54 protein-coding genes and 1 tRNA gene are annotated in these 56,485 nt (G+C 65.5%); 22 read left to right on the top strand and 33 right to left on the bottom strand.

Annotation, left to right across the window (positions count from 1 at the left end; genetic code table 11):
* The 4 genes from LJ656_RS21450 to LJ656_RS21465 form a co-directional block, all read left to right on the top strand.
* Window positions 1-687: IS256 family transposase (locus tag LJ656_RS21450; RefSeq protein ID WP_230511371.1), on the top strand; the 687-nt coding region annotated here is incomplete at its 5' end.
* 124 nt (window positions 688-811) lie between these two features.
* The gene (locus LJ656_RS21455; RefSeq protein ID WP_230511372.1) at window positions 812-1,294 is read left to right on the top strand and encodes a hypothetical protein; all 483 of its coding nucleotides are present in this window, start codon (window positions 812-814) and stop codon (window positions 1,292-1,294) included.
* A 372-nt stretch (window positions 1,295-1,666) separates the two neighbouring features.
* Entirely contained in the window at window positions 1,667-2,710 is a 1,044-nt protein-coding gene (locus tag LJ656_RS21460; RefSeq protein ID WP_075304228.1) for a rod shape-determining protein, read from the top strand.
* Window positions 2,711-2,715: 5 nt separating this feature from the next.
* Window positions 2,716-3,255: an SLATT domain-containing protein gene (locus LJ656_RS21465; RefSeq protein ID WP_230511373.1), complete on the top strand. Its 540-nt coding sequence runs from the start codon at window positions 2,716-2,718 to the stop codon at window positions 3,253-3,255.
* A gap of 23 nt (window positions 3,256-3,278) precedes the next feature.
* Here LJ656_RS21465 and LJ656_RS21470 read toward each other — a convergent pair whose 3' ends face one another.
* Both LJ656_RS21470 and LJ656_RS21475 read right to left on the bottom strand, forming a co-directional pair.
* Entirely contained in the window at window positions 3,279-3,989 is a 711-nt protein-coding gene (locus LJ656_RS21470; protein ID WP_230511374.1) for a YceH family protein, read from the bottom strand.
* A gap of 198 nt (window positions 3,990-4,187) precedes the next feature.
* Window positions 4,188-4,583, bottom strand: a complete 396-nt coding sequence (locus LJ656_RS21475; RefSeq protein ID WP_230511375.1) for a PaaI family thioesterase — start codon at window positions 4,581-4,583, stop codon at window positions 4,188-4,190.
* Between the two features lie 166 nt (window positions 4,584-4,749).
* Between LJ656_RS21475 and LJ656_RS21480 the strand changes: the two genes are divergently transcribed.
* Window positions 4,750-4,980 carry a BON domain-containing protein gene (locus LJ656_RS21480; RefSeq protein WP_230511376.1) on the top strand — a complete coding sequence of 77 codons (231 nt, stop codon included), beginning with the start codon at window positions 4,750-4,752 and terminating at the stop codon, window positions 4,978-4,980.
* Between the two features lie 66 nt (window positions 4,981-5,046).
* On the opposite strand, the gene LJ656_RS21485 is transcribed toward LJ656_RS21480, so the two are convergent.
* The gene (locus LJ656_RS21485; RefSeq protein WP_230511377.1) at window positions 5,047-7,440 is read right to left on the bottom strand and encodes a phosphoketolase family protein; all 2,394 of its coding nucleotides are present in this window, start codon (window positions 7,438-7,440) and stop codon (window positions 5,047-5,049) included.
* 218 nt (window positions 7,441-7,658) lie between these two features.
* On the opposite strand from LJ656_RS21485, the gene LJ656_RS34885 reads away from it, so the two are divergent.
* Together LJ656_RS34885 and LJ656_RS21490 are read left to right on the top strand one after the other, a co-directional pair.
* A complete protein-coding gene (locus LJ656_RS34885) occupies window positions 7,659-7,787 on the top strand; it encodes a hypothetical protein (protein WP_268998717.1) in 129 nt (42 codons plus the stop codon).
* 172 nt (window positions 7,788-7,959) lie between these two features.
* Entirely contained in the window at window positions 7,960-8,490 is a 531-nt protein-coding gene (locus LJ656_RS21490) for an ankyrin repeat domain-containing protein (protein ID WP_230511378.1), read from the top strand.
* Between the two features lie 79 nt (window positions 8,491-8,569).
* Here LJ656_RS21490 and LJ656_RS21495 read toward each other — a convergent pair whose 3' ends face one another.
* Entirely contained in the window at window positions 8,570-9,277 is a 708-nt protein-coding gene (locus LJ656_RS21495; RefSeq protein ID WP_230511379.1) for an HAD family hydrolase, read from the bottom strand.
* Between the two features lie 13 nt (window positions 9,278-9,290).
* Window positions 9,291-10,355, bottom strand: coding sequence for a phosphogluconate dehydrogenase (NAD(+)-dependent, decarboxylating) (gene gnd / locus LJ656_RS21500; protein ID WP_230511380.1), 1,065 nt, complete (start codon window positions 10,353-10,355; stop codon window positions 9,291-9,293).
* 367 nt (window positions 10,356-10,722) lie between these two features.
* Between gnd and LJ656_RS21505 the strand changes: the two genes are divergently transcribed.
* The 3 genes from LJ656_RS21505 to LJ656_RS21515 all read left to right on the top strand — a co-directional run bounded on the left by LJ656_RS21505 (window position 10,723) and on the right by LJ656_RS21515 (window position 13,004).
* Window positions 10,723-12,066 carry a sugar efflux transporter gene (locus LJ656_RS21505; protein ID WP_230511381.1) on the top strand — a complete coding sequence of 448 codons (1,344 nt, stop codon included), beginning with the start codon at window positions 10,723-10,725 and terminating at the stop codon, window positions 12,064-12,066.
* Between the two features lie 157 nt (window positions 12,067-12,223).
* Window positions 12,224-12,862: an alkyl hydroperoxide reductase subunit F family protein gene (locus LJ656_RS21510; protein ID WP_230511382.1), complete on the top strand. Its 639-nt coding sequence runs from the start codon at window positions 12,224-12,226 to the stop codon at window positions 12,860-12,862.
* A gap of 65 nt (window positions 12,863-12,927) precedes the next feature.
* Window positions 12,928-13,004, top strand: a tRNA-Gln gene (locus tag LJ656_RS21515).
* 89 nt (window positions 13,005-13,093) lie between these two features.
* Here LJ656_RS21515 and LJ656_RS21520 read toward each other — a convergent pair.
* From LJ656_RS21520 to LJ656_RS21530, 3 genes are all read right to left on the bottom strand, one after another.
* Window positions 13,094-13,660: a hypothetical protein gene (locus tag LJ656_RS21520; protein WP_230511383.1), complete on the bottom strand. Its 567-nt coding sequence runs from the start codon at window positions 13,658-13,660 to the stop codon at window positions 13,094-13,096.
* Window positions 13,650-14,369: a hypothetical protein gene (locus LJ656_RS21525; protein ID WP_230511384.1), complete on the bottom strand. Its 720-nt coding sequence runs from the start codon at window positions 14,367-14,369 to the stop codon at window positions 13,650-13,652. Before LJ656_RS21525 ends, LJ656_RS21520 begins: the two co-directional genes overlap by 11 nt.
* Window positions 14,370-14,527: 158 nt before the next feature.
* Window positions 14,528-15,874, bottom strand: coding sequence for a PQQ-dependent sugar dehydrogenase (locus tag LJ656_RS21530; RefSeq protein ID WP_230511385.1), 1,347 nt, complete (start codon window positions 15,872-15,874; stop codon window positions 14,528-14,530).
* A gap of 320 nt (window positions 15,875-16,194) precedes the next feature.
* Between LJ656_RS21530 and LJ656_RS21535 the strand changes: the two genes are divergently transcribed.
* Window positions 16,195-16,512, top strand: coding sequence for a hypothetical protein (locus LJ656_RS21535; RefSeq protein WP_230511386.1), 318 nt, complete (start codon window positions 16,195-16,197; stop codon window positions 16,510-16,512).
* Between the two features lie 186 nt (window positions 16,513-16,698).
* Here the strand turns inward: LJ656_RS21535 and LJ656_RS21540 are convergent, their stop codons facing one another.
* The gene (locus LJ656_RS21540; protein ID WP_230511387.1) at window positions 16,699-18,000 is read right to left on the bottom strand and encodes a YncE family protein; all 1,302 of its coding nucleotides are present in this window, start codon (window positions 17,998-18,000) and stop codon (window positions 16,699-16,701) included.
* Window positions 18,001-18,898: 898 nt separating this feature from the next.
* A complete protein-coding gene (locus LJ656_RS21545) occupies window positions 18,899-19,234 on the bottom strand; it encodes a DUF2628 domain-containing protein (protein WP_230511388.1) in 336 nt (111 codons plus the stop codon).
* Between the two features lie 255 nt (window positions 19,235-19,489).
* On the opposite strand from LJ656_RS21545, the gene LJ656_RS21550 reads away from it, so the two are divergent.
* The 3 genes from LJ656_RS21550 to LJ656_RS21560 all read left to right on the top strand — a co-directional run bounded on the left by LJ656_RS21550 (window position 19,490) and on the right by LJ656_RS21560 (window position 21,363).
* Window positions 19,490-19,810 carry a thioredoxin family protein gene (locus LJ656_RS21550; protein ID WP_230511389.1) on the top strand — a complete coding sequence of 107 codons (321 nt, stop codon included), beginning with the start codon at window positions 19,490-19,492 and terminating at the stop codon, window positions 19,808-19,810.
* A 12-nt stretch (window positions 19,811-19,822) separates the two neighbouring features.
* Window positions 19,823-20,242 carry a secondary thiamine-phosphate synthase enzyme YjbQ gene (locus LJ656_RS21555; protein WP_230511390.1) on the top strand — a complete coding sequence of 140 codons (420 nt, stop codon included), beginning with the start codon at window positions 19,823-19,825 and terminating at the stop codon, window positions 20,240-20,242.
* A 101-nt stretch (window positions 20,243-20,343) separates the two neighbouring features.
* The gene (locus LJ656_RS21560) at window positions 20,344-21,363 is read left to right on the top strand and encodes a class I fructose-bisphosphate aldolase (protein WP_230511391.1); all 1,020 of its coding nucleotides are present in this window, start codon (window positions 20,344-20,346) and stop codon (window positions 21,361-21,363) included.
* A gap of 5 nt (window positions 21,364-21,368) precedes the next feature.
* On the opposite strand, the gene LJ656_RS21565 is transcribed toward LJ656_RS21560, so the two are convergent.
* The 3 genes from LJ656_RS21565 to LJ656_RS21575 form a co-directional block, all read right to left on the bottom strand.
* On the bottom strand, window positions 21,369-22,385 hold the full coding sequence (locus tag LJ656_RS21565) for an alpha/beta hydrolase (protein WP_230511392.1): 1,017 nt from the start codon (window positions 22,383-22,385) through the stop codon (window positions 21,369-21,371).
* Window positions 22,386-22,630: 245 nt separating this feature from the next.
* On the bottom strand, window positions 22,631-22,918 hold the full coding sequence (locus tag LJ656_RS21570; protein ID WP_230511711.1) for a hypothetical protein: 288 nt from the start codon (window positions 22,916-22,918) through the stop codon (window positions 22,631-22,633).
* A gap of 135 nt (window positions 22,919-23,053) precedes the next feature.
* On the bottom strand, window positions 23,054-25,198 hold the full coding sequence (locus LJ656_RS21575; RefSeq protein ID WP_425605982.1) for a hybrid sensor histidine kinase/response regulator: 2,145 nt from the start codon (window positions 25,196-25,198) through the stop codon (window positions 23,054-23,056).
* A 309-nt stretch (window positions 25,199-25,507) separates the two neighbouring features.
* On the opposite strand from LJ656_RS21575, the gene LJ656_RS21580 reads away from it, so the two are divergent.
* Together LJ656_RS21580 and LJ656_RS21585 are read left to right on the top strand one after the other, a co-directional pair.
* Complete coding sequence (locus tag LJ656_RS21580; RefSeq protein ID WP_230511396.1) at window positions 25,508-27,169, top strand: FAD-dependent oxidoreductase; 1,662 nt, start codon at window positions 25,508-25,510, stop codon at window positions 27,167-27,169.
* Between the two features lie 47 nt (window positions 27,170-27,216).
* Entirely contained in the window at window positions 27,217-27,390 is a 174-nt protein-coding gene (locus LJ656_RS21585) for a hypothetical protein (protein ID WP_230511398.1), read from the top strand.
* 154 nt (window positions 27,391-27,544) lie between these two features.
* Here LJ656_RS21585 and LJ656_RS21590 read toward each other — a convergent pair whose 3' ends face one another.
* The 5 genes from LJ656_RS21590 to parS all read right to left on the bottom strand — a co-directional run bounded on the left by LJ656_RS21590 (window position 27,545) and on the right by parS (window position 33,582).
* Window positions 27,545-29,773 (bottom strand): AI-2E family transporter, encoded by a 2,229-nt coding sequence (locus tag LJ656_RS21590; protein ID WP_230511400.1) that lies wholly within the window; start codon window positions 29,771-29,773, stop codon window positions 27,545-27,547.
* 138 nt (window positions 29,774-29,911) lie between these two features.
* The gene (locus tag LJ656_RS21595; protein WP_230511401.1) at window positions 29,912-30,088 is read right to left on the bottom strand and encodes a DUF2934 domain-containing protein; all 177 of its coding nucleotides are present in this window, start codon (window positions 30,086-30,088) and stop codon (window positions 29,912-29,914) included.
* A gap of 130 nt (window positions 30,089-30,218) precedes the next feature.
* Entirely contained in the window at window positions 30,219-32,435 is a 2,217-nt protein-coding gene (gene glgX, locus LJ656_RS21600) for a glycogen debranching protein GlgX (protein ID WP_230511403.1), read from the bottom strand.
* 230 nt (window positions 32,436-32,665) lie between these two features.
* Window positions 32,666-33,121, bottom strand: a complete 456-nt coding sequence (locus LJ656_RS21605) for an RES family NAD+ phosphorylase (protein ID WP_230511405.1) — start codon at window positions 33,119-33,121, stop codon at window positions 32,666-32,668.
* Window positions 33,122-33,141: 20 nt separating this feature from the next.
* Window positions 33,142-33,582 (bottom strand): type II RES/Xre toxin-antitoxin system antitoxin, encoded by a 441-nt coding sequence (gene parS / locus LJ656_RS21610; protein WP_230511406.1) that lies wholly within the window; start codon window positions 33,580-33,582, stop codon window positions 33,142-33,144.
* Window positions 33,583-33,838: 256 nt separating this feature from the next.
* Between parS and LJ656_RS21615 the strand changes: the two genes are divergently transcribed.
* Window positions 33,839-34,285, top strand: coding sequence for a PRC-barrel domain-containing protein (locus tag LJ656_RS21615; protein ID WP_425605983.1), 447 nt, complete (start codon window positions 33,839-33,841; stop codon window positions 34,283-34,285).
* 162 nt (window positions 34,286-34,447) lie between these two features.
* Here the strand turns inward: LJ656_RS21615 and LJ656_RS21620 are convergent, their stop codons facing one another.
* The 8 genes from LJ656_RS21620 to LJ656_RS21655 all read right to left on the bottom strand — a co-directional run bounded on the left by LJ656_RS21620 (window position 34,448) and on the right by LJ656_RS21655 (window position 43,770).
* Window positions 34,448-36,709, bottom strand: coding sequence for a xanthine dehydrogenase family protein molybdopterin-binding subunit (locus LJ656_RS21620; RefSeq protein WP_230511408.1), 2,262 nt, complete (start codon window positions 36,707-36,709; stop codon window positions 34,448-34,450).
* A complete protein-coding gene (locus LJ656_RS21625; RefSeq protein ID WP_230511409.1) occupies window positions 36,706-37,713 on the bottom strand; it encodes an FAD binding domain-containing protein in 1,008 nt (335 codons plus the stop codon). The genes LJ656_RS21620 and LJ656_RS21625 overlap by 4 nt, the downstream gene beginning before the upstream one ends.
* Window positions 37,710-38,300: a (2Fe-2S)-binding protein gene (locus LJ656_RS21630; protein ID WP_230511410.1), complete on the bottom strand. Its 591-nt coding sequence runs from the start codon at window positions 38,298-38,300 to the stop codon at window positions 37,710-37,712. Before LJ656_RS21630 ends, LJ656_RS21625 begins: the two co-directional genes overlap by 4 nt.
* Before the next feature lie 144 nt (window positions 38,301-38,444).
* Window positions 38,445-38,777, bottom strand: coding sequence for a hypothetical protein (locus LJ656_RS21635; protein WP_230511411.1), 333 nt, complete (start codon window positions 38,775-38,777; stop codon window positions 38,445-38,447).
* Between the two features lie 48 nt (window positions 38,778-38,825).
* On the bottom strand, window positions 38,826-39,692 hold the full coding sequence (locus LJ656_RS21640; protein ID WP_230511412.1) for a glucose 1-dehydrogenase: 867 nt from the start codon (window positions 39,690-39,692) through the stop codon (window positions 38,826-38,828).
* A 299-nt stretch (window positions 39,693-39,991) separates the two neighbouring features.
* Window positions 39,992-40,453, bottom strand: coding sequence for a response regulator (locus LJ656_RS21645; protein ID WP_230511413.1), 462 nt, complete (start codon window positions 40,451-40,453; stop codon window positions 39,992-39,994).
* 442 nt (window positions 40,454-40,895) lie between these two features.
* A complete protein-coding gene (locus tag LJ656_RS21650) occupies window positions 40,896-42,569 on the bottom strand; it encodes an ATP-dependent DNA ligase (protein ID WP_230511414.1) in 1,674 nt (557 codons plus the stop codon).
* Window positions 42,570-42,576: 7 nt separating this feature from the next.
* Entirely contained in the window at window positions 42,577-43,770 is a 1,194-nt protein-coding gene (locus LJ656_RS21655) for a ligase-associated DNA damage response exonuclease (RefSeq protein ID WP_230511415.1), read from the bottom strand.
* Window positions 43,771-44,044: 274 nt separating this feature from the next.
* Between LJ656_RS21655 and LJ656_RS21660 the strand changes: the two genes are divergently transcribed.
* The 4 genes from LJ656_RS21660 (at window position 44,045) to LJ656_RS21675 (ending at window position 49,661) form a co-directional block, all read left to right on the top strand.
* On the top strand, window positions 44,045-44,947 hold the full coding sequence (locus LJ656_RS21660; protein WP_230511416.1) for a YihY/virulence factor BrkB family protein: 903 nt from the start codon (window positions 44,045-44,047) through the stop codon (window positions 44,945-44,947).
* 104 nt (window positions 44,948-45,051) lie between these two features.
* Entirely contained in the window at window positions 45,052-46,890 is a 1,839-nt protein-coding gene (locus tag LJ656_RS21665; protein WP_230511417.1) for a thiamine pyrophosphate-requiring protein, read from the top strand.
* 302 nt (window positions 46,891-47,192) lie between these two features.
* Window positions 47,193-48,290, top strand: a complete 1,098-nt coding sequence (gene zapE, locus LJ656_RS21670; protein WP_230511418.1) for a cell division protein ZapE — start codon at window positions 47,193-47,195, stop codon at window positions 48,288-48,290.
* Between the two features lie 240 nt (window positions 48,291-48,530).
* Window positions 48,531-49,661: a hypothetical protein gene (locus tag LJ656_RS21675; protein WP_230511419.1), complete on the top strand. Its 1,131-nt coding sequence runs from the start codon at window positions 48,531-48,533 to the stop codon at window positions 49,659-49,661.
* Between the two features lie 28 nt (window positions 49,662-49,689).
* On the opposite strand, the gene tkt is transcribed toward LJ656_RS21675, so the two are convergent.
* The 4 genes from tkt to LJ656_RS21695 form a co-directional block, all read right to left on the bottom strand.
* Window positions 49,690-51,771: a transketolase gene (gene tkt / locus LJ656_RS21680; RefSeq protein WP_230511420.1), complete on the bottom strand. Its 2,082-nt coding sequence runs from the start codon at window positions 51,769-51,771 to the stop codon at window positions 49,690-49,692.
* A gap of 154 nt (window positions 51,772-51,925) precedes the next feature.
* Complete coding sequence (locus LJ656_RS21685) at window positions 51,926-52,471, bottom strand: cupin (RefSeq protein ID WP_230511421.1); 546 nt, start codon at window positions 52,469-52,471, stop codon at window positions 51,926-51,928.
* A gap of 121 nt (window positions 52,472-52,592) precedes the next feature.
* Window positions 52,593-52,769, bottom strand: a complete 177-nt coding sequence (locus LJ656_RS21690; protein ID WP_230511422.1) for a hypothetical protein — start codon at window positions 52,767-52,769, stop codon at window positions 52,593-52,595.
* A gap of 53 nt (window positions 52,770-52,822) precedes the next feature.
* Window positions 52,823-53,137, bottom strand: coding sequence for a hypothetical protein (locus LJ656_RS21695; protein WP_230511423.1), 315 nt, complete (start codon window positions 53,135-53,137; stop codon window positions 52,823-52,825).
* A gap of 221 nt (window positions 53,138-53,358) precedes the next feature.
* Here LJ656_RS21695 and LJ656_RS21700 point away from each other — a divergent pair, with 221 nt between their 5' ends.
* Window positions 53,359-53,595, top strand: a complete 237-nt coding sequence (locus LJ656_RS21700) for a hypothetical protein (protein WP_230511424.1) — start codon at window positions 53,359-53,361, stop codon at window positions 53,593-53,595.
* An 18-nt stretch (window positions 53,596-53,613) separates the two neighbouring features.
* On the opposite strand, the gene LJ656_RS21705 is transcribed toward LJ656_RS21700, so the two are convergent.
* The 3 genes from LJ656_RS21705 to LJ656_RS21720 all read right to left on the bottom strand — a co-directional run bounded on the left by LJ656_RS21705 (window position 53,614) and on the right by LJ656_RS21720 (window position 56,301).
* Window positions 53,614-53,859, bottom strand: coding sequence for a DUF6723 family protein (locus LJ656_RS21705; protein ID WP_230511425.1), 246 nt, complete (start codon window positions 53,857-53,859; stop codon window positions 53,614-53,616).
* Window positions 53,860-54,352: 493 nt separating this feature from the next.
* Complete coding sequence (locus LJ656_RS21715) at window positions 54,353-55,444, bottom strand: porin (protein ID WP_486651028.1); 1,092 nt, start codon at window positions 55,442-55,444, stop codon at window positions 54,353-54,355.
* 179 nt (window positions 55,445-55,623) lie between these two features.
* Window positions 55,624-56,301, bottom strand: coding sequence for a MarC family protein (locus tag LJ656_RS21720; protein ID WP_230511427.1), 678 nt, complete (start codon window positions 56,299-56,301; stop codon window positions 55,624-55,626).
* Between the last annotated feature and the right edge of the window lie 184 nt (window positions 56,302-56,485).

Here is a 56,485-nt window from a genome sequence, read left to right on the forward strand (position 1 = left end):
GTGGTGAGCAACAAGGCCGTGTATCTGGCATTGGGCATCCAGGCCGACGGCCAGCGCGACGTGCTCGGCCTGTGGATCGAGCAGACCGAAGGCGCGAAGTTCTGGCTCAAGGTGTTCAATGAACTGAAGACGCGTGGCTGTCAGGACATCCTGATCGCCGTGGTCGACGGCCTGAAAGGACTGGCCGAGGCGATCGGCACGGCCTACCCGCGCACGGCCGTGCAGACCTGTATCGTGCACCTGATCCGCAACAGTCTGGAGTACGCCAGCTACAAGGACCGCAAGAGCGTCGCTGCAGCGCTGCGCCCGGTCTATGCGGCCGCGAGCGAACAGGCGGCGCAGCAGGCCCTGGAGGCCTTTGCCGCCGGGCCATGGGGAACGAAATATCCAACCATCGTGCAGTCCTGGCGGCGAGCGTGGGAGAACGTCACACCGTTCTTCGTGTTTCCGCCGGATATCCGGCGGGTGGTCTATACGACAAACGCCATCGAGAGTCTGAACATGCAATTGCGCAAGATCATCAAGACGCGCGGACACTTCCCCAACGACGAGGCCGCCATCAAGCTGCTGTGGCTGGCGCTGCGTAACGTACTGGCGAAGTCCGTACGCGCCGCATTTGACTGGTCATCCGCCATGAACCAGTTTGCCATTCTGTTTGGCGAGCGCTTCACCAATGCACGCGGGTAACTCCGCTAACCGCCTCGCACACAAAAATGCGGACAGGTTCGCGCGTGACGCCGGATCAATTCGATCTACCCTGACACAGCCGCAACAGACCGCAATCGAAGGCCCCAAAAAAACAGGTTTAACGATGACCACACGATCCGAAATTGAACGGCGTCTCTCCGTACTGCCTGGACTCGAATTGAGCGGCGTACATCACGCGGCCGATATGCTCACGCTGAGCTTCGGCCCATTACATCCATTTACCAACTTCAAGGGGGTGGTCAAATACATGGGCCAGTGGGCACTGCACGTTCAATGCCACTGGCGACTGGAGGAAGCCGGCCTCATCATCGCAACTATCGATGATCTTCGCGTCTCCGACGAAGAGGCTCACGCGAATTCACAGCGGCTCAACGAGATGCTGGTCGAGCACGATCCTGTGGTCGTCGAGACGGTATTGGTTGACGACAGAGCATGCATCGGACTCAAACTCACGCGAGGTTTCCGTTTGACTATCATCCGTGACGGCGTCGAAGACGAAGAGGACTGGCGATTCTTCGAGCACCTTTCAGACGCTACACACCTGGTGATAGAGGGCGGCAAGATCGCTTCGCACTCTTTCGACTGACGCTCAGCACAATCGGAACGGCGGGTACATCAGCCTGAATGCGATTACGCGAGCCCTGCAAATCAAAAATCGTCGAACCGATCAAACGGGGGCACCGCGAGCGCCGCCCGAGACCGAACATCAAAACCAGACACCCTGCCCGATTCCCCCTCCCAAGTCGAGCCAATCCGCTACGCAAAACCGGAGCCGTTGCGCGCTCCCCACCACTGCCCCCGCCCGCGTTGCGCCCCGCGCCGAAACTGCTATTCTTGCTGTCGCGCGGCCATTGAAGCCACCCCGGACCGCCCGAGCCGCCCGCCGCGAGCAGGCGGCACCCTCCCGACAGCCATCCGGGCCGCCCCCGCGCCCGACTTCGCAAAGACAGGAATACGAATGTTCGGTTTTCTGCGCGGCTACTTCTCCAACGACCTCGCGATCGACCTCGGCACGTCGAATACGCTGATCTACATGCGCGGCAAGGGCATCGTGCTCGATGAGCCGTCGGTCGTGTCGATTCGCCAGGAAGGCGGGCCGAACGGCAAGAAGATCATTCTCGCCGTCGGTCGAGAGGCGAAGCAGATGCTCGGCAAGGTGCCGGGCAACATCGAGGCGATCCGCCCGATGAAAGACGGCGTGATCGCCGATTTCAACATCACCCAGCAGATGATCAAGCGCTTCATCCAGATGGCGCACGAGTCGCGGCTGTTCGCGCCGTCGCCGCGTATCATCATCTGCGTGCCGTGCGGTTCGACCCAGGTCGAGCGGCGCGCCATCAAGGAAGCCGCGCACAGCGCGGGTGCATCGCAGGTCTATCTGATCGAGGAACCGATGGCCGCCGCCACCGGCGCCGGGCTGCCGGTGTCGGACCCGACCGGCTCGATGGTGGTCGATATCGGCGGTGGCACCACCGAAGTCGGCGTGATCTCGCTCGGCGGCATCGTCTACAAGGGCTCGGTACGCGTCGGCGGCGACAAGTTCGACGACGCGATCGTCAACTACATCCGCCGCAACTACGGGATGCTGATCGGCGAGCAGACCGCCGAGGCGATCAAGAAGGAAATCGGCTCCGCGTTCCCCGGCTCCGAAGTGATGGAGATGGAAGTCAAAGGCCGCAACATGTCGGAAGGGATTCCGCGCAGCTTCACGGTGTCGAGCAACGAGATCCTCGAAGCGCTGACCGATCCGCTGAACCAGATCGTGTCGGCGGTAAAGATCGCGCTCGAGCAGACGCCGCCGGAACTGGGCGCCGATATCGCCGAGCGCGGCATCACGCTCGCCGGCGGCGGCGCGCTGCTGCGCGATCTGGACCGGCTGCTCGCGGAAGAAACCGGCCTGCCGGTGTTCGTCGCAGAGGCGCCCCTCACCTGCGTGGTGCGCGGCTCGGGCATCGCGCTCGAACGGATCGAGAAATTCGGCAGTTCGTTCTCCTACGATTGACGCGCATGCAGCCGACCAGCGAGACGACGACCGCCCTGCCCGCCTACACGCCGCCCGGCGACGAAAGCGAACTGCTGCTGAAATGGATTCGCCGCGCGCGTGAATCGCAGATGAGCCATTACGACATGGCCGATCTGCTGTCGGCGCGCGCGCGCCGGCTCGGCTGGCTGGTGACGGTGCTCAGCGCGTTCGTCGGCACCGCGGTGTTCGCGTCGTTGAGCGCGCCGCCGATCTCGATCGAGATGCGGATTTTCGTTGGACTTGTCAGTGTGGCGGCGGCGATTTCGGCCGCGTTGCAGACGTTTCTGCGCTATGCGGAGCGTGCCGAGAAGCATCGCGCGGCCGGCGCGCGTTATGGCTCGGTGCGGCGCCGGCTCGAAGCGGTGTTCGCCGGCGATCCGGACGCGCGCGACGGCCACTACCTGAGTTCGATCCGCATCGAACTGGACCGGCTCGCCGAAGATTCGCCGAACGTGCCACCGTGGATTTTCTATCGGACGCAGCGCGCGTTGGCCGGGGGGCGCTCGCACAAGCGCGATGCGTAAGGCCAAGCGCTCAGCAGCCTGCCTCAGCTCCCCTCCCCGTCGTCCAGCGACATGCCCAGCTCGGTCGCCATCCGCCGCACCACCGCCTGCAAGCGGCTCACTTCATCGGCGAGACGCTTCTGCTCGGCCTTCAGCGCTTCGAACTCCGACAGCGGCACGCTGTCCGTATCGCCCGAGGCGGCCGCGGAGCCCGCGGCTTCGGCGACGCTCACCTCGCCGCAAAGCAGATGCATCCAGCGATGCTCGCGCTCGCCCGTCATCCGCGCCAGCCGCACGACGCGCGGCGGTTCGCTTTCGGCGAGTTCATCGAGAAACGCCTCGACCGACGAGATATCGGCGAATCCATGCAGGCGCGCGCTGTTCAGGCGCAACTCGGCGGCAGTCTGCGGGCCGCGCAGCAGCAGCGTGGTGAGCAGCGCGATCGACTGTCCCGGCAGCCCCAGCACGCGGTTCATGTTGTGCTCGAAACGCGGCACCCGGCTGCTGCTGCCTTCGTTGACGAGGCTCAGGCGCTTCAGGCCGTCGATCGCGGTCAGCACCTCGGCTTCGGTCGCGTTCATCACCGGCGCGCGGCCGGTTTTCTGGTTGCAGCCGAGCGTCAGCGCGTTCAGCGACAGCGGATAACTATCGGGCACCGTGTGCTGTTTTTCGACGAGCACACCGAGCACGCGGCCTTCGAGCGCGGTCAGTTCGCGCAGCGGCGGGCGGGAGGAAGCGTCGGGAGTGGAATTCATGGCGATGCGAGGTCTCGTTGAAGATGCGCGCGCCGGTCGCGGTCGGACGGCGCGGTCTGTTGGATCGGCACTATGATAAACGGCGCGGCGGCCACGGCGTGCTGGACGTGTCGCCCCGATGGGTTGCCGCGCCTGCCGGGTGGCAGCGCCCTTGCGCGGCGGCAGCGCGCCTGCCGCGGCGGCCACGCCCGCTGGGCGTCACGCAGCCTTTACATACTTGAAGGTCCCTTGCGCGCTGGCGATCAGCAGCTTGCCGTCGACCCACGCCTCGGCGCGCGAAAAGAATATCGAGCGGCCCGAGCGTTCGAGAAAACCCTTCGCGGTCACCGACTGGCCGAGCCCCTTGTCGAGATAGTTGGTGGTCAGCGACAACGTAAAGCCGTGCCGCGCCGGCTGTCCGGCCGGCGCGAACAGCCCCGCGTAGCCGGCGGCCGCGTCGAGCAGCGTCGCGATCGCGCCGCCTTGCAGCACGCCCTGACGATTGAGCTTGCTCGCGTCGATTGCCATCAGCAGCTCCGCATAGCCGTCGCGCCATTGCGTCAGGCGCACGCCGAGCGATTCGAGAAACGGGTTGTCGATGGGGAAGTCGGACATGATGCGAATCTGGTTGCTGAAGGAACCGTGAGCATACCCGCGATCCGGTCGCGGCAGCGCACAAGCTCGCACGCAAGGCGGCTGAGCGGATGCGCGAGCGGCGCGCCGGCAAAATCCGCCGCATCTGCTAGTGTTGGTGAATCAGTGTCCGTTTCGTGGAGCAGCCATGTCGTCCGTACGCTTTGCCGATGCGCAGATCGCCGCCGAGGCTGCGCGCCGCCTCGACTGGGACAGCGCGGTGCCTCCGCACGCGGTGCGGGTGAGCGTCGCGCATGGCCGGATCACGCTGTCCGGCGAGCTGGAGCGCGAGCAGCAGCGCACCGCGATGCTCGAAGACGTGAGGAGGCTATTCGGCGTCAGCGGCGTCACCGACCTCACGGTGATCAAAGCGCACTGACGCCGGCCCCCGCGCACGGCCGGTCAACCGCCGGCCGTGCGCGCGACGCGTGCATCGCATTGCCGTTCAACCCTGCCACGTCCAGTTTCTGATCTCCTCCTTGTCGATCCCTTCCGCGTGCGCATACGCGAGATGCTCGATCAACTGACCGCGCAGCCATTCCTTCGTATGGTCGCCGACGCCGCGCAGCGACGCGACCCGGTCGATCACATCGATCGCGAGCGTAAACCGGTCGACTCCATTGACGATCGCCAGTTCGAGCGGCGTATTGATGTTGCCCTGCTCGCGATAGCCGTGCACGTGCATATTGCCGTGGTTGTGGCGGTTATACGTGAGCTTGTGCACCAGCGCCGCATACGAATGGAAGTTGAAAATCACCGGTTTGTCGGTCGTAAACAGCGAATCGAAATCGCGGTCCGACAGCCCGTGCGGATGCGCGCGCTCCGGCATCAGCCGGAACAGGTCGACCACGTTGACGAAGCGGATCTTCAGCGTCGGGAAGCGCTCCTTCAGGATCTGCACCGACGCGAGCGCCTCCATCGTCGCGATATCGCCCGCGCAGGCCATCACTACGTCCGGCTCGACGCCCTGATCGGTCGACGCCCAATCCCAGATGCCGATTCCCTTGGTGCAATGGATCACCGCCGCATCCATGTCCAGATACTGCAGATGCGGTTGCTTGTCGGACACGATCACGTTCACGTAGTCGCGCGAGCGCAGGCAGTGATCGGCGACGCTGAGCAGGCAGTTGCCGTCCGGCGGCAGATAGATGCGCACCACGTCCGGGCTTTTGTTGGTCACCACGTCGAGAAAGCCGGGGTCCTGGTGCGTGAAGCCGTTGTGATCCTGGCGCCACACCAGTGACGTAATCAACAGATTCAGCGACGGCACCGGCTGCCGCCAGTCGAGTTCGCGCTTGGCTTTTTCGAGCCACTTCGCGTGCTGGTTGAACATCGAGTCGATCACGTGGACGAACGCCTCGTAGGTCGCGAACAGGCCGTGCCGGCCGGTCAGCACATAGCCCTCGAACCAGCCTTCGAGCGTGTGTTCGCTGAGCATTTCCATCACCCGGCCATCGGCCGCGAGGTGGCCGCCGTCGGCGTCGCCCGGTTCGAATTCGGCGAGCCAGGTTTTCGGCGACGCTTCGTAGACCGCGTGCAGTTTGTTGCTGGCGGTTTCGTCGGGGCCGAACAGCCGGAACGTCGACATGTTGTTGCGCATCACGTCGCGCAGGAACGTGCCGAGCACGCCGGTCGGCGACGTGTACGACGCCGCGGGCTTCTTCACCTCGACCGCGTAATCGCGGAACGGCGGCAAGTCGAGCGCCTTGCACAGCAGCCCGCCGTTCGCATGCGGATTCGCGCTGATGCGCCGCGCGCCTTCGGGCGCCAGCGCGCGCAGTTCTTCGAGCAGGCGGCCGTTGTCGTCGAATAGCGTGTCGGGGCCGTAGCTGCGCAGCCAATCCTCGACCAGCTTAAGGCTCTTGCGATTGGTGACCGGATCGAGCACCGGCACCTGGTGCGCGCGCCACGAGCCTTCCACCTTGTGACCGTCGACCTCCTTCGGCCCGGTCCAGCCCTTCGGCGAGCGCAGCACGATCATCGGCCAGCGCGGCCGGGTGGCGTCGTTGTTCTGGCGCGCATGCTGCTGGATCGCGCGGATTTCGCCCAGGCACTGTTCGAGCGTCGCGGCCATCTGCTGATGCATCGTCGCCGGATCGTCGCCCTCGACGAAGTACGGCTTGTGCCCGTAGCCGACCATCAGCGCTTCGAGTTCTTCACGTGGAATCCGCGCGAGCAGCGTCGGATTGGCGATCTTGTAGCCGTTCAGATGCAGCACCGGCAGCACCGCGCCGTCGCGGATCGGATTGAGGAATTTATTCGAGTGCCACGAGGTGGCGAGCGGGCCGGTCTCCGCTTCGCCGTCGCCGATCATCACGGTGACGATCAGATCCGGGTTGTCGAACGCGGCGCCGTAGCCGTGCGACAGGCAGTAACCGAGCTCGCCGCCTTCGTGAATCGACCCCGGGGTTTCCGGCGTGCAGTGCGAGCCGATGCCGCCCGGGAACGAGAATTGCCGGAAAAAGCGCCGCATGCCGGCTTCGTCTTCGCTGCGATCGGGATAGACCTCGGAGTAATGGCCTTCCAGATAACAGTGCGCGAGGCTCGCGGGCGCGCCGTGCCCGGGCCCGGACAGGAAAATCATGTCGAGGTCGAGCTTGCGGATCAACCGGTTCAGATGCACGAGCACGAAGCTCTGCCCGGCGTCCGAGCCCCAGTGGCCGAGCAGCCGGTTCTTGATGTGCTCCGGCTGCAGCGGTTCGCGCAGCAGCGGGTTGTCGCGCAGATAGATCATCCCGACCGACAGGTAATTGCACGCGCGCCAGTAGCGATCCATGTTGCGCAGCGTGTCGGGGTCCAGAACTTGCGGCGGATTGGATTGAGAACTTGCTTCAGCCATGGCGTCACTCCTCATAAAGGACTGTCAGGCGGGTTGGCGGAGATTGCGGCGCGAAAGGCGGCCGCGCGGTGAACGGTGGATGTATTAAGCTGTTTAAACCGGGTACGGCAGGCGATGCGGGGAGCGGCGAACGCGGCGGCCTCGCGGCCTTTAGCCCGCATTGCCGCCGCGCCACGTGCGCGCTCATGTGAGTTCCTTGTCTCGGGTCAATGGCCGCCATGTCGACATCTTCCAGTCCGCTCAAAAAGTTGGTGACCGTGATCGTTGCCGCCCTGGTGCCGTGCGTGGCGATCGCCGTGCTGCTCGGCATCTTCGGGCTGCTGGCCAAGCTGTTCGGTCACGGCTGACGCAGCATCGCCCGGTGCTGCCAGGGCGCGGGCGCGGCGCAAACTGTGTATGCTCGCCGCGAGGTTCGCCGGCGCCCTCAGTTGCGCCCCACGCCGCCGCGCGCGGTGGCCGTTTCGCGCTATGGCGTCCATCGATGCCGTGGCTTTCGCATTCATCGCAAGGAGATTTCCATTGACCGATCAAGCCGATAACCCGTCCTCTTCGCAGCCTGCGGTTGATTTGCAGGCGCTCGCGCAGGAAGTCTTCGATCTCGCGCGACGCGGCGACGCGACGATGCTCGCCGCCGTGATCGAAAAAGGCGTGCCGCCGAATCTGCGCAACGAGCGCGGCGACAGCCTGCTGATGCTCGCGAGCTACCACGGTCACGCGGACGCGGTGCGTACGCTAATCGACCTCGGCGCCGATCCGAACCTGCGCAACGACGCCGGCCAGACGCCGCTCGCGGGCGCCGCGTTCAAGGGCTTCGACACGGTGATCGAAACCCTGCTCGCGCGCGGCGCGGATGTCGAAGGCGCATCGCCCGACGGCCGCACCGCGCTGATGATCGCGGCGATGTTCAACCGCACCGCGATCGTCGATCTGCTGCTCGCGCATGGCGCCGATCCGCATGCGCGCGATGCGAACGGCGTCAGCGCGGCCGATGCCGCCGCGCGAATGGGCGCCGCCGACACCCAGGCGCGGTTAAAGGCGCTCGGCGCGTGAAGCTGAAGCTGCCCTGGTGACCGCAGCCGCGCGCCCAATGTGCCCAATGTGCCCAACGTGCCCAACGCGCCGGCTGCCGTCACTTCTGCTGCGCGCCACGCAGCAACCTGCTTACATCGATATCCGCCAGTTCGCCGATCCGCTCGATCGTCACATCGGCGGGCGGATTGTTGGCGATCTCTTTCGGATCGAACGCATAGTGCCCCTGGCGCGGAAACACGGTCGTCAATCCGCCGCCCCACGCCTGCTTCATCGCGCTGAGAATGCGCAGCTTGTCGTCGACCATCACGTAGTGGCGCGCCGGATAGCACTCCATCACCTGATCGAGCATCAATTCCTTGTGGATGTAGATCAGCACCCGCCCATCGACCTCATCCCATAGGCCCGAGCGCGACACCTTGCGCGGCTGGAACACCACGTCGCCATCGGACAGGATCACGGTCGGCCCGTACTGGGCGAGGTGGCGCAGCGCATCGAGCGCGCCAGGATACAGCCGGTTCGCAAACGGGTATTCGATCAGGAACGACGACATCAGCAACAGACGCGTGTCGCGCGGATGCTCGGTCCGGTAGCGCTGCAGCGCGCCGAGGTAATCCGCGTAGCCCAGTTCGCCGCGCAGGTTCTCGAAGATTTCCCAGTAGCGCGTGCTGTTCTGCTGGCCGAACTCGCGCATCATGTGCGCGCGCAGGTCCTGCAGCACGTGATCGTTATCGAGCAGCGTGTTGTCGCAGTCGAACAGAAACACGACGTCGTGCGGTGTGGGGGGGGTGGCGGGGGTGGCGGGCATCGTGCCTCCTGGTTTATGCCGGGTTCGTGGGACCTGGTGGCGGCGACGCCGCCTTTTCCGCATGGCCGCCGAAATCGTGGCGCATCGCCGACAGCACGCGATTGGCGAAGTCCGCGTCGCCGCGCGAGCTGAAGCGCGCGAACAGCGCGGCGCTGAGGACTGGCGTCGGTACACCTTCGTCGATCGCCGCCGCGATGGTCCAGCGTCCCTCGCCCGAGTCGGATACGCGGCCGGTGTAGTTCGTCAGCTCGGCGTCGCTCGCCAGCGAACCGGCGATCAGGTCGAGCAGCCACGAACCGATCACGCTGCCGCGCCGCCACACTTCGGCGATCTCGCCGAGATTCAGATCGTATTGATAGAACTGCGGCCGGCGCAGCGGCGAAGTCTCCGCATCCGCTTCGCGCGCGTGGCGGCCGGCGTCCGCGTGGCGCAGCACGTTCAGGCCTTCGGCATAGGCGGCCATCAGCCCGTACTCGATGCCGTTATGGACCATCTTCACGAAGTGCCCCGCGCCTTGCGGGCCGCAATGCAGGAAGCCCTGTTCAGCGGTGCTCCCGGCGGTGCTGCCGGAATTTGCGGCGGCGTCGCGGCCGGGCGTCGGGGGCGCCGCGCCGACACCCGGCGCGAGCGTCGCGAAGATCGGTTCGAGCCGCTGAACGACTTGCGGATCGCCGCCGATCATCAGGCAGTAGCCGCGCTCGCGTCCGGCGACCCCGCCGCTCGTGCCGACGTCCACGTAGTGAATCTCACGCGCGCCGAGTTGCTGGCCGCGGCGGATGTCGTCGTGATAGTAGGAGTTGCCGCCGTCGATCACGATGTCGCCCGGCTCGAGCAGCGGCGCGAGTTGATCGAGCGTCGCATCGACGACCGCGGCCGGCACCATCAGCCAGATCGCGCGCGGCTTGTCGAGTTGCGCGACGAGGTCTTCGAGCGACGCCGCGCCGGCCACCCCCTCCTGTTTGAGCCGTTCGACCGCCGCCGGCTGCACGTCGTACGCGATGCACTGCTGACAGCCCTTCGTCAGGCGCCGCACCATGTCTGCGCCCATCCGTCCCAATCCGATCATGCCTAGCTGCATAACTCGCTCCGGAAGATTGCGTGTCGCCGATCGATTCTGCGCGCGTTATGTTGCGGCGCCGTGGCCGCTCGATACGCGTTTGCTGCTCCTAAGCATAGGCGCTGTCGCGCGCGATTCGCGTGAAGTGTCCGAACCGGCCGCACTTTTTGCAGAGGCGTGGTGCGGCGTAAAGTTCCGCGCGCGACGAGTACCGCACGCGCGCGGCTCGACGATGCGCTGGCCTTGCGCTGAATTTGGGACGGCGTCCCCGCGCCTTTACGCGCCCCTTGCTTCAGGTCGATAATGCCCCGGTCGTTCCGTCCCCGAACCACCGAGCCCCAAGTGTCCGCAGCGACGCCCGGGCTGACCCCCACCCGACCACCGCCCCGTGTTGAAAACCGCGCGCTTTTTCGACCTGCTCAAAATCCCTGGCTTCAAGCCGCTGGCCGCCGCCACTCTGATGCTCGGAGTGGCGATGTCGTTTACCGCTCCGTATCTGTCGCTATTCGGCGTCGAACGCGCCGGCATGACGCCGTTCCGGCTCGGCGTGTTCATGACGCTGATCGCCGCGAGCGGCGTGCTCGCCAGTACGATCGCGGGCCGCTGGAGCGACCGCAGCGGCCAGCACCGACCGCTGCTGCTAGCCGCGCTGATCGCCGCCGCGCTCGGCTATATCTCGCTCTGCGTGGTGCGCGACTACCGGTTGTTGCTGGTGGTCGGCATCGTCTTCATCGGCGCCGGCGGCTCGGCGATCTCGATGGTGTTCTCGTTCAGCCGCGCAGCACTGCCCGCGCCGAACCCCGCCGAGCGCGTGTTCGCGAGCGCGACGCTGCGCACGATTCTGTCGGCCGCGTGGGTGTTCGGGCCATCGGTCGGCGCGCTGGTGCTCGCGGCGACCAGTTTCTACGGGCTGTTCCTGTTCGCGGCCGCGAGCTTCGCTGTCTGCGGCTTCATCGTCTGGCGCATGCGCGAGCCGCAAGGTCATCTCGGCGATCACACGGTCGAGGACACCGCGGCCGAGCCGTCCGCGTCGATCACCGTGCCGCCGTTGACGCAGCCGGGTGAGGACGCGCACGAAACGCTGCCGGTCGCATCGGCCAACGACATCATGCGCGCGGTCGCCGCGCTGACGCTGCTCGGCCTCGCCGCGAACGCGACGATGATCGTACTGCCGCTCTATATCGTGCACGGGCTGAACGGCACGCATCTGGATGTGTCCGTGATGCTTGGCCTCGGCGCGCTGACCGAAATTCCGATGATGCTCGCGCTCGGCGCGAAGTCGTCGTCGCTGCACAAGCCGAACTGGCTCGCCGCGTGCGCGGCGGTGCACGCGGTGTATTTCGTCGCGATGTCGCTGGCCGGCAACGTCGGCATGCTGATCCCGATGCAGATGCTCAATGCATTCGTGGTCGCCGTCACGTCGTGCCTGGGCATGACCTATGTGCAGGATCTGATGCCGCATTCGCCGGGTCGCGCGACCGCATTGTTCTTCAATGCGGCACGCGTCGGCTCGATCCTGTCGGGGGTGTTGTCGGGACTGCTGGTGCAGGCATTCAGTTATCGCGGCACGTTCCTGATCTGCGGGTTTCTCGCGCTGTGCGCGCTGGTGCTGTTCGCGGTGCCGGGTTATCGCTATCCGTTGATGTGGCGCGCGGTGAGGCGTTTTGCGGCGGCGCAATACGGCAAGCTGCGAGCGCGTAGCGGCGCGGGCGTGAGCGGACGCAGCGAGTAACGCCGCCTAAAGGGATCGCTGCTGCGCTGCGGCACACACGAGGCTCGCACGACGCTCGCGTCGATGCGCGCGCTAGCGCGCCATTTTTCGTCCGCAGTTCTTTCAGTTCCTCGCACTTCGACATATAACCTTGTGCAGGGCCCTCGGGGGATCGACCATGCTAAGCATCAGTGTCAGGTCACAGCTGCGCACGTACCTGCAAAACCTGCGCAAACCGGTCGAATTAGTCGTGTCCCCAAGCGATGGTCCGGCATCGGACGAGATGCGGCTGATGCTGAACGAAATCGCGTCGTTGTCGGAGCTGGTGACGGTCGTCGACGAGCCGCACAACGGCGAGCGCAGGCCGTCATTCGCGATCAGGCAGGCGGGCGCGAAACCCTCCATTCAATTTGCCGCGACGCCGACCGGGCGCGAGTTTTCGTCGCTGGTTCTCGCGATCCTCCAGGTTGGCGGGCATCCGGTCGTCGCCGACCGGACCACCATCGAACAGATTCGAACGCTGGAACGCGACTACCATTTCGAAACCTATATTTCGCTATCGTGCGCAAGCTGTGTGGACGTCGTGCAGGCGCTGAACATGATGGCCGTGATCAATCCGCGGATTCGCACCACCACGATCGACGGCGGAATTTTTCGCAGCGAGGTACTGGCGCGCGATATCAGCGTCGTGCCGACGATCTACATGAATGGCGAAATGTTTGGCGAGGGACGCAGCAGCTTTGCCGAACTCGGCGCGAGACTTCAGGACATTGAAATGAGCATGAAGGCGGCGTTGCATGCGGCGGGCAGACCGTAGCCATTAAATTTTTCGCGCGACCCCTTGCACTTTTCCAATCCTTTGGTAGGATTGCGCCCCTACGTAGGGGAGTCGCCAAGTTGGTTAAGGCACCGGATTTTGATTCCGGCATTCGAAGGTTCGAGTCCTTCTTCCCCTGCCACCCCTCTTTCGCATGCGCTGAATCGATCCGACTCGATTCGGCGCATCAGTTTTTCTAGCCGGGATTTCATTCGCCTGGACGCTCCCGGTTCAGTTCTCGAACTTATTCTCACGCAGTTTCCCCCTTGATTTTTTATTGTCGCCGCAGCGCGCGTGATCGACTCGCGAAGCTCGCGCGTGGGTCGTCATGCGCACTGCGTCGGCACCCACGGTGTTCATTGGATCAGTTGTCGTCGCTTCTTGGCGGCAGATGCTCATGAGGCACGGGTTCGGCTGCGTCGGCGTCGGGGAAATCGGCCGGGGCGGGATTTTGCTGGCCTTTCGGAAGCGGTTGGCCAGTCGCGCCGGCGGGTTTTTGCGCGCGGTCGGCAGAGCTGCCGCCCGGCTCAGCGGATGGGTTCGAAGGCATGATGGGCTCCTGCGCTGATGACTGCGGGTTCTCTCATGATAGGTCGCGTGGTCGATTTCAGTGATACGAGCGGCATCCCCGCGCGAATAATTTAACCGGCAAACCTTACCGCCACGCGTGTCGAAAAGCTCTTCGATCAGCAGGCGATTGGTAATGCCGGCGTGCGAGGCTGGCTGCTCAATGCCGGGGCTCGATATCTGTTCTGAATGGGCCCAGCCGTCGCGGACTCCCGCACGACTATTGCGCACGACACCAACGCCCCGACTCGGGACACACGCCGACCGGCCCGCCATTGAACCAGAGCTGTTCGTCCTCGGGCGCAACGCAGTTCGATGCGGCGACATCGAACACAGTGCGCAGCGACTGCGCGACCCGCGCCTCTTCAATCGAAAGCTCCCAGGTCAGAAACACCTGAATGCGATTCCGATCGGCTGCGAAGTCGGCTTCGTTGAAAACGCTCGCGCCGCGCGGCACGACGCCATGAGGTTGACACGGATCGAACAGGATCACCGTGCCGCGAGTCAGCGGCACGCGAACGCCGCTAGCCGGGAAAAACACATCCAGCCCGTTGTCCTCGCTCAGAAACAGATTGCAGAACGCCGCGCCGCCATACTGGTCGCCGTCATGGTGATACCGCGCGCCTCGACAGGCCATGAGTGCGACGTCACTCGCGGCAAGTACGTGCGGGATGCCCAGAGCGTCCGTCCAATCGGCCACGGCCCGCACGCAACGCATGTAGTCCGGCCAGCGCATCCGCGCGCGCGCCAGAGGCAACATGTCGACGTCGCCCGGCTCCAGCACGATGTTCGATGCGATCTCGCGGTCCCAATCGGCTCGCAGACGAATAGGCGGCGCCGGTATGTCGACCACGCCTGACAACACGATGTCGCTCACGCTCCGGCTGCGAAGCGTCTCGCCGCTATGAAACCAGCAGATCAGTGTTTTGTGCACGTGCATATACAGCCCACGCGGATTCGCCGCGCAGAAACGAAGTAAGAGGGTCTCGCCGCGCCGCAGTCTACTACGAGGCGCGCGCGCTGAAGTTTCTGTTTCCGATGCGGATTGCGCCGCAACAACTGATGCGCCGCAAGCGCGGCAGCCGGTTCAGGTCCGCGTCATTTTGGTTCGAAGGCGCTGTCCGCAGACTTGCCGTCGTTACGCGGCGTGATTCGCCAGACAGCATTACCGACGTCGTCAGCCACCAGCAGCGCTCCGTGCGCGTCGAGTGCGACGCCGACGGGACGACCCACGGCGTGGCCGTCTGCGGTCAGAAAGCCGCTCAGGAAGTCTTCAGGTAGGCCAGCGGGTCGGCCGGCGACGAATGGCACGAAAACGACTTTGTAGCCGGCCCGCGGCTTACGGTTCCATGATCCGTGCTGGCCCACGAACGCACCCCCGCGATAACGGGGAGGAAACAGCGTCCGGTCGTAGAACACCAGACCGAGCGAAGCCGTGTGATTGCCGAGTGCGTAGTCCGGCGCGATAGCTTGCGCGACCAGGTCGGGGCGTTGCGGTTTGACGCGGGTGTCGATGTGCTGACCGTAGTAGCTGTATGGAAAACCGTAGAACGCCCCGTCTTTTACAGGCGTCATGTAATCCGGCACGAGGTTGTTGCCGAGATCGTCGCGCTCGTTAACGGCTACCCACAAGGCGCCGCTGTCCGGTTGCCACGACAGCCCGTTGGGATTGCGCAACCCGGTCGCATACGGCCGCAAACGGCCGGTGTCCACGTCGAATTCGAGAATCCGCGCCCGGCCCTCTTCCGCGTCGACGCCGTTCTCCGCTGCGTTGCTGTTCGAGCCGACCGTGATGTAAAGGTGCTTGCCCGAACGATCGGCGACGATATTTTTGGTCCAGTGATGGTTGATCGGGCCGGCCGGCAAATCGGCCACCTTGACGCCGGGGCTCGTGATCTCGGTTGCACCCGTCACATAGTCGAAGCGCAGCAGCGCGTCGGTATCGGCGACATAGAGTTGGTTTTTGATCAGCGCCATGCCGAACGGCGAGTGCACGTGCTGCAGAAAGACGGTCCGGGTCGTCGCGACTCCGCTGTCGTTCACGTCGCGCAACAGCACGATGCGGTCAGGGCTCGGCACACCCGCTCCCGCGCGCTTCATCACCTGCTTTCTGATCCAGCCGGACAGGCCGCTGCCTTCATCGTGTTCCTTCGGCGCGTCGGCTTCGGCTACCAGTACATCCCCATTGGGCAGCGTGTAAAGCCAGCGCGGGTGCTGAAGGCCACCGGCAAACTGCGTGACGAGAAAGCCGGCGGGAGCGGTGGGCGTGAAGCCGTCGGGGGCCCCCTGAACGGGCGCGATGTTGACCATCGGAAGTAACGACGATTGCGCGGGCGGGATCGCGGGCGACGCGCCCCAGCCCGCATCGGCTGGACCTGATGGTCCGACTGCGCAGGCGGCCAGCGGCACGACCATTAAAACAGCGAGGCGATTGACCAGGCGCATGTTTTCAGCCCAATTGGAACGATGCGCCAGGACGGATTTCTCCGTTCGGTGACCCGGCGGCTTGTCACGCTTTCAAAGGCCGGCCGTAGAGCGGTCCATACGGCTCGGTAACTGTCCGCGCATCCGCAAGCCGCATGCCACATTCACCGTCCGGCTCACTGCTGCGCTCCCAACGTCTCACGTCTGCATGCGGGCACGGCCGTTGCGCGATGACGAGCGCGCAAAGACGGCTGTGGATCCGAGCGAACCGTGCCGGCTACTGGCGATGTCGTGCGCGAGCAGGAATAAACGTGGTGTTCTAAATATCGAGGGAGGCAACCATGAAGACGATCAAGCGAGTTGTACTGGCAACTCTGATGCTCGCGGCTGTCGGTACAGCATTCGCGCAAGGCGCCGGCGGAGGCGGAGGCGCGGGAGGTGGCGGGGGCACTAGCGTCGGTGCCGGCGGCGGCGGGGTCAACGGTGCAAACGGTGCCGGCCAGGGCGGGGCTGGGATGAGCGCGCCCAATATGGGCAACAACGCGGGAGCGACCTCTTCTTCAAAAAGCTCGCATACGACGACCGCGCCCACCGGCAAGCCGCAGAAAAACTCGCAGGCGAAAGGCGCGTCCGACACGGCGGCATCCAGCGCGCAGTAAGCAGCCTTCGGCATGAGCCGTCGTGCGCTCGCGATCCACGCGGGCGCACGACGGCGGCGGCCTGCCCGTATCGGGACCGTCGCCTCCGCGTATGCAAGGTCAAGTCAGGCCTTCTGACCAAAATCGCGGCACTACTCGATCACCGCAGGTGGTGATTTATCGCGATGATCGAAGTTTTGCCGAGCCTCACTTCGCGGCGAATACCGACACCCCGCCATTGACGAACCCGTTTGCCGCGCAAGCTGGACAGCCCGCCGGCGACGTCGCTGACGAGTATGGAACGAAGATGAGTCCGGTCGCGGGGTCGACTGCAACCGAATGCGCGTTATTGCCCGTGTTCAGGCGCGCAACGACAGTGCGGGTGCCGGCGTCAACGATAGTCAACACAGGCGTGCATGGAGATGCAGCCGAACAGGCGCCGTTCGTCGACGCATTGCCGGAAGACGTCCACCGGCTCGCCGCGTTGTAGTAGCGGTTGGTGGGCGGATCATATTCGAGTTGATCGCCGCCGCCTGCGTTCAGTGACGTCAGAAGTGCGCCGTTCGAACGGTTGAAAATCTGCATCAGCAAGGGCGCGCCCGTCGTCCCTTCCCTGCACCCGACCGCAATATCGTTTCCGGGTCCGAGTGCCAGCCCGGTCGGATCACAATTGCCTTCGGGATACATCGCGACGCCCGCGAGGGTCGTGTAGTTCTGCGTGCCACCGCTCGGTATCGCGCGAATGGACGCCCCGGGCAACTTCACCAGTTCACCATGAGGATTCGCGGTGCTGCCGTCGACGTTTACATAAAAGTTATCGCTGGCGGGATCGTACCGGCACGCTTCGAGGCCCGCGGTGGGCTGCCCAGCGCTGTCGGTGAACGTCACTTTGGCGACGATGGTCTGGGTGGTCGTGTTGATGAACGTGGCGAACGGGGGCGTCTCTTCGGGGCTCGAGATCATAAAGATGCCGTGCGTGGGATCCAGACAACCTTCGTCCGCGCGCACGCCCGTCGTGCTGACCGTAATTTTGCTTTTCACGACGCCAGAAGCAGGATCGACTATCTTCACAGAGTTCACGTCGCCCACGTAGATCAGATTGCCGACGGGGGTCGCGCCGTCCGGCCCGGACTGTGAGCTGGGCCCGGGGCCAAGCCCCGTGAACGCGAGGGGACCGCTTCCCTGGATGGCCTTGACGAAGCTGTTCGACGGTATGTCGATTTCATCGAGAGAGGCGTTATTTCTGTCGGTGAAATAGTATCGACTACCCAGGACAGTGCCGATATCGAATGAGAAGTTGACGCCTGCCGCGACGTTTGGCACGGCGATGTCCGATACATGATGCGGCCCGCTCGTGCTGAGATTATCTCCACCACCACAACCTGCAATCGCGAGAACCGCAGACGTCGCCAATGCGTTCTTCCACCCGTATCTGGACATCACACACCTCCCATCATCGTCGTCGGAATAGACCTGTCTGAAGCGCGTGCCGGAAGAAATAATGGACACTGCTATAGCTTAGGCATTTCGTTAAGCAGTGCTCCTCATCGTTTTCCCAGGGGGTAGGTGTCGTGCCTTCAGATTTCCATAAGATTGCGTGACCGATCTATGCAAAGACGCAGCGCATTGATGACGTGCGTTGCTGAAAACAAAACGCGGTCATTGGATGCGCATCCGCGGGCAGCGGAAGCTAGCGCAAGCGCTGTTCCCGGCCGATCCATTGCGCAGATGCCGGCGCAGTCCAGTGTGAAGTGGTGGAGGCGACGGGCCGCGCATGGACCTTAAGGCACGCCGTCGAAGTTATGGCCTTCGCGCCGGCACGTTTGCGGGCGCGCCTCGATTGTCTGGCTGTGGCCGGGCCCCTGAACTGTCTGCCGCACGATTTTGACGCGCACTCTCGTCGCCCGAGGCGTTCTTCTTCGTCGGCGCGCTTTGTGGCGCTGCACGATTCAAGGTTTGCACCTGCAGCAGCTTTAAAAGCTTGGTGTTTGTTTCCGCATTACTTGTAGCAGCCAGGCCGCATCCGCAAACCAGTCCCGCTGTCAGGGCCCATTTAAGCATGGTCATTGCTGTCTCCCTCGGCTTACCTGGAAGCGGTCGTACGAATTTCGCCTCCTATCGGTTAGAGAGAACCGAACGGGACTTTGTTCGACCTCGGCGCGCGCAAGGGCAAATATTTGAGTTGGGCTGAGACTGCGCGGTATGGGCGAAGCGTGAACTGCGCATATGGGGAGTGAGCGCCTTTTGAGGCGCATACATCTTATGTATGAGCAGATCGGTGGATCGCTATCAGCCATTGAGATAAGTTTTCTTATCATAAGGTATCAATTTTCTCAGCAAACTCACGCTACTGAAATCACGCCGACGCACACGATAACGGCGGCGATCGTCACCCCCCTGCACCGCGTTACGAATGCCCGGCCTCGCGGCGCCCCGGCAGGTTTTCATCGACCACCCGATACCCCTGCTGCTCCAACGTCCACCGATGCCACCGGTTCCCATACACCCCGCACCCGACGGCAAACAGAACAGAGAGCAAAAACCCGATCAGATCCGCGGCTTCGCCCCACAAACCGATCCCGAGAAAAATCACATTGATGCCGAGCATCACGAACGCGGCGAACCACATCCGTTTCGATAGCGCCCAGATAAAACCGAGCAGACAAGCGCCCCAACTAAACCCTGTCGCGACCGCGACGGCCTGCTGCCGGTGTGGATGTTGCAAATAGATCGGTGCGCCCATTTTTCTCGCCGGATTCCTTTCGATAGTGTCAGGCGCCGGTTCAGCGCCCGAAGCGCTTTTTAACACGCGACTGCGTCACGCCGATGAGCGTGCGGTACCTCACGATACCTCGCGATACCGCCGTCCCCCGTCCATGACGACCCGCAGCATAGCTGCTACCCTTGCTGAATATTCAGGCGCGCAAGGCGGTGCAAGCAGCCTCGGCGACCGTACGCACGCGCCATCCACGCAAACTCGACCCGCACCGGAGCCCGCATGGCCACCGTCACCCCGTATTCGTCCACCTCCCCCACCCGCGCCGAACTCGACGCGCTGCCCGGCGTCACCGTCGTCGAATTCGGCGCGAACTGGTGCGGCATCTGTCAGGGCGCGCAGGCATCGATTGCCAAGGCGCTCGCGCCGCACACTGCCGTGCGGCACCTGAAAATCGAGGACGGTCCCGGCCGCCCGCTCGGCCGCTCGTTCAAGGTCAAGCTATGGCCGACGCTGGTGCTGATGCGCGACGGCGCCGAAGTCGCGCGCGTGGTCCGGCCGACGCGCGCGGAAGATATCGAGGACGCATTCGCTTCGCTCTGACTCGCACCCATCATGCGCCAGGCTATCCATCATCTGAGCGTTCAGGCCCGTACCCGGGGCTTCGTCGAATTTACCGGCGAGGTCCGCCGTTTCGTCGCCGAACAGGGCATCCGTACCGGCCTGCTGACGCTGTTCTGCCGTCATACGTCGGCGTCGCTATTGATCCAGGAGAACGCCGATCCATCGGTGCGGCGCGATCTCGAACGTTACTTCGCGACGCTCGCGCCCGAAGATGCCACACGCTACGAACACGACACCGAAGGCCCCGACGACATGCCCGCCCATCTGCGCACCGCGCTCACTCAGGTGCAGTTGTCGGTGCCGGTCGAACATGGGCGGATGGTGCTCGGCACCTGGCAGGGGCTGTATCTGTTCGAGCATCGTCAGCACCCGCAGCCGCGCGATATCGTGCTGCATCTGCTCGGTGAATAAATCCGTCACACGCATTGCCCGAAGGAACCCGCCACCGACTTTTCACCGCACACCGGTCCCGGCCGAACCGCGCCGGAGCCGATCGAAAGGGAGCACGACTCATGGACACCCGTAGCGAGCTGCAAGCCACCGTCGACGCAATGGTTCAACCCGGCAAGGGTCTTCTTGCCGCCGACGAGAGCGGCCCGACCATCGCCAAACGCTTCAAGACGATCGGCCTCGAATCGACCGACGAACATCGCCGCGCGTACCGGAACCTGCTGCTCTCCACGCCGGGGCTCGGCGAGTTCATCAGCGGCGTGATCCTCTACGAGGAAACGCTCGGCCAGAAAGCCGACGACGGCACGCCGTTCCCGCAACTGGCCGCCGCCAACGGCGTGGTGCCCGGTATCAAGGTCGATCTCGGCAAGGTGCCGCTCGCGCTGTCGCCCGGCGACGAAATCACCGAAGGGCTCGACGGGCTCGCGAAACGCTTCGTCGACTACAAGCGGCAAGGCGCGCGCTTCGCGAAATGGCGCGCGGTCTACAACATCAGCGCGACCCTGCCGAGCCGCGCGGCGATCGAGGCCAACGCGGAATCGCTTGCGCGCTACGCGGCGATCTGTCAGGAAGCCGGGATCGTGCCGATCGTCGAGCCCGAGGTGCTGATGGACGGCGACCACACGATCGGCCGCTGCGCGGAAGTGACCGAGGCGGTGTTGCACGAGGTCTTTCATGCGCTGCACCGGCATCGCGTGGTGCTCGAACACATGCTGCTCAAACCGAGCATGGTGCTGGCCGGCGCCGAGCACCAGCAGCAGTCGAGCACCGCGGAGATCGCCGCGGCCACCGTGCGGGTGCTCAAGCGTACGGTGCCGGCGGCGGTGCCCGGCATCGTGTTTCTGTCCGGCGGGCAGTCGCCGGAGGAAGCGACCGCGAATCTCGACGCGATGAACCGGCTCGGCGCGCTGCCGTGGAATCTGAGCTTCTCGTATGGACGCGCGTTGCAGGAGCCGCCATTGAATGCGTGGCGCGGTCAGGCGGCCAACGTCAAGGAGGCGCAGCAGGCACTGCTCAAGCGCGCCCGGCTCAATGGCGCGGCCGCCCTCGGCAAATACGACGCGTCGATGGAGAAAGACTGACCAGGTCACCTCTGCCCGAACACCGCCCGCTGCGCCGCCGCGACAAACGCCTGCGCATCGCGGGCCGCCTGCACGGCCGCCGTCAGCCCGAAAAACTCGTGCGTCGCGCCCTGATAGTTGCGATGCTCGACCGCGGCGCCGGCCTCGCGCAGTTTCATCGCCAGCGTCTCGCCGTCCGAGCGCAGCGGATCGATGCCGGCCGTCACGATCGCGGTCGGCGGCAGACCCGCGAGGTTCGCGCTCGCGACATCGAGTAACGGGCTCGTCAGATCGGACTCGCTATTGATCAGGTTCTGCATGAACCACAGCATCATCGCCTTGTTCAGCGGCTTCGCGTTGCGGTTCTCCTCGTAGGAGAGCGACACGATGTTGTTGGTCGCGACCGGATGGATCAGCGCCTGATGGACCGGCAGCGCCACACCGCTGTCGCGCGCGCGGATCGACACGTTCAGCGCCAGATTGCCGCCCGCGCTTTCGCCCATTACCGCGAGTCGGGCGGGATCGCCCCCGAGGCTCGTCGCGTCGTCGATCAACCAGCACCACGCGGCGAACGCATCGTCGTGCGCGGCCGGCAGCCGATGCTCGGGCGCCTGCCGGTAATGCGCAGACACGACGATCGCGCGGCTGCGCGCGGCCATCGCGCGCGGGGTCTCGTCGTAGCTGTCGAGGTCGCCGAGCACCCAGCCGCCGCCGTGGAAATACAGCACGAGCGGAAACGGTCCGTCCCCCTGGGGCACATACACGCGAGCCGGATTGGCGCCGGCCGCGCCGGGAATCACGATGTCCTCGCTGCTGACCGCATCGAGTTCTTGCCGCATCTGCGCGCTCGAGCCGGACTCGTTCGTCAGGTGCCCGGCCGCATCGGCAAGCGTCGGCTGTTCCCGTGCTTCGGATACCGAACATTCTTCGATCGGCTTCGGGTTCAGCCGCGCGAACGCATCGAGCACGGCTTTCATGTCGGCATCGGCGTGGCCGCTGGGGTCCATGCCGATCATGCCCTTCACGGTATCGACGAGGGTCATCGGGGCGCTCCTCGAGGCGACCGCGCACGGTCGCCGGAAAAAGGAAGCACGGACCCATCGGAGGCTTTCGAATCGCGCGGCGCTCGACAGCCATGCATATCGGCGCGTTCAGCAAGCGCTATACCTGGCGATGCGCACAGAAAAGCGGTTACCGCGCGCGCCGATCGTCTCGATCCACGCGTCGCCGCAACCGCCTGTCATCTGCAGCGGTTGACCTTGCGCGCCGCGTCAGCCCAGCGCGACCCCTACTGCCCCTTCGTATCGCTGCTCGCGTCCGCGCCCGGCATGTTGGTGGTATCGGTGGCCGGCTTGGTGGTTTTCGAGTGCTTCTTCGCGTGGTGTTTGCTCTGATGGCTCATGCCGCCCGCCGCCGCCGCGCCGGCATCGCCGCCCTCGCGTGACGAGGTCGCGGTATTGCTGTTCGGGTCGTTGCCGGCCGGGCCGCCGCCTCCTCCGCCGCCGGCGCCCTGCGCGAGCGCTAGCGACGAAGCGGCGAGCCAACTGGAAACGAGCACTGCGTGTCTGATCTTCACGATCGTCATGTCGATTCTCCTGGGTGTCGAAAGTATCGAAAGGACGCCGGCACGCGAGGGCCGCGTGCGCTTATCCCCCAGCGACGATTCAGCAAGGGCCGTGCCGCGCGTGCGGCGCGGTGCACGCAGTCGAGGTCACGGCTCGCACGCGACCAGCGCGTGCAGTTCGTCGATATTGAACGGCTTCGCGAGAATCGCGATGCCGAGCCGCCGCGCGCGTTCGAGTTCGTCCGCGTAGCCGGTCATCAGCGCGATCTTCTGCGACGGCCACGCGCTGCGCACTTTCTCGGCGAGGTCGATGCCGTTCAGCTTGCCCGGCATCTGGATATCGGACAGCACCAGCTCGAAGCGTGCGCCCCCGTTCAGCACGTCGAAGGCCTGATCCGCGGTCGGTTCGTGGCGCACCTCGCAGCCGAAGGTTTCGAGCACCGCGGCTACGCCGGCCGCGACGTCCTCGTTGTCCTCGACCAGCAGCACCGCGCTGTTCGGCGTCGCGACCGCGTGCGGCGCCTCGACGCTCGCACTCGCGCCGCGCGGGATATGACGCGGCAGGAACAGCCGCACCGTGGTGCCACTGCCCGGCACGCTGTCGATCTTCGCGGTGCCGCCGGCCTGCTCGCACATCGACAGCACCTGGGCGAGTCCCAGCCCGGTGCCCGAGCCGCGCAGCTTGGTCGTAAACAGCGGCTCGAACGCGCGCCGCGCGACCGCCTCGGGCATTCCCTCGCCGTCGTCGGAACAGGCGATCAGCACGTATTCGCCGTCCGGCAGCAGCGTATCGCTGCTGACCAGCCGGTTGTTCTGGCAGCGGATCACGAAGTGGCCGCCGCGCGGCATCGCATCGCGCGCATTCATCGCGATGTTCATGATTGCGAATTCGAGGTCGGTGGGGTCCGCCAGCACCTGCCACAGATGCTCCGCAATCCTCAGCGACAGCTCGACCTTGTCGCCGAGCGCCGCGCCGAGCAGCGGCGCGGCCGCCGGCAGCCAGCGCGACAGATCGACCGGCTCCTGCTTGAGCGGCTGCTTGCGCGCGACGCTCAGCAACTGGCGCGTCAGCGTTTCGGCCGAGGTGGTGGCGCGCTCGACCGCGAGCACTTCTTTTTCCAGATTGTTGTAATGCTTCAGGCGCGCGAGTTCGGTATTGGCCGACACCACCATCAGCAGATTGTTGAAGTCGTGCGCGACGTTCGCGACCAGGTTGCCGAGCGCGCCCATGCGCTGCAACTGCCGGCTCGACGCCTCGGCCGACAGCCGCATCGCGACCTCGCCCTGCCAGCGCTCCCACGCGCGCCGCTCCGCTTCGAGCTGGCGCAGCGAGTAAAACACCAGCAGCCAGATCGCGATGCACGGCACCGCGGTCAAGCCGGCGATCATCAGAAAATGGCTGCGCCAGCCGGCGACGATCGACGAAATCGCGTACGCGCTCATCACATAGAGCGGATAGTCGCCGACGCGGCGAAACGCGAGCAGCCGCTCGATGCCGTCGACGCTCGACTTCAGCCGCACGTGGCCGAACAGCTGTTTGTCGCGCATCGCGGCGGTAAACGCGCTGTTCGCCGCCGGTCGCGCGCCCTGCGGCCAGGCCGGATAGCGCACTAGCAGACTGCCGTCCTGGCGATACAGCGCGAGCGTAAGCGACGGATCCTGATTGGTCAGATCGCGATAAAAGCGCGCAAAGTACTCGTTGCGCAGCGCGACGCTGACTACGCCGAGAAACTGGCCGTCCGCGCCCGAGCGGCCGGTGGTAGTCGTGAACACATCGGTTTTCGAGAGCGGCCCGAACATCGGCAGCGAAAAATAGGGCTGCGGCCGCACCGCCTTCGCGGCGAGAAAATCTTCGCGCTGCGCGATCGAAATCGTCGGCGCGGGATAAGTGAGGCTCGACGCGAGCAGATCGCCGTTCGCGCCGAGCAGCCCGATCGACGCCACCTGTGGGAAATCACCGCCGATCTCGCGCAGACGAGCGTGCAGTTCGCCCTCGCGCGCGCGGATCTGCGCGTCGTCGGCATTGCCGAGCAGATCGATGATGCGCGAGGCCATCTGGCGGTTCAGGTCGAGCACCTTGACCGCCTGCTCGTCGGCGACCCGCGCGAGCCGGTCGATCATGTCGTTCGCGTCGGCGATCCGGCGCTGGTAGTCGAAATAGCCGTAGCCGGCGAGGCAGGCCAACGGAAATACGATCGACACTGCCAGCACGATGAGCAGCATCCGGCGCGTCGCGGCGAAATTGCGCGACGGCATCGGTAAATCGACTGCGACTCGTTCTGCACGCTGCACGGTCCTGCACTCCATCAAATTGCTTACGATCGGGAACGTTCTGCCGGCAACTTCGCGTCCGGCTGTTCGCTCGCTAATTCATTTATCTCGAAATTTACCCCACATCCGCCGATGTTCCCAAGCGGCTCGGCACCCGCCAACGCGCGTCGCCGCCGCGGCCCGAGCCGGCGCGGGTCGGGCTTTTCCGGGCACAACGATTGCTGCCGCATTGCTGCTTCATTGTTGCTGCGTCGCAGCCCCAGCCCGAGTCCCCGCCTGCCGCCGCAGCGCGGCGCCGGCGGCCGGTTTTTCCGCCCGTGAGGAATCTCCATGTCCACGACTGCCCGCCGTGTCGCCCGGCTCTCGCAACTGCGCACGGACCGTGCCGAACGTGTCGAAGTCGACGGCACGCCGATCCTGCTGGTGCGCGAGGGCGACACCGTGCACGCGTATTCGGCCGACTGTCCGCACGCGGGCGGCCCGCTCGAACAAGGTGCGCTGTGCCACGGCCGCATCATCTGTCCGTGGCACAAGGGCACGTTCGACGTCGCGACCGGCGCCGTGCTGGAGCCGCCGCCGCTGCTGCCGCTCGACCGTTATCCGGTGACGCTGGATGGCGACGACGTGCTGGTCTGCGCGCAGAAACTGACGTCTCGGCAAGCGGACGTAGAGACGAACGCGAACGCGAACGCTGACGCGCACACCGACGCGAGCGCACAGGCGCCAGCCGGCGAGACCCCGCACTTCGTCGTGATCGGCGCGGGCGCGGCCGGCGCCGCCGCGTGCGCGGCGTTGCGCGAATGCGGCTTCGCGGGCCGCATCACGTTGATCGGCGACGAACCGCACGCGCCCTACGATCGCACGTCGCTGAGCAAATTCGTGCCGTCGTTCGAGATGGCGCCCGCCGACGTGCCGCCGCTGCTGCCGCCCGACTGGCTGCAGGCGCACGGGATCGAGCGACTGGTCGCGAAGGTCGCGCGCCTCGACGTGCCGGCGCGCACGATTCATTTCGACGTCGGCGCGGCATCTCCGGCGCAAGCGATCGAACCGCTGAAATACGACACCGCGCTGCTCGCCACCGGCAGCGTGCCGAAGGTGCCCGAGATTGCCGGCCGCGATCTCGGCGGCGTGCACGTGCTGCGCCACCTCGACGACGCGGCCGCCCTGATCGACGCGCTCGGCGACGACGCGACGCAGACCCGCGTCGCGATTCTCGGCAGCAGTTTTATCGGCCTCGAAGTCGCGTCCGCGTTGCGCAAGCACGGCGTGCCGGTCACCGTGATTTCGCCCGACAAGGTGCCGTTCGCGAAGCAGTTCGGCGAACGCGCGGGCCAGATGTTTCGCGCGCTGCACGAAAGCAATGGCGTGCAGTTCCGCCTCGGCACCAAGGTCGTTTCGCTCGAAGGCGACGAGGGCAACGTGCATGCGGTGATGCTCGAAGGCGGCGAGCACGTCGACGCCGACCTCGTGCTGCTCGGCACCGGGGTTGCGCCGGCAACCGGATTCGTCGACGGACTGCCGTTGCAGAAGGACGGCGGGATCGTCGTCAATGCGGGGATGCACGCCGCGTGCGGGCTCTACGCGGCCGGCGATATCGCGGTGTTCTCGCTGCACGAGAATCAGGAACCGGTGCGCATCGAGCACTGGCGCGTCGCGCAGCAGCATGCGCGGATCGCCGCGCAGAACATGTGCGGCGCGCGCAATCGCTACAACGACGTGCCGTTTTTCTGGACTTATCACTACGGCAAGAACTTCGAATATCTCGGCCATGCGAGCGAGTGGGACGAGATCGTCGTCGACGGCGATCTCGACCGGCACAGCTTCATCGCGCTGTACGTGCGCGACGGCAATGTCGACGCGGTGCTCGCGTGCGAGCGCGAAGCGTTGACCGCGCGTTTGAGCGACGCGATGCGCGGCGGCCTGTCGCGCGCCGATGCGCTGGCGATGATCGGCGAGCATGCGCGGCAGGCGTCGCCAGCGGCCGGGACGTGACGCCGCAAACCTTCACCGTACTTATTCAACCAGGAGGAACCGTTGCCATGACGACCAACAAGGAAACCCATCCGCATTCGGAAAAGAGCGAGAAGCAGATCGACAAACAGGTCGAGGACAGCTTCCCGGCCAGCGATCCGCCTTCGACCGGCGGCACGACCAAAATCGTCCCGGAAGACGACCAGAAGAAAACCGGTAAGGACAAGCCCGCCGGCAGCTAGAGATGCGGCCTGGCCGCGTGCGATGAGTGCCCGGCCCTGCTGTACCCGGTCGCTATGCCCGCCCCGCTTTGCCCGGCCCCGCGGCTCCGACTGAAGCCGTCGCCGGGCGGCTGACGCGGGAGCCGGGCATGCGCGTGATTCTCCGCATCGAGAGTTAGCCGTCCTCGAACTGAGGCTCCGCCAACGCGGTGCGCTCGGCATCGATGCGCCGGCACGCGGCCAGCATCTCCCGCAAGGAAGTCGCATAGCATTGCGCTTGCACCTCTCGTTGCATGTCGCCTTGCATGTCGCCTCGAATCTCGCCTTGCATGTCGGCGCTCCATTGCCGCGAGTCCTCCGGCGTCCACAGGCCGACCACCACCGGCACGTTCGGCAGCCGCGCGCGAATCCGCCTGACCAGATAGCGCAGATGCGACGGGAGCCCGTCGATCTCCAGATAGAGGATGCAAACGATCCCGATATCGGCGGCATCGAGCGAGTCGATCGACGCGCGCGACACCGCCTCGTGCGGCACTGCGCGGGCGCTGAAGCCGTGCTTGCCGAGCAGTTGCAGCAGGATGCTCAACGCGAGCGCATCGAGCGGCCCGCGCCCGGGCAGGCAGAGCACGCGGCTGCGGGCCGCGTGCGATGCAAGCGGCGCACCGGCCGCGGTTGCTGCGCCCGATGCATTGATGCTCGACCCGGTGGCGGCATCGGCCGCCGCGGCTGCGTCGATCGGGTTCGACGTATCGGCCGCGCCGCCCGCGCGCCGCGCCGGCTCCCACGCCGACGGTTGCTCGGCGCTATGCGCGGGGCTGAACGCCTCGCTTAGCGGCGCGCTCGCAGTGCTCGCAGTGCTCATTGCGCGCGCGCTCCGAGGTATTGCCTCTGGGCTATCCGCCGGTGCGACCGGCCGAGCCGCAAGCCCGTTGTCGTGACTCGCCAGCGGCGCCGGCTCGCGATCGTCATAGCTGTCGAGCGCGTCGACCAGATCGTTGGTGGTCGCCTCGATGCGCGCGAGTTGCGCCCTGGTGACGCTGCCGCGCAGCACGTCGATGGTCGCCAGTTGCAGCCCTTTGATCGCGACTTCGTCGTAATAGGCGGACAGCGAACGCTCGCGCAGCAGCAGCTCGGCCTGGCCGAGCGCTTCGTCCGGGTCGCCGGCGAGCGCGCGTTGATAGAAATTTTCGACCGGCGTCAGCGCCGGCTGATCGCCGAGCAGCACGTCGAAGAATTCGAGGCGGCGCACGTTGCGGCCGAGCACCAGCAGACACAACGTGAGCGGGGTCGACAAAATCAGCCCGATCGGCCCCCAGATCCAGCTCCAGAAGATCGCCGCGACCACCACCGAAAACGGCGACAGCCCGGTGCTGCGCCCGTACAGCAGCGGCTCGAGCACCTGCCCGACCAGCCCTTCGACGACCACGAACAGCGCCAGCGTCCAGATCGCCATCGCCCAGCCGGGGCTCACCGCGGCCGCCAGCGCGGCCGGCAGCAGCGCCGCGATCCAGATGCCGACATACGGCACCAGCCGCAGCAGCGCGGCGAGGATCCCCCACAGAATCGGACTGGGCACGCCGATCAGGAATAGCCCGGCGCCGATCACGACGCCGACCCCGGCGTTCACGCCGAGCTGCGACACGAAATAGCGGCTCAGCCGGCGCGCGGTTTCGTCCATCACCGTAGTCGTGCGATGCAGGTCGCGCGAGCCGAACAGCCGGATCGCGCGATCGCGCAAATCGTCGCGTTGCAGCAGGATCACGATCGTCACGACGAACACGATGAACGCGGTTTCGAGCGGACTGATCGCCGGCGACAACACCCGCCGCGCGAGTTCGAACGGCGTCGGCACCGGCTCGCGCACCTCGACCGGCACCGCGGCCGCCGCGTGCGAACTCGCGGCCGCCGCCGGCGTGCCCGGCGGACCCCGGGTGGCGTTGGCCGTCGCGTCGGGCTGCGGCGGCTCGACGGTCGCGCGTTGCAGCGCCTGGCCCGCCGCGCTCGCAAAGCGGTTCAGTTTGCCGATGGTCTGGCTCTGCACGGTCTCGATCTTGTGTTCGATCGTGCGCTGATAGCGCGGCATGCCGGCCGCGAGTTCGCTCAACTGCGTGGCGATCAACGCGCCGAGCAGCGCGATCACCGACACCGAGATCAGCACCGCCGCGAACACCGACGCGACGTGGCCGAGTTTGAGCCGCGCCAACTTATCGACGAGCGGCGCGACCAGAAAGCTGAGCAGGATCGCCAGCGTGATCGGGATCAGCACCGCGCTCGCGAAGTACAGACAGGTGACCGTCAGCGCGCCGACCGCGAGCGCGACGAGGCCGTCGATACCGAATGGGGCCGAGGCCGCCTGGATGCGCGCGGCGGGCCTCGTGCCGCGCGTCTCGGGATGGTCTTTCATGGATGAGGGGGAGCGGGCCAACGCGGGCGAATTCGCATGCGATTCCCAGGCAAATTCCGGACAAAAAGCGGGTAAGCGGGTCGCGCCGGGTGGGCGCGCGCCGCGGGTTTCCGGTGCTTCGCAAGCGTCGCGCGACGCTTACTTCATCGTGTCGCCCGATACCGGTCCGCTTTCGACCGGCGGCGCCTCCTTCTCGATCTCGCTGCGCGCCTGCTCCCAATACTGCTCGGGCGTGCCCTTCGGTTCGTCCGCCTGTTGCCACAGGTAATACGCGCGAGTGCGGATCTGTTCTTCGACGTTCGGTTCCTGTTCCATTTGCTCACCCCTGCCTGGCTATACGCGGGTACGCCGCGCGGTCGCGAAACGGGCCGCGCGGGCGCAGCGTTATGGACAGCGAAGCAACCGTTGTTCCTGGGCGCGCGAGTGGCGCGACGCGTCGATGCACTTATGAACCGGCAGGCGTTTCCCCTTCGTCGGAGGTCAGCTGTTCTTCGAGCCGGTCGAACACACGCTGCGTCGCGCGGCTCGGCGCTTCGAGCGCGAACAGCAGCAGCGAGCGGCCTGTCACCTGATACTCGTCGCCGGCGCTAAATTGCGGCAACTCGGCGCGCACCGGCATGTTGGTATCGACGAGGCAGGTCCACACCTCGCCCTCGGGAACCTCGGGCAGCGTGAAGTTGACCACGTCGTGATGCGCGTTCAGCACCAGCAGCAGCGTCGCGTCCGACGCGAGTCGGCGAATCCCGCTCGCCTGCGCGCGGCCGTCGATCACGAGGCCGAAACAGCGCATCGCCGGATCGTCCCACTGCTCGCCAGTGATGTCGCTGCCGTCCGGCGACAGCCAGCGGGCGTCGGTCACGTCGAGCGTTTCGTTGTATTCGCCGGTCAGGAAGCGGCCGCGCCGCAGCACCGGCAACCGATGCCGCAGCGTGGTCAGATTGCGCACGAACTCGGTCAGCGCGCGGTCGTCGTCGTCGATCGCGTCCCAGTCGACCCAGCTGATCTCGTTGTCCTGGCAGTACGCGTTGTTGTTGCCCCGCTGGGTGCGGCCGAATTCGTCGCCGGCCAGCAGCATCGGCGTGCCCTGCGAGAGCAGCAGCGTCGCGAGCAGATTGCGTTTCTGGCGCTCGCGCTGCTGGCGAATGTCGGGGTCGTCGGTCGGGCCTTCGACGCCCATGTTCCACGACTTGTTGTCGGAGTGACCGTCGCGATTGTCCTCGCCGTTCGCTTCGTTGTGCTTCTCGTTGTACGAGACCAGATCGTTCAGCGTAAAGCCGTCGTGCGCGGCGATGAAGTTCACGCTGGCCCACGGGCGCCGGCCGCGATGATTGAATTTGTCGCCCGAGGCGGTGAGCCGCGTCGCCAGATCGGCGACCTTGCCTTCGTCGCCCTTCCAGAACTCGCGCACGGTGTCGCGAAAGCGGTCGTTCCATTCGGCCCAGCCGGGCGGAAAACCGCCCACCTGGTAGCCGCCCGGACCGCAGTCCCACGGCTCGGCGATCAGGCGCACGCTGCTGAGCACCGGGTCCTGGCGGCAGCTGTCGAGAAAACCGCCGCCCTCGTCGAAGCCGTGATCCTCGCGGCCGAGGATCGTCGCCAGATCGAAACGGAAGCCGTCCACCTTCATCTCGGTGACCCAGTAGCGCAGGCTGTCGGTGACCATCTGCAGCACGCGCGGATGCGACAGGTTCAGCGTATTGCCGGTGCCGGTGTCGTTGATGTAGTAGCGCGGCTCGTCGGGCATCAGGCGGTAGTACGACGCGTTGTCGATGCCCTTGAACGAGATCGTCGGGCCGCGCTCGTTGCCCTCGGCGGTGTGGTTGTAGACGACGTCGAGAATCACTTCGAGGTCGGCCTGATGGAAGCGGTCGACCATCTCCTTGAACTCGCCGACCGAATCCTGCGCCGACGCGAAAAAGCGCGGATCGGCCGCGAAAAAGCCGATCGTGTTGTAACCCCAGTAGTTCGTCAGACCTTTGTCGAGCAGATAGCTGTCGTTCACGAAGGTCTGGATCGGCAGCAGTTCGACCGACGTCACACCGAGACTGCGGATGTAGTCGAGCACCGGCTTCTGGCCGAGCCCCGCGAAGGTGCCGCGCAGGCGCTCCGGTACCTGCGGATGGCGTTTCGTGAAGCCGCGCACGTGGGTTTCGTAGAGGATCACGCGGTCCCACGGCAGCGCGTTGCGCTCCGGGTGGGTCCACGAGAAGTTCGCGTCAACCACCTTGCACTTCGGCACGAAGGCGGCGCTGTCGCGTTCGTCGAACGACAGGTCGCCTTCTTCCGAATCGAGCGTGTAGCCGAAGATTTCCGGCGCCCATTTCAATTCGCCGATATGCGCCTTCGCGTACGGATCGAGCAGCAACTTGTTCGGATTGAAGCGGTGGCCGTTGAGCGGTTCGTACGGGCCGTGCACGCGGTAGCCGTAGACCGCGCCCGGTTTCAGATTCGGCACGAACACGTGCCAGACCTCGTCGGTGTATTCGGGCAGTTCGATGCGTTCGATCTCGTGCTGACCGGTCTCGTCGAACAGACACAGTTCGACCTTGGTCGCGTGCGCGGAAAACAGCGCGAAATTGACGCCGATGCCGTTCCATGTCGCGCCGAGCGGAAAAGGCGTGCCTTCGGAAATGCGCGTCGCGTAGCTGGTTTGGGATGACATAGAGGGTCCTGTGGCGGCAAAAGGCGCGTGGCTGCGAGTGGGTGTTTTCCAGTGTAGGCAGTCCCGGGCGGCGCTGTGCGATGCCGCGCGCAGCCTGGGGGAGCCGGGTTGGGTAGCAAGTGGCGGGCCTGGGGGGCGGCCGGAGATGAAGCGGGAGGAAGTTGGGCGCTGCGGCTACGAACCGCGAATTCGATTTGCGACGGGGTTGCGCGTTGCGCCGGAAAGTTTCGTCACGCCCCCTTTGTCACCGAGCGGCGCAGCAACCGCGGATCGGTCAGCCATTCGTCGCGCGTCCCCGGCGTGATCAGCGCGAAATCCGGATGATTGGGATTGAGCAGGTAATTGGTTTCCGCAGGGACGACCGCGCTGGGCACCGCCAGAACGGCGCTGCTCCGCTTCTGCGCCCACGCCGCTCCAACCTGTTGCAATTCGGTTCGCGCAGTGAGATCGCGCCAGTCGCGAGGCAAGCTGGCCGGGTCGACGCGTTCTACGATTTCTTCGGGGATGTGGGCCGGGATCATCAGATAGCGCGCTCGCAGCGGCGCATCCTGCACCAGCATTTCCAGCAATGCGAGCGATTGCGTCTGCGCGGTGTACACCATCGCAATACCTTTCGGGTTCCACCGGCCGCCGTACAGACGTGCGCCCTCCCCTGAAAAAGCGCTATCCGCATAGCGTTCGGTCACGACCCGCCAAGCCGTCAACATCATGCGAACACGCCATGCTCGATACGTCCCAGCGTATCCATCACGCTTTCGGTACCGATGTCAGTATCGATCAAGCTCAGCGGCGTGGCGTCCGCGAGGGCACCCACTGGCGTCTTGAGCCACGCGAGGGCCGCGCCGAGATCTTCGAACACTTCGGCGGCGCGCGCGACAACCCGTGCGAGGCGCAGCAGCTTGGCCGACTCTTCGCGACTGAGCACGCCCTCCCGCTTGCGACGCGCGAGGGTGCGCTCGGGAATGTCGAGCGCCTGCGCCAGTTCTGCCTGCGACAGTCCGATCGATTTGAGCATTGCGTCGAGAGCCCGCGACGAGATGCCGTGCCGGACCACATCGACCCATTCGAGCCCGGAGCGCGGTGGATGCGGCAACACAGCGCGGCCGCCCAACAGCGAATCCGGAGAGATTTTCTCGATGACGTTCACGGTTTTACCTCCTGCCATTTGGCATTTAGTTTATACCAAATTGGCAGTGAGCGTAATTGATAGCTCGGGCCGCGTTCTGCCCTTCCTATCCACGCTATCGGGGCAAAGGCCGGGGCGCGACGGTCGCAGGAAAACCCGCGGCACGCAATTTGCAGCTAAGGAGCCAAGCGGGCGCGTTCGGTTCTTGTCGTAACCGTCCGCGCAGCCCACCGCAACCATGACCGGCGCAACCACTACAACAGGGAGAAAAAACATCATGCGCAACATGCAAACAGCACCCCACGCCAAACCGCGGACCACGCTGTCCAGCACCGCCGCGGCGTTGCTTGCCGCCGTCACGCTAAGCTCCGCGCTCAGCGTCTGCGGCAACGCGTTCGCGCAAGGCGCGCCGCAGGCGATCACCGAGCGGCGCATCGACGTCGTGCAGCTCGGCAGCGGCTATCGCGCGTCGAAGCTGACCGGCGCGGACGTGTACAACCGCAACAAGGACAACATCGGCACGCTCGACGATCTGATCGTGTCGCCCGGTTCGGATCACGGCACGTACGCGATTCTGTCGGTCGGCGGTTTCCTCGGCATGGGCAAGCACCTAGTGGCCGTCCCGTTCAACGATCTGCAGATCAACGATCGCCGCATTGTTTTACCGGACGCCACGAAGAAGTCGCTCGAAGCATTGCCGGAATTCAAATACGCGCCGAGTTGAGTATTGCGGCTTGAGGCCGCCACGCGAGCGCATGGCGGCCTCAACGCATCACGGCCATGCAGCACTGCCGCATGACCGCGTGGCCGCGTTCCAGCATTGCAACGTCAATGCATTCGACGCGGCCTTCCCCATGCTCTGCGCCCGATGCTCTGAGCCGCACAATCAACCGAGCAGCTTATCCGGCGTAATCGGCAGATCGCGGATGCGTTTGCCGGTCGCATGCCAGATTGCGTTGCACACCGCCGCGGCCACGCCCACCACGCCGATTTCGCCTACGCCCTTCACTCCGAGCGGATTGACGATGTCATCGCGCTCATCGACGAACAGCACGTCGATCGCATCGATATCGGCGTTCACCGGTACGTGGTACTCCGAAAGATTGTGGTTCATCTGCCGGCCCAGTGCGTGATCGAACTGGCCGTGTTCGTGCAGCGCCATGCTGATCCCCCACACGACGCCGCCGGCAATCTGGTTGCCGGCCGTTTTGGGGTTGATGATGCGCCCCGCCGCGATCGCGCTGACCACCCGCGTGACCCGCACGATGCCGAGCGCATCATCGACGCGCACTTCGACGAATACCGCCGAATGCGTGCCCATCGAATACGCCTGCTGTTTTTCATGCGGCTTCACGCTGACCTGCTCTTCGAGTTCGCTAACACCTGCGCGCTCCAGTAACGCACCGATTGCGATCGAATCGTCCGCGCCCTTGCCGCATATGAGTCTGTCGCCGTCGCGTCGAATATCGTCATGCCCCGCGGCCGCAAAGCCGACGCCGCCATATTCGCGCGCAAGTTCGATCAGCCGGTTATGCAAGCGCGTGCAGACCGCATCGACCGCGCTGCCGACCGACGACACCGTCCACGAGCCGCCCTCGATCGGCGCTTTCGGCAAACGCGTATCGCCGAGTTCGAAGCTCACATCGGCGAGCGGCACGCCGAGCGCATCGGCGGCGATCTGCGTCATCGCGGTGTAGGTGCCGGTGCCGATATCGGCGGTCGAACTCGACACCTTCACGTGACCGTCGCGGCTCAGCACCGCGCGCGCGGCTGCTTCGTTCTGCATTGCGTCCCACGCACCGGTCGCCATCCCCCAACCGATCCATTCGTTGCCTTCGCGACGCGCGCGCGGTTCGAGCGGACGGCTCGCCCAGCCGAAGCGCGCGGCGCCCTCGCGATAGCATTCGCGCAGCGCCTTGCTCGAAAACGGTAGATTCTTGTTCGCGTCGCGCTCCGCATAATTGATCAGTCGCAAATCGAGCGGATCGATATGGAGCGCGGCGGCCAGTTCGTCCATCGCGACTTCGAGCGGGAACAAGCCCTGGGTCGCGCCCGGCGCGCGCATGTCGGCCGGCGTCGGCACATCGAGCTTCGCGACCTTGTAGCCCATCGAAACGTTATCGCAGCGGTACAACTGCCCGGCCCAATTGACCACCACGTCGCAGTAGTCCTCGTACCGCGAGGTCTCCGAGACCGCCTCGTGAATCACCGCTTGCAGACGGCCATCGGCCGACGCACCGAGCGCGACCCGCTGCACCGATTGCGGACGGTGCGCGAAGGTGAACATCTGCTGGCGCGTCAAGCTCACGCGCACCGCGCGCTTCAATTCGCGCGCGGCCATCACCGCGAGCGCGAGATGATATTGCGGCCGCAATCCCGAGCCGAATGCGCCGCCGGCGAACGGCGAAATAACCTGCACTTCATCGTCGCGCAGACCGAACACGCGCGTCAGATAACTTTTCGTATTGACGACGCCCTGGGTCTTTTCATAGACGGTCAGGTGGCCGTGCGCGTCGGGCACCACGGTGCAGCCGTGCATTTCCATCGGGTTGTGATATTGCGCGGGCGTGCTGTAGAACGCATCGACGCGCGCCGCAGCGACAGCCAGCGCGCGACGCGGGTCGCCGCGCTCGGGCGGCGGCGGATCGAAGCCGCCCTTTTCGGTGGAGGGCAGCGCCGCACTCATCAACATCGCGTCGAAATCGGTCTGGTGCGGCGCGGCCTCGTATTGCACGCGCACCAGCGACGCCGCATGGCGCGCGAGTTCGAGCGACTCGGCGACCACCAGCGCGACCGGCTGGCCGCTATACCAGACACGCTCGTCCCACAACGGCCTGAAGGGCGTGCCGCCGGGCGCGATCTGATCCTTGAAGACGGCGGGGTCCGTCGGCAACTCCGGGCGCCTGCGATGCGTCAGCACCAGCAGCACGCCGCGCAGCGCGTCGGCGGCCGACGTGTCGATCGACACGATCCGCCCGTTCGCAATCGTCGCCGATACGACAAATCCGTATACGAGGCCATCGGCCGCGAAGTCGGCCGCGTAACGCGCGGCGCCGGTCACTTTCAGGCGGCCATCGACACGCGAATGCGGCACGCCGGTCGTGCGCGGGGATGTCCCCTGCGGCGGCGGAATTTCAGCACGGTTCATCGCGCGGCCTCCTCGAACGAACGTTGTGTGGCCTCGCCGAACGCGCGCACGATCACATGCGCGGCGAGTTCGATCTTGAACGCGTTGTCGCGCCGCGCGCGGGCGCCACGCAGCAGCGCGGCCGCGAAATCGCCGACGTTCTGCGCGGTGAGCGGCTGACCGCGCAATTGCGCTTCGGCCGCCGGATCGCGCCACGGTTTGTGCGCGACGCCGCCAAGCGCGCAGCGCGCGTCGACCACACGACCGGCATCATCGAGCTCGACACCGACGGCCGCCGACACCAGCGCGAACGCATACGACGCGCGATCGCGCACCTTCAGATACGCGTGATGCGCGGCAAAGCCTTGCGACGGCAATTCGATCGCGGTGACGAGTTCATCGGCGCGCAGATTGGTATCGATCTGCGGCGTGTCGCCGGGTAGCCGGTGAAACTGCTCGAACGGCAGCGTGCGTGCGCCGTCCGGGCCGAGCAGATGAACTGTCGCGCCGAGCGCCGCGAGCGCTACGCACATATCCGACGGATGCACGGCGATGCAGTGTTCGCTGGCACCGAGAATCGCGTGATTGCGGTTCAGCCCGTTCAGCGCCGGACAACCGCTGCCGGGTTCGCGCTTGTTGCACGGCGTGCCGGCATCGTAGAAGTAATAACAACGCGTGCGTTGCAGCAGATTGCCGCCGACCGTCGCGACGTTGCGAATCTGCGCGGACGCGCCGGCGAGAATCGCCTTGGCGAGCAGCGGGTAACGCGCGGTGACTGCCGGGTCATAGGCGAGCGCGCTATTGGTCACGAGCGCGCCGATTTTCAGGCCGCCGTCCGCGGCCGCGTCGATACTTTTGAGCGGCAACCGGTTGATATCGACCAGCACGGCGGGGCGCGCGACGTCCTCGCGCATCAGATCGACCAGATTGGTGCCGCCCGCGATAAACGCGGCCCTGGGATTCGCGCGGTGCCGCGCGAGCGCGTCCTGCAATGCATCCGCGCGCGCATACGAGAAGCGGTTCATGGCCGCCCTCCCGAGGGGTCGACGCCCGCGGTGCGCTGCTCGTCCCGCACCGGGCGCGTATCGTCGAAACCGGCGACCTCGACGATCGCCGCGACGATGTTCGTATATGCGCCGCAACGGCACAGGTTGCCGCTCATCTGCTCGCGCACGTCGTCCGCGCATTGCACGTGAGCTTCTTCGAGCATGCCGAGCGCCGAGCAGATCTGCCCCGGCGTGCAGTAGCCGCACTGAAACGCATCGTGATCGATAAAGGCCTGTTGCAGCGGATGCAGTGTCGCGCCGCTCGCCAGCCCCTCGATCGTCGTGATCGACGCGCCGTCGTACACCACCGCGAGCGCGAGACAGGTGTTGATTCGCTGGCCATCGACGAGCGCGGTGCACGCGCCGCATTGACCGTGATCGCAGCCCTTCTTCGTGCCGCTCAGTTGCGCATGTTCGCGCAGCAGATCGAGCAACGTGGTCCACGCTTCTACGTCGAAGCGCCGCGTCTCGCCGTTGATCTCGAAGGTCAGCGCATGGGTCGCCGGGGCGCGGTCAGGCTGCGCGGGCGCCGGGGCCGGCGCGGCTTGAGCATCTGAAGTCAGCATCGTAGGTCCTCCTTATCATCGGGCGCGCGGCCGCAAGCCGGCCACGCGAGGACACGCAAACGCGACGGCGGCGCGCAAGCGCCGTGCCGCGGTATCGCCAAACGGCTCGCGGGCGGTCAGCGGCGGCCCGCCGCCACGTTGCATTTACTGACCAGCCCCGCCCGCGGGCGCGGACGACGCGCCCTTCATGCGCTTGTGGCTGGGCGTCGCCTGTTGCTTCGTGGTGCGGCCGTTGCCGCCGCCGGCGACGCCGTTGGTCGCGCCGCTGCCCTCGCCGATCGCACCGTTCGCATTGTTCGCGCCGGTCGAATCCGGCGTGCGCGATTCTTCGAGACTGGCGCCGCCTTTCGCGCCGGCCTGGCCGCCTTGGGTGGCCGGGCTCGAGCCGGTCTGCGCGTGCGCGCCCGGCGCGAAACCGAAAGCACAGCAGCCGCAGACCAGAGCCGCAACGAGTTTGATGGGCAGATCGATCTTCATGGCACTCTCCCTGATCGTGTTGTAAGACATCGGCTTCGGTTCGCTAACCTAAATAATCGGTGCGCCGCCGGTCACCGCAATTGTCGCGCCCGAGATATAGCTGGCCTCGTCGGACGCGAGCATCACGTACGCGGCGGCCAGTTCCGCCGGCTGCCCGGGGCGCTTCATCGGCACCTGCGAGCCGAAGTTCTCGACCTTGTCGGGCCCCATCGTCGATGGAATCAGCGGCGTCCAGATCGGTCCCGGCGCCACGCAGTTCGCGCGAATGCCCTTTTCCGCAAGCAGTTGCGCGAGCCCGCCGGTGAAATTCTGGATCGCGCCCTTGGTGGTCGCGTACGCGATCAGCCCGGGGTTCGGCTTGTCGGCATTGATCGACGAGGTATTGATGATCGAACCGCCCGGTTTCATATGGCGCACGGCCGCGCGCGTGATCCGGAACATCGCGCCGATGTTGGTATCGAAGGTCTTGTCCCATTCGTCGTCGCTGATCGCATCGAGCGACGGGTAGCTCATCTGGTACGCGGCATTGTTGACCAGCACGTCGAGCCGGCCGAACGCGTCCATTGCCTTGTCGACGATCGCATTGCAGTGCTGGCGGTCGCAAATGTCGCCGGGCATCAGCACCGCCTTGCGGCCCGCGTCCTCGACCCAGCGCGCGGTCTCGCGCGCATCGTCGTCCTCGTTCAGATAGGCGATCAGCACGTCCGCGCCTTCGCGCGCGAACGCAATGGCGACCGCGCGGCCGATGCCGCTGTCGCCGCCGGTGACGATCGCCGCCTTGCCGGCAAGACGCCCCGAACCCTGGTAGGTTTTTTCGCCGTGATCGGGCTGCGGATTCATCGCGGCCGTGCGGCCCGGTGTCTGCTCCTGCTGCTGTTGCGCAAAGGGTGGGGATGGACGTGGCGCGTCGCTCATAACAGCTCTCCTGGTTGCGAATGAACGTGAGTGGCGGTAAGCGGCGCGCGCGAACGCGCCGCGTTACGAGCTGTTCAGCAACTGGTGGACCCGCGTGGGAAGCCGCGTGGTAAGCCGCGTGGGAAGCCCCATTACGCGGCAATAGATGACAGCGGTGTGACGTCAAGCTGACCGCAACCTGACGTTGCGTTGGCATCGACGTGAAGTCGACTGGGCGCAGGAAATTCGCCGCGAAAAGTATCCACTAAGAATGTGGTTCAAAAGCGCCGGCAGCGCCGGGAGAGCACCCGGCACCCCCGCTATGGCGGCCCCGCCGCATGCAACGCCGCCGCCGATTCGAGCACGCGCAACAGCCGCTCCGGCGTCAACGGCTTCGCGCAGTGCGCGTCGAAACCCGCGGCCTTCGCCAGCGTGCGGTCATCGCGCGATGCAAACGCGGTGCAGGCGACCAGCAACATGTGGGAAGTTTGCGGATGCGCGCGCAGCCGCCGCGCGAGTTCGAGACCGTCGAGGCCCGGCATCTTGATGTCGAGCACCACCGCGAACGGCTGCCAGTCGCGCGCGATGTCGCACACAGCGAACGGATCTTCGAGCGCACGGCATTCGAAGCCGTCGGCCGCGAGCAGCATCTGCAATGCATCGGCTGCCTCGCGGTAATCGTCGACCACCAGCACCCGTCGATGCGCGGCCATCGCATATTGAATCGGCCGCCATACGAGCACGTCGTCGGTACTGTCGACGTTGTCGTTGAACAATGTCATTTTTTCTCGCCCATTTACATTCGCCCCGAAGGGCATCTCGCGCCACGCGCGCAAGATTCGATCCCATTGCGTCTGCCTGACTACGGCAAAACTGCAGTTATTCCCACTGGAAGCCAATTACCCCACGGCCAGTACGGAATCGCCGCATCCAGGCAGGTTAGACCTGAAATACGGAACTCGAATGGCCAGTTCTTCACGGCGTTTGATTGGCGGCGCTTGCGATCCGCTGACGGCGCGGTATCGATCAACGCTCTATCCTCGTGCTGTGCGCCCCATTGATGGGCGTCGCACGATGTCGGTATTGCAACGGACTGAGGGAATGACGCAAGGTAGGCCGCGAGCGCTTTAACAGGCGCGAATCGATCACGCGGTCATAACCAAAGAATAAGCGACGATGCGAAGAAAAAAATGCCCTATATGTTAGGGGTTTGTGCTCTGCGGGTTATCCCGCACGATTATCGATAAATCCTTTCAGCATAGCGAGCGTGTCCGCGTCTTCGATGTGTTTATCGGTGCGCCAGCGCAGCATGCGCGGAAACCGCACCGCGACGCCGGACTTATGGCGCGGACTCGCCTGAATGCCTTCGAAGCCGATCTCGAACACCAGCGTCGGCGTCACGCTGCGCACCGGTCCGAATTTATCGACGGTGGTCTTGCGCACCACTGCATCGACCCGGCGCATCTCTTCATCGGTAAGTCCTGAATAAGCCTTCGCGAAAGGCACCAACGTGCGCACGCCATCGGCTTCGTCCCACACTGCGAACGTGAAGTCCGTATAAAGACTCGCGCGGCGGCCGTGACCGCGTTGCGCATAAATAAGTACTGCGTCTACCGCATAAGGCTCGATCTTCCATTTCCACCAGGTGCCCGACGCCTTGGTGCGGCCGACGCCATACATCGAGGCGCGCTCTTTCAGCATCAGACCTTCGACACCGCGCGCGCGACTTTCGTCGCGCAACGCCGCGAGCGCCGGCCAGTTATCACCAGCGACGCGCGGCGACACGCGCAACAAGCCGCGCGCGAGCGTGCCGTCGATCGCACCGGCGAGCGCCTCAAGGCGCGCGCGCCGTTCGGCCAGCGGCGTCATCCGCAAGTCGTGACCGTCCGCTTCGAGCAGATCGTAAGCCAGCAGCGCGGCCGGCGAGTCGGCGAGGATCTTGCGCGTCAGCGTCTTGCGCGCGATGCGCGGTTGCAGCCGCGCAAACGGCAACGGCGCGGCCGCGCCCGGCTCCCACGCGAGAATTTCGCCGTCGATCACGCAGCCGTCGGGCAACGCGTCGCCGAGCGCGGCGACCTCCGGAAAACGCTCGGTGATCAGATCCTCGCCGCGCGACCACAACCACACGCGCCCGCCGCGTTTGACGAGCTGCGCGCGAATGCCGTCCCACTTCCATTCGATCAGCCAGTGCGCGGGATCGCCGAGCGTGTCCGGCTCGGCCTGCAACGGATGCGCGAGAAAGAACGGATACGGCAGGCCCAGATCGCTGTCGGCTCGAGACTCGCCCGGCTGCCCGGCGTCATCGTCGAGCGGTGCGATCAAACGCAGATAGCGCGCCGCGTCGGGCTTCTGTTGCGAGTCGGTCCAGCCGACCATCCGCTGCGCGATCCGCTTGTGATCGACGCCCGCGACTTCGGCCAGCGCTCTGACCACCAGTTGCCGCGCGACGCCGACCCGGAACCCGCCGCCGATCAGCTTGGTCAGCAGAAAGCGGCCGCTCCAGTCGAGTTCGTCCCAGTAGCCGAGGAGCCGCGTGCGCAATTCATCGGGCGGCAGGCCGCGCAAGGTCAGCATGCGTTGCTCGATCCATTGCGTCAGACCCAGCTCGGAGCTGCGCTGCGCGGGCGGCAAAATATGCGCGATGGTCTCCGCGAGATCGCCGACCGCGTGATACGACTCTTCGAACAACCACTCAGGCAAGCCCGCGCGTTCGCGCGCGATCTCGCTGAGCAGGCGCGTGGGCACCAGTTGACGCGGCTTGCCGCCGGCGAGGAAATACGCGGCCCACGCGGCGTCTTCCGGTTCGGCCACCGAGAAGTAACTGGTCAGCGCGGCGAGCTTGTCGTGGGTCGAGGTGGTCGCGTCGAGCGCCGTGTAGAGAGCGGCGAAGCGTTTCATCGTGCGCTCATGGCGGGTCGTCCGCGTCTGTTTCATTGATGGCGCGGGTTGCGTCGGTTGCAACGCTTGCGCCGATTACGTCGGTGACGCCGGTGACGCCAGTCACGTTCGTGGCCGGGGCTTCGTCGGCGCCCGCCGCGTCGGCTTCGACCGTGTCGTCGCCGTATTGCGTGTCGAACGCGCCGGCCTGCAAGCCCTGCTCGGCGAGCCACCGCACCATCGGTTCGACGGAGCCATGCGTGACGATCACGCGCTCAGCCCCGGTTGCGCGAATCGCGCTTTGCAGGCCGGGCCAGTCCGCATGATCGGACAGCACGAAGCCGCGATCGACGCCACGCCGGCGGCGCGCGCCGCGCAGCCGCATCCAGCCCGACGCGAACGCATCGCTGTAAGTACCGAAGCGCTTCAGCCATGCACTGTTTTGCGCGGACGGCGGCGCGACGATCAGCGCCTGTTTGAACACGGCCTTGTCTTTAACCGGTATCCCGGCGACCGCGCCGACGGGCGGCAAGCGCACCCCGGCGTCGCGATACGCGCGGTTGAGCGGTTCCACCGCGCCGTGGCAGAAAATCGGCCCGATGCCCGCATCGACGCTCGCCAGTACCCGCTGGGCCTTGCCGAACGAATAGCAGAACAGCACCGACGCGCGTCCTTCGGATGCATTGTGTCGCCACCATGAATCGATCGAATCGAACACGCTTTGCGGCGGATCCCAACGATAGATCGGCAGTCCGAAGGTCGACTCGGTAATAAAGGTATCGCAGCGCACCGGCTCGAACGGCGCACAGGTAGGGTCGGCTTCGAGCTTGTAGTCGCCGGACGCGACCCACACCTCGCCCGCATGTTCGATCCGCACCTGCGCGGAACCGAGCACATGGCCGGCCGGATGCAGCGACACGCGCGTCGCGCCGATCGCAAGCGGTTCGCCGTAGTCGAGCGTCTGCAACGCGATGCCGGGCAGTCGCGACAGCAGCACATTCGCGCCCCCACGCGTGGCGAGGTAACGTCGATGGCCGAAACGCGCGTGATCGGAGTGCGCATGCGTGATCACCGCGCGCTCGACCGGCCGCCACGGATCGATGTAAAAATCGCCGGCCGGACAATACAGTCCCTCCGGTCGCGCGACGACCAGATCAGAACGCGCGCCATGCTGCGTGGCCGGTTGCGCGTCAGGTTGGCGGTGATCTTGCGGCTGCTCCATCGGGCTGTGTTCGGCAAGCGGTTAAGAAAAGCGCGCACGCTCGGGCGCGGCGAGCGGGGTATCAAGCCGGCAAACAAGCCGGCAATCGAGCGGGTGATCAGGCAGTCAATCAGGCAGTGAAGCAGGCGCGCAATCAAGCGAACTGCAAAGCAAACTGCATGCCGCGCAGGGCCTGTTCATACATGGCCGCATTCGTGCTTACGGTATATAACCCAATCAGGCGCGTCCCAGGCCGCTGCGACCCGGCAGCGTCCGGCGCGCCGCGCGAGGCCCCATGCCGATTCTGCTCGACCAGCATGCGCTGTATATCGCCAGGCACCCCGGCCGCTTCATCCTGCAAACGCTGAAAGCGTTCCGCGCGAATCAGGGGCTGCTGCTGGCGGGCGCGGTCGCCTATTACGCGTTGCTGTCGATCGTGCCGCTCTTGATCCTGATCGTGATCGTGCTGTCGCGGGTGCTGCCGCAGCAACTGATTCTCGACGCGCTGAGCCATCTGCTGCGCTGGCTGGTGCCGGGGCAGTCGAATGCGCTGGTCCACGAACTCGCCAATTTTTTGCAGCATCGCGCGGTGATCGGCTGGGTGCTGCTGCTGACGATGATCTTCTTCAGTTCGCTCGCGTTCACCGTGCTGGAAAACGCGATGTCGCTGATCTTCGTGCACCGGGTCGTCGTGAAGCGCCGCCATTTCCTGGTGTCGGCGCTGCTGCCTTACTGCTACATCCTGTTTCTCGGCCTCGGGCTGTTGATCGTCACCCTCGTGTCGAGCGCGCTGGAAACCTTCGGCACGGTGGGCCTCGAAATGTACGGGCTGCATCTTTCGTTTCACGGCATTTCGCGTGTGCTGCTGTATCTGCTCGGCTTTGCCGGCGAAATCTTCGTGCTCACTTCGGTGTACCTGGTGATGCCGGTCGGCCGGCCGTCGCTCAAACACGCGCTGATCGGCGGCGTGGTGGCCGGCGTGCTGTGGGAAGTCACCCGGCATGTACTGGTCTGGTATTTTGCGACGCTATCGCAGGTCAGCATCGTCTACGGCTCGCTGACGATGGCAATCGTGATCCTGCTGAGCCTCGAATGGCTCGCCACGTTGCTGCTGTTCGGCGCGCAGGTGATCTCGCAATACGAGCGCTTCGGCCGTGAGGCGCTCGACGCACCGCAGCCCACGATCACCACCGAATAGGGTTCCGGCAAGCCAGCCGCAAGGAACACCCCTTGCTCGACCGCTACCGACACGGGCCGGCGCTTGCGCGCGGCCGCAGCGGACCCAATCGAGGAGCGAGGATCATGGCTGAAACCGTCGGCGATTTCATCATCGAACGGCTACACGCATGGGGCGTGCGGCGCATTTACGGCTATCCGGGCGATGGCATCAACGGCGTGTTCGGCGCGCTCAGCCGTATGCAGAGCGAAGCAAAAAAGCGCCACAAAGAAACCGGTCAGCCGGGCCCGATCGAATTCATTCAGGTCCGTCACGAAGAAATGGCCGCGTTCATGGCGTCCGCGCATGCGAAATTTACCGGCGAACTGGGCGTATGCATCGCGACCTCCGGACCGGGCGCGTCGCATCTGCTGACGGGTCTCTACGATGCGCGGATGGATCATATGCCGGTGCTGGCGATTACCGGTCAACAGGCGCGCGCGGCGATCGGCGGACACTATCAGCAGGAACTCGATTTACCAGCGATGTTCAAGGACGTTGCCGGCGCGTTCGTCGGCATGGCGATGGTGCCCGCGCAGGTGCGCCATCTGGTCGACCGCGCGGTGCGGATCGCACTCGCCGAGCGCGCGGTCACCGCGCTGGTGCTGCCGAACGATCTGCAGGATCTGGAATACGAAGCGCCCGGGCGCAAGCACGGCACGCTGCATTCGGGGATCGGCTACGAGCGGCCGCGCGTGGTGCCGGCCGACGAGCAGTTGCGCAAAGCGGCCGAGGTACTGAACTCGGGCCGCCGGGTCGCCATTCTGGTCGGCGCCGGCGCGCTGCACGCGACCGACGAAGTGATCGCGATCGCGGAGAAACTCGGCGCGGGCGTCGCCAAGGCGCTGCTCGGCAAAGCCGCGTTGCCCGACGATCTGCCGTTCGTCACCGGTTCGATCGGCCTGCTCGGCACCAAGCCGAGCTACGACATGATGACCCACTGCGATACGTTGCTGATGATCGGCTCGGGCTTTCCGTACGCCGAATTTCTGCCGAAGGAAGGCGACGCGCGCGGCGTGCAGATCGACATCAAAGCCGACATGCTGAGCCTGCGTTATCCGATGGACGTGAATCTCGTCGGCGATAGCGTCGAGACCTTGCGCGCGCTGCTGCCGTTGATCGAACAGAAGCGGGACCGCGCGTGGCGCGAGCGGATCGAACGCTGGACCGGCGAATGGTGGAAGACGCTCGAGCAGCGCGCGCTCGAACCCGCGAAAGACGGTGTCAATCCGCAGCGCACCGTATGGGAGCTGTCGAAGCGGATTCCTGCGAATGCGCTCGTCACCAGCGATTCCGGCTCGGTGGCGAACTGGTACGCGCGCGACCTGAAAGTGCAGCGCGGGATGATGTGTTCGCTGTCGGGCGGCCTCGCATCGATGGGCGCGGCGGTGCCCTATGCGATCGCCGCGAAGTTCGCGTATCCGCAGCGGCCAGTGATCGCGCTGGTCGGCGACGGCGCGATGCAGATGAACAACATGGCCGATCTGATCACGGTCGCGAAATACTGGCAGGGCTGGAGCGATCCGCGCTGGATCTGCATGGTGCTGAACAACGGCGACCTGAACCAGGTCACGTGGGAGCAGCGCGTGATGGAAGGCGACCCGAAGTTCGAGGCCTCGCAGGACATTCCGTCGGTGCCGTACCACCGCTTCGCCGAGATGATCGGCCTGAAAGGCATCTACGTCGACGATCCCGAACAGCTCGGCGCCGCGTGGGACGATGCGCTGTCCGCGAACCGTCCGGTCGTGATCGAAGTGATGGCCGACCCGAACGTGCCGCCGCTGCCGCCGCACATCACGATCGCGCAGGCCAAGGCGTTCGCGCAGACCTTGCTGAAGGGCGACCCCGACGAGGGCAACGTGGTCGTCGAAACCGCGAAGCAGGTGCTCGGCGCAGTGCTGCCGGGGCATCGCGACAGGAACTGACGATCCGCGCGGCGCCGGGTTGCCACGCGGGTGGCCGCTTGTGCGGGTGGCCACGGTCCGGCGCCCACGCCGCTGGTAGAATGGTGCGCACTCGTGAGTGCGATTCGATGCGCGTCGGTTACCTCGCCATTCGTAGGCGACTGATTCGATCACGCAATGCAGTGCATCTTTCGCGCATTGCATCTTCAGTTGCGCCACGTGGTCCCGTTACGTCAGCCGCTCTGTCATGTTCGCACCCGCCCTCGCCGCTCGCGCGCGCGTCACCGTTTACTTCACGCCGTCATCCAACGGCGCTCCCGCCGATGCTTGACGAAGCCCGCATCACTCGCGCGCTGACCGCGCGCGGCATCACGCCAGATCCGCGTCAACGCGAAGCGATTGCCGCGCTGGCCGCGTCTCTCGGCGCGCGGCAACACGCGCGGCGCGCATGGTCGGGCCATGCATTCGCAGCGCAAGGCGTTTATTGCCACGGACTGCCGGGGCGCGGCAAGAGCCTCGTCGTCGATACGGTGTTCGAGCTTGCGTCGTGCCGCAAACGGCGTCTGCACTTCCATGAGTTTCTGCGCGAGATGAACCGCCGGCTCGTCACCGCGCCGCGCAGCGACGACCGGCTCGGCGACGTGTCCAAGCAATGGCTCGACGGCATCGAGCTGCTGTGCTTCGACGAATTCCATGTGCACGACGTCGCCGATGCATTCCTGATGGGCCGTTTTCTCGATACCGCGATCGGCCTGGGCACCTGCATCGTGCTGACCTCGAATTACGCGCCGGACGATCTGTTGCCCGACCCCGAGTTTCACGAACGTTTTCTACCGACCATCGCGCAGATCAAACGCTGCTTCACGGTGGTCCATTTCGACGGCGCGCGCGACTATCGCTTCGGCGGCGAGCCGGCCGAGGTGCCGCGGTTCTTCGCGCCGCTCGATACGTCGAGTGAGAACGCGTTGCGCACGATTTTCGCGAGCCACGAGCCCGGCGCGAAGCTCGAAGCAGTCAAGCTGAGCGCGGCGGGCCGCCCGCTCGAAGCGCGCGCGGCCGGCAGCGCACTGTTGTGGGCTGACTTCGAGCAACTGTGCGTGGTGAGCCGCTCGCATCTGGACTACCTCGATCTGGCCGAGCAATGGCAAGGGCTGATCGTCGACCGGCTGCACACCGACGCACTGCGGCAGTCGCACACGCTGCAACGGCTGATCTGGCTGATCGATATCTTCTACGACCGCAAGCGCGCATTGTTCATTGCGTCGGACCGGCCGCTCGAAGCTGCGTTGAGCGGCCTCGAAGGCGCGCACGATCTGTCGCGCACGCTGAGCCGGCTCGCGCAGATGCAATCGCGCACGTATCGCAGCACGCTCGAAGCGACGGCTGCCGACGACGCGCCGGAGCAGACCGCGGACGCATAGCTTGCGCCCTTGGCGCCGCGAAGAGCCGCTCGCGAATTTCACGCAAATCTTGCAATGCGGCTGCAAATCCTGCCAACGCGGGTTGTCGCCGTCCGCGCGTTGCGACCGCTCGCAAATCGCGTCGCGCGAACTGCCTGGCGGCGTCGCACGCGGCCCCGCCGCTCGCGCGGGAACGGCATCTGCTACCGCGACCGCAGACTCCATTTCCTCAGCGGATTAGCCGCCGCTCGCGTCCACTCCATGCCCAGAAGCGCCTTCGTCGCGGCCGCCGTATGCGCCGCTTGCCTCACTTCCGCCTGCGTGCATATCGGTCCGTCGCGGCTCAAAGCCGACCAGGTCGACTACGCCCGCGCGCTCGGCGACGCCAAGAAGCGCGAGATTCTCGCCGCCGTGATCGGCTTGCGCTACGGCGACGCGCCGGCGTTTCTGACGGTCAGCAACATCATCGCCGCGTACACGTTCGACACCAGCGGCGGCGCGACGCTGAACGCGGGCTCGGGCAGCATGCCGAACTACGCGCAGGCGACCGCCGGCGTGTCGTATTCGAACCGGCCGACTTTCACGTTCACGCCGACTACCGGTGAAGCATTCGCGTCCGCCTATATCCGGCCGCTCGCACCGTCGCTGGTATTGCCGCTCGCCGAGGGCGGCGTGCCGATCGATCTGCTGCTGCGGATCACCGCGCAGTCGATCGGCGGGCTGCAGAACGGCAACGCGCTCGGCGGCGAGAACAGCGCGGGCGCGCCGGGCTTCTTCGAATTGATCCAGGCGCTGCGCCGTTTGCAGCTGGCAGGAGAACTGAATATCGAAACGCGTCAGGTCGATGCGCGCCCCGCCAACAAGGCGGCCGGCAAGAGCGGCAACGATGCCGCCGCGACCGCGCAACTCGGCGTGTTCCTGACGATCGGCGCGACCAGCAGCGGCGAGTCGGCGCGTACCGCCGCGGATGTCGCGCGCGTGCGCAAGCTGCTCCATCTGTCGCCGAAGACGCACAGCTACGAGATCGTCTACGGGCCGTCGTCCGGTTACCGCAACGGCGAGCGCATCACGATGGTCACGCGTTCGGTGCTCGGTATCCTCAGCGATCTCGGCGCGCAGGTGCAGGTGCCGCCCGAACGGATCGCCGACGGTTCGACCAAGCCGACCGTCGGGCTGATCGGCGGCGAAACCCGGCCCACGATCATCATCCATTCCGGTCAGCGCGCGCCGGCCGATGCATATGTGTCGATCGCTTATGGACCGTCGGTGTACTGGGTCGAGCGCAACGACTTCGATTCGAAATACGCGTTCACCGTCGTGCAGAATCTGATGGCGCTCGCCGAGGCCGACACCAGCAACAAGGCGCCGGTGGTGACGATCCCGGCGAATTGACGCGCTCGCGCGGGCGCCCGGCGCTCGCTCACCGCGCCGCGCCGCCTTGCACCCGCGCGATCTGCTGCTTCGCGGCCGCATAGACGGCATCCGGCGTGAAGCCGAATTTCTTCTTCAGATCGGCGAGCGGCGCCGACGCGCCGAACGTATGCATGACGACCTGCGCGCCGAGCCGGCCGGTATAGCGATCCCAGCCGAGCGACGCGGCCTGTTCGACGGCAACGCGCGCATCGATGTCGGACGGCAGCACCGACTCCTGGTACGCCGCATCCTGGCGCTCGAAGATATCCCACGACGGCATCGACACGACCCGCGCGGCAATCCCCTCGCCTTTCAGCTTCTCGTACACGTCGGTGCAGATCGACAGCTCGCTGCCGGTCGCCATCAGGATCACTTGCGGTTTCTGGCCGGCGGGCGCGTCGGCGAGCACGTACGCGCCGCGCTGTACCCCGCTCGCCGCCGCATAGCGGCTGCGGTCGAGCGTCGGCAGCGGCTGCCGCGACACCACGATGCAGGCCGGCCGATGGGGCTGCGAGAGCGCGACGCGCCACGCTTCGGCCGCTTCGTTCGCATCGCCGGGACGCAGCACCGTCAGTCCGGGCACGCCGCGCAGCGACGCCAGCTGCTCGATCGGCTGGTGGGTCGGACCGTCTTCGCCGACGCCGATCGAATCGTGCGTGAACACGTAAATGGCCGGCACTTCCATGATCGCCGACAGCCGGATCGGCGGCTTCATGTAGTCGCTGAAGATCAGGAAAGTCGAGCCGTACGCGCGCAGATTCGATAGCGCCAGGCCGTTGACGACCGCGCCCATCGCATGCTCGCGAATGCCGAAGTGCAGATTGCGGCTGCCGTAGTTGTCCGCTTCGAAGCTGCCGGCGCCCTCGAATTTCAGGTTGGTCTTGGTCGACGGCGACAGGTCGGCCGCGCCGCCGATCATCCACGGCACCCGCGCGGCAATCGCATTGAGCACCTTGCCCGACGATTCGCGTGTCGCGATCCCTTTCGGGTCGGCGTCGAAACTCGGGATGTCGCAGTCCCAGCCGTCCGGTAGCTGATGCGCTTCGATCTGCGCGAATTCCTGCACGAGTTGCGGATACTGCTTTTTATAAGCGTCGAATTTGCTCTGCCATTGTTCGCGCGCCGCCTTGCCGCGCGCGCCGATCCCCTGCGCGAAACGTTCGTGCACGCCGTCCGGTACGTAGAAGAACTTATCGTCGGGCCAGCCATATGCGCGCTTCGCGGCCGCGACTTCATCGACGCCGAGCGGCTCGCCGTGCGCGGACGCGGTGTCCTGCTTGTGCGGCGCGCCCCAGCCGATGATGCTGTGAACCACGATCAGCGTCGGCCGGTCCTGCACGCTCTTCGCTTCGACCAGCGCCGCTTCGAGCGCGGCCGCGTCGTTCGCGTCGTCGACGTGCAGCGTGTGCCAGTGATAGCCGCGAAAGCGGGTCTCGACATCGTCGCTATACGCAAGATCGGTATGGCCTTCGATCGTCACGCGATTGCTGTCGTAAATCCAGATCAGGTTCGACAGCTTCAGATGGCCGGCGAGCGATGCCGCCTCATGCGAAATTCCTTCCATCATGTCGCCGTCGCCGCACAGCGCATACACGCGATAGTCGAATAGCTGGGCGTCGTTCCGATTGAAACGGTTCTCGTACCAGCGCGCGGCCATCGCCATCCCGACACTGTTGCCGAGCCCCTGGCCGAGCGGCCCGGTGGTGGTTTCGACGCCGGTCGTCATCCGGTACTCGGGGTGGCCCGGGGTCTTGCTGTCGATCTGGCGGAAGTGTTCGATATCGTCGAGCGACACCGCGGGCGCGCCGGTCGGCTTGCCGTGCGCATCGACCGCCTTGACGCCGGCCAGATGCAGCAGCGAATACAGCAGCATCGACGCATGGCCGACCGACAGCACGAAGCGGTCGCGATTGGGCCACAGCGGCTCATCGGGGTCGTAGCGCAGATGGTTCTGCCAGAGGTGATAGGCGACTGGCGCGAGCGCCATCGGCGTGCCGGGGTGGCCGGAATTGGCTTTCTGCACGGCGTCCATCGACAGCGTGCGAATCGTATTGATGCACAACTGGTCGAGGGCGGGATCGTTTTGCATAATACGCTCCTTGTTCGGCAATGCGGAAGATCGCGGTAAAGCCCATCGATGATGCGCTTTTGCCCGCGACCGTGCACGCCAGCGCACAGCGGTTGGACGACTCGACAAGGACAACGACAAAGATATCGACAATGACGACCGCAGCCGCGCCCGTTCAAAGCGCCGGCAACCAATACTCGATCACCGGCCCGTGCTTGCCGTCGATCGGATCGAGCGGCGGAAACGGCAACGCGAGCATCGCGTCGAGTTCCTGCGGCGTGAGCGCTTCGCGGCGGATATCCCACTGCTGCCCGGCCGGATAGCCGGCGACCACCTGAAAATGCCGCTCGAACGATTGCAGGCAATGGCCGGTACCGGCCGGCAGCAGCAGCGCGTCGCCCGCGTGCAGCGTCACCACGCGCCCGCCCGGACCGCCGACGATCACCTCGGCGCTCGCCGCGGTCACGCCGAGCACCTCGTGCGCGGTCGCGTGGAAATGATGGAAATCGAAGATGCCGTCGCGCCATTGCGCGGGCCACGTGTTGCGCTCGAACAGGATTTCGAACGCGGCGGCCAGATCGCCGCTGGCGGGCGCCAGCGCGCGGCGGTAGATCACGACCGGCAGTTTGCGGTTGTTCGGCACCCAGTCGTGCGGCTCGAGCATGAATGCTTCGTACTCGGTCTGCGCGGCATCGAAGCCGTGTTTCGAATCGTTGAACATGGTTGACTCCTGACTCGCTGGCGCGGGTTGTGCGTCCGCGCGCCGGCCCCGCTGCAAGGCCGCGCGTGCGCCGCGCCAACCGCGCGCCAGGCTTGTGATTCGCGTAGCGTCGCGCACCGCGCTAGCCGCCGCCGATGCCTTGCAGCACCTTGCCGGTGCCGCCGCAGACGGTGCACTGCTGGCCCTCGACCTGGCCGGTGCCGCGGCACGCGCTGCAGATGTCTTCGCCCACGCCGGGGGCGTCGGGCGGCGCTTCGTCGCCGGGATTTAGCGGTTCGGGTGGCTCGTTCGGTTGCATGCGGATTCTCCTGGGTGTGCTGAGGGTTCGACACGTGGCGCGTGCGCGAGGCATCAGTCCCCGCCCGTCTCCTTGCGATGGGACTCGCGCCCGCCGCCGCCCGGCGGCTCCGCGTGCGGGCCGGTGCCGAGCGGCACTTCGGCGCTTTGACGGGGCGGCTCGCTCGAGCGCGGCGGATTGGTCGCGCGGTCCACGCCGGTCTGCACGACCGGCTCGATCCCGAGCGGACTCGGCTCGACGTAGTGCGTGCCGCTCGGCCGGTTGCGGGCTTTCACTTCGTCGGACGGTTCCGGCCAGTCGCGCTGCGCGCGGGCGGGTTCGCGGTCTGCGGGTTGGGTTGGCGCATCTGTGGGTTGGCGATCCTGCATCTCGTTCTCCTCGTGGTTCCACGGGTGTCGCGCCTGGGCGCGCGTCCCGTCGTTAGCACTGGCATCTGTTCGTTGCAGCAACAATCGCGCCTTCCGGATGCTCCGCGGAGCTCCCAAAGCCGCGTCGACGGGCATGGCCGTTGCGCCATGGAGGTCAGCAATACCACTTAATTTCTTTGTAAAAGCGAAACACCCACTGCCGCGTCTGAAAGGAGAACGCCATGAGCATCACGACGATTCGCGTGTCCGACACCGAGGTGCAGGTCGAGCGCACGCTGTACACGTTCGCGCAAAAGAGCGATGCGGATGCGTTCCAGAGCTGCCTCGTCGACGGTCAGGTGGATACGTGCTATCGCGCGCATCCGCCGCTGTCCGCGCGGCCGACCGTGCCCGACGAACAGCCGGACGATCCGGCGCGCGGCAGCACGATTTCGCCGTCGCTGGGCGGCATGCCTTGAGCGCTGGGCACGCGTCGTTCAGCTCTCCGGCGCCGCGCGGTCGGCCGCGACGATTTCGCGGCCGTACTCGATCGCCGCGCGCCGTGCTTCGTCGGCGGTCGCGAACGGGCCGATTTCCGGCGCGCCGTCGAACGGAAACAGAATTCTTCGATCAGCTTTCCTGATTACTTTCAATCCACCGATATAACGGCCGTCGCCTGTTCCGTGATAGCTGGCGAAAATCTCGAAGTCGTCGTCAGCCACGTCGGCCTTGTGTCGCGCCATGGGTATTCCTTGCGGGTGCCTTTTGCCGTGCGATGTGCGATGTACGTCGCGAAGCGCGGCGCGCACCGAGGTTGCGGCGCGCGCTGCTTCATCGAGCACTAGCGGCGAGCAATAGACGTTCCACGCGACGCACGCGCACGCCGGCACGGCATGCGGGTTGCGCAGGGCAACACAGACTTTCTGGAGATCAAGATGGACTTGCCGCTATCGAAGTGCGCCGCACCCCAACCGTTCGAATGGATCGCGTTAGCGAGCCGACCAGGATCGCTGCGGCTGCACGTGCCGGTGCCGCCCGAAGTCGATCCGAACATCGACCCGAAGACACCACCGCCGAACATCGACCCCGACCCGCAGCCGGACGATCCGCTCGAGAACCCGCAGCCGCCCGCCGGCGATCCGCCCGCGAGCCCGCCGCCGATGCAGGCGACAGGCGACAGGCGACAGGGCAGCCGCGGCGGCGGCGACTGCCTCGCCGCCGCGCGCGGAACCGCCGTCAAAACTGATGCATCATCCCGACATACGCGCCGGTCTGCGAATCGCCGACGAGCGGATTCGTATTGCTGCTCGAATCGCGCGGCGACGCCTGCAGCGAGAAGTTCGAATTGCTGCCGTTGCTCACATAGCCGACGGTGCCATACAGGAAGGTGCGCTTGCTGATGTTGTAGGTCGTGCCTAGCAGATACATCATCGCGTGACCGGACGGGTCGTGCGCAGCGTCGCCGCTGCCTGCGCCGACGTGGATGTAGTAGCCGCCGGCGGTCACCGCCCAGCGCGATTGCGGGCTGTAGGTTGCGCCCAGCCAGTAGTGATCGGCTTTATCGGCGACCCCGGCCGGCGAGTCCGGCGCCGAGTAATGCGTATAGGCGCCCTGGATCTTCACCTCGCGCAGATGCACGTTCGCGCCGACGAAATATTCACGCGACGCCTGGAAGATATTGCTGAAGCGCCCGCTGTTGTCGCGTAACTCGTCGTAGATCCCGCGCATGTCGAACAGCGGCGAATGATAGGTCAGCATGATGCCGTTCGAGCGGCCGAATTCGCCCGGCGCGCCGCTGTTGAACGAGCCCGGCTGATTGCCGAACGCGTATTGCCCCTGCACGTCGAAGCCCCAGAACACCGGGCTCTTGTACTCGATGTTGTTGCTGGTCTGCTGCCAGTTGCGCCCGCGCACCAGCGACGCCGACGAGAACGCCTGCTGCACGAACGGATCGAATTCCCACACGCCGTCGCTGTCGATGAACAGATTGCGGCCGGCCTGCAACGTGCCCCACTGCTGGCTCTTCAAGCCGGCGAACGCGCGCCGCGACCATAGCCGGCCGCCGCTGGTGGTGCCGTCCATCACCTGCAAGCCGGTTTCGAGGTTGAAGATCGCGGCGAGACCGCCGCCGAGATCCTCGCTGCCCTTCAGGCCGAGCATGCTGGTGCCCCAGTCGCCGCCCTGCGCGCGCCAGCGGCTCGCACTGCCGCCCGCGCCGTCGTTGATGTGATTCATGTATTCGAGGCCGCCGTCGAGGCGCCCGTACAGCGTCACGCTGGTTTGCGCGTGGGCGGGGCACGCCGCGGCCAGCGCGCCCGTCAGGAGCATGGAGTGAATGATGAGCGGTCGTTTCATCGAATTGTTGTGGTCCGTTTGGCGCGCTGCAGGGAAGACTGAACGCTGCCCACGATAAGATAGCCGTCAATCCGGTCAGCGCCAAACCGAAATGCATGGTTTGGCCACGACATTCGCATTTATTCGTCGAATTTATTCGCAATGAGTGGGGCCTAGTGCGCGGCCGGTGGCATCGTCGCGATCGGAATCAGGAATTCCGACACGCCGGTCAATATGATCTGCACACCGATGCACAGCAGCAGGAACGCCGACACCCGCAGCGCGACCTTGGTCCCTTCCACGCCCAGGTAGCGCGGGAACACCGTTGCGCGGCTATAGACCAGATACACGGTGGCCGCCACCAGCAACGTGATCGCGACCGACGCGATGCTGGACGCGACGAACGCCGACAGCTTGTGGGTGCGGTTCGCGGTCAGCGCGATCGCGGTCGCGATCGAGCCTGGCCCGGTGGTCAACGGGATGGTCAGCGGAAAGAAGGCTTTCGACATCGCGTTCTCCGCGTCGACGCGCTTGACCCCCGCCTGATCGGCCGCCGGCGTGTCCGGCGCGTTGAGCATCTGCCAGCCGCCGACCGCCAGCGCAAGCCCGCCGCCGATCCGCAGCGCTTCCATCGAAATACCGAAGAAATGCAGCACCGGAGTGCCGATGAAGAACGCCACCAGCAGCACGCAGGTGGCGTTGATTGCGATCTTGCGCGCGAGCGCGGTGCGCTCCTCGCTGGTCAGCGCCGCGGTGCGGTCGAGAAACACGAACGCGCCGCCGATCGGATTGATGATGCTGATCAAGCCGGTAAAGCCAAACAGAATGTCCGAGATCAGGCTTTCGACCATTTAGATGTCCATGTGTGCGCGAGTGAGCGTTGCTGGAGCCGGCGCTCCGCGCGCGGGGCCGGAAAATGCTGCAGTGCTGGCAGATGATATCGCGCCGCGCCGGCCACCCACAGCAAAAACCGCGTTGCGCGCAGTGCCCCGGGCGAGCGTCGCGCGCGCCGGCCCGCTTTGCGGCGCAGCAATC

Origin of the sequence: Paraburkholderia sejongensis, assembly GCF_020880815.1 — a bacterium.
GTDB classification, from domain to species: Bacteria; Pseudomonadota; Gammaproteobacteria; order Burkholderiales; family Burkholderiaceae; genus Paraburkholderia; species Paraburkholderia sejongensis.

Coding starts and splice junctions, on each gene's coding strand:
- tkt (WP_230511420.1), bottom strand. CDS start 51,771: ATGCAAAACGATCCCGCCCTCGACCAGTTGTGCATCAATACGATTCGC.
- LJ656_RS21590 (WP_230511400.1), bottom strand. CDS start 29,773: ATGAAAGACCATCCCGAGACGCGCGGCACGAGGCCCGCCGCGCGCATC.
- LJ656_RS21565 (WP_230511392.1), bottom strand. CDS start 22,385: ATGACCCTCGTCGATACCGTGAAGGGCATGATCGGCATGGACCCCAGC.
- LJ656_RS21700 (WP_230511424.1), top strand. CDS start 53,359: ATGAGCATCACGACGATTCGCGTGTCCGACACCGAGGTGCAGGTCGAG.
- LJ656_RS21640 (WP_230511412.1), bottom strand. CDS start 39,692: ATGAGCGACGCGCCACGTCCATCCCCACCCTTTGCGCAACAGCAGCAG.
- LJ656_RS21580 (WP_230511396.1), top strand. CDS start 25,508: ATGTCCACGACTGCCCGCCGTGTCGCCCGGCTCTCGCAACTGCGCACG.
- LJ656_RS21630 (WP_230511410.1), bottom strand. CDS start 38,300: ATGCTGACTTCAGATGCTCAAGCCGCGCCGGCCCCGGCGCCCGCGCAG.
- LJ656_RS21645 (WP_230511413.1), bottom strand. CDS start 40,453: ATGACATTGTTCAACGACAACGTCGACAGTACCGACGACGTGCTCGTA.
- LJ656_RS21495 (WP_230511379.1), bottom strand. CDS start 9,277: ATGCCCGCCACCCCCGCCACCCCCCCCACACCGCACGACGTCGTGTTT.
- gnd (WP_230511380.1), bottom strand. CDS start 10,355: ATGCAGCTAGGCATGATCGGATTGGGACGGATGGGCGCAGACATGGTG.
- LJ656_RS21550 (WP_230511389.1), top strand. CDS start 19,490: ATGGCCACCGTCACCCCGTATTCGTCCACCTCCCCCACCCGCGCCGAA.
- LJ656_RS21620 (WP_230511408.1), bottom strand. CDS start 36,709: ATGAACCGTGCTGAAATTCCGCCGCCGCAGGGGACATCCCCGCGCACG.
- LJ656_RS34885 (WP_268998717.1), top strand. CDS start 7,659: ATGTCGACATCTTCCAGTCCGCTCAAAAAGTTGGTGACCGTGATCGTT.
- LJ656_RS21715 (WP_486651028.1), bottom strand. CDS start 55,444: ATGCTCCTGACGGGCGCGCTGGCCGCGGCGTGCCCCGCCCACGCGCAA.
- LJ656_RS21555 (WP_230511390.1), top strand. CDS start 19,823: ATGCGCCAGGCTATCCATCATCTGAGCGTTCAGGCCCGTACCCGGGGC.
- LJ656_RS21615 (WP_425605983.1), top strand. CDS start 33,839: ATGCGCAACATGCAAACAGCACCCCACGCCAAACCGCGGACCACGCTG.
- LJ656_RS21465 (WP_230511373.1), top strand. CDS start 2,716: ATGCAGCCGACCAGCGAGACGACGACCGCCCTGCCCGCCTACACGCCG.
- LJ656_RS21510 (WP_230511382.1), top strand. CDS start 12,224: ATGCTAAGCATCAGTGTCAGGTCACAGCTGCGCACGTACCTGCAAAAC.
- LJ656_RS21695 (WP_230511423.1), bottom strand. CDS start 53,137: ATGCAGGATCGCCAACCCACAGATGCGCCAACCCAACCCGCAGACCGC.
- LJ656_RS21685 (WP_230511421.1), bottom strand. CDS start 52,471: ATGTTCAACGATTCGAAACACGGCTTCGATGCCGCGCAGACCGAGTAC.
- LJ656_RS21585 (WP_230511398.1), top strand. CDS start 27,217: ATGACGACCAACAAGGAAACCCATCCGCATTCGGAAAAGAGCGAGAAG.
- LJ656_RS21675 (WP_230511419.1), top strand. CDS start 48,531: ATGCCCAGAAGCGCCTTCGTCGCGGCCGCCGTATGCGCCGCTTGCCTC.
- LJ656_RS21480 (WP_230511376.1), top strand. CDS start 4,750: ATGTCGTCCGTACGCTTTGCCGATGCGCAGATCGCCGCCGAGGCTGCG.
- LJ656_RS21485 (WP_230511377.1), bottom strand. CDS start 7,440: ATGGCTGAAGCAAGTTCTCAATCCAATCCGCCGCAAGTTCTGGACCCC.
- LJ656_RS21635 (WP_230511411.1), bottom strand. CDS start 38,777: ATGAAGATCGATCTGCCCATCAAACTCGTTGCGGCTCTGGTCTGCGGC.
- LJ656_RS21525 (WP_230511384.1), bottom strand. CDS start 14,369: ATGCACGTGCACAAAACACTGATCTGCTGGTTTCATAGCGGCGAGACG.
- LJ656_RS21460 (WP_075304228.1), top strand. CDS start 1,667: ATGTTCGGTTTTCTGCGCGGCTACTTCTCCAACGACCTCGCGATCGAC.
- LJ656_RS21455 (WP_230511372.1), top strand. CDS start 812: ATGACCACACGATCCGAAATTGAACGGCGTCTCTCCGTACTGCCTGGA.
- LJ656_RS21530 (WP_230511385.1), bottom strand. CDS start 15,874: ATGCGCCTGGTCAATCGCCTCGCTGTTTTAATGGTCGTGCCGCTGGCC.
- LJ656_RS21665 (WP_230511417.1), top strand. CDS start 45,052: ATGGCTGAAACCGTCGGCGATTTCATCATCGAACGGCTACACGCATGG.
- LJ656_RS21595 (WP_230511401.1), bottom strand. CDS start 30,088: ATGGAACAGGAACCGAACGTCGAAGAACAGATCCGCACTCGCGCGTAT.
- LJ656_RS21705 (WP_230511425.1), bottom strand. CDS start 53,859: ATGGCGCGACACAAGGCCGACGTGGCTGACGACGACTTCGAGATTTTC.
- LJ656_RS21690 (WP_230511422.1), bottom strand. CDS start 52,769: ATGCAACCGAACGAGCCACCCGAACCGCTAAATCCCGGCGACGAAGCG.
- LJ656_RS21545 (WP_230511388.1), bottom strand. CDS start 19,234: ATGGGCGCACCGATCTATTTGCAACATCCACACCGGCAGCAGGCCGTC.
- LJ656_RS21470 (WP_230511374.1), bottom strand. CDS start 3,989: ATGAATTCCACTCCCGACGCTTCCTCCCGCCCGCCGCTGCGCGAACTG.
- LJ656_RS21560 (WP_230511391.1), top strand. CDS start 20,344: ATGGACACCCGTAGCGAGCTGCAAGCCACCGTCGACGCAATGGTTCAA.
- LJ656_RS21660 (WP_230511416.1), top strand. CDS start 44,045: ATGCCGATTCTGCTCGACCAGCATGCGCTGTATATCGCCAGGCACCCC.
- glgX (WP_230511403.1), bottom strand. CDS start 32,435: ATGTCATCCCAAACCAGCTACGCGACGCGCATTTCCGAAGGCACGCCT.
- LJ656_RS21475 (WP_230511375.1), bottom strand. CDS start 4,583: ATGTCCGACTTCCCCATCGACAACCCGTTTCTCGAATCGCTCGGCGTG.
- LJ656_RS21535 (WP_230511386.1), top strand. CDS start 16,195: ATGAAGACGATCAAGCGAGTTGTACTGGCAACTCTGATGCTCGCGGCT.
- LJ656_RS21625 (WP_230511409.1), bottom strand. CDS start 37,713: ATGAACCGCTTCTCGTATGCGCGCGCGGATGCATTGCAGGACGCGCTC.
- LJ656_RS21720 (WP_230511427.1), bottom strand. CDS start 56,301: ATGGTCGAAAGCCTGATCTCGGACATTCTGTTTGGCTTTACCGGCTTG.
- LJ656_RS21650 (WP_230511414.1), bottom strand. CDS start 42,569: ATGAAACGCTTCGCCGCTCTCTACACGGCGCTCGACGCGACCACCTCG.
- LJ656_RS21655 (WP_230511415.1), bottom strand. CDS start 43,770: ATGGAGCAGCCGCAAGATCACCGCCAACCTGACGCGCAACCGGCCACG.
- zapE (WP_230511418.1), top strand. CDS start 47,193: ATGCTTGACGAAGCCCGCATCACTCGCGCGCTGACCGCGCGCGGCATC.